Origin of the sequence: Odoribacter sp. N15.MGS-14 (assembly GCF_000980245.1) — a bacterium.
GTDB lineage: Bacteria > Bacteroidota > Bacteroidia > Bacteroidales > Marinifilaceae > Odoribacter > Odoribacter splanchnicus.
Genome location: NZ_LARE01000025.1, coordinates 1 through 41,000 on the forward strand (window position 1 = coordinate 1; position 41,000 = coordinate 41,000).

Annotated in this window: 29 protein-coding genes and 1 tRNA gene; 14 read left to right on the forward strand and 16 right to left on the reverse strand. The window is 43.6% G+C overall.

The window, feature by feature from the left end; all coding sequences use genetic code 11:
* The first annotated feature begins 62 nt into the window (after positions 1–62).
* From WS34_RS07320 to WS34_RS07335, 4 genes are all read left to right on the forward strand, one after another.
* Positions 63–1,277: a DegT/DnrJ/EryC1/StrS family aminotransferase gene (locus tag WS34_RS07320; protein ID WP_046404011.1), complete on the forward strand. Its 1,215-nt coding sequence runs from the start codon at positions 63–65 to the stop codon at positions 1,275–1,277.
* Between the two features lie 32 nt (positions 1,278–1,309).
* Positions 1,310–1,981: a sugar transferase gene (locus WS34_RS07325; RefSeq protein ID WP_013611234.1), complete on the forward strand. Its 672-nt coding sequence runs from the start codon at positions 1,310–1,312 to the stop codon at positions 1,979–1,981.
* Positions 1,982–2,020: 39 nt separating this feature from the next.
* Complete coding sequence (locus WS34_RS07330) at positions 2,021–3,229, forward strand: UDP-N-acetylglucosamine 4,6-dehydratase (RefSeq protein ID WP_046404014.1); 1,209 nt, start codon at positions 2,021–2,023, stop codon at positions 3,227–3,229.
* 74 nt (positions 3,230–3,303) lie between these two features.
* Positions 3,304–3,738 carry a WxcM-like domain-containing protein gene (locus WS34_RS07335; RefSeq protein ID WP_046404016.1) on the forward strand — a complete coding sequence of 145 codons (435 nt, stop codon included), beginning with the start codon at positions 3,304–3,306 and terminating at the stop codon, positions 3,736–3,738.
* Positions 3,739–4,126: 388 nt separating this feature from the next.
* On the opposite strand, the gene WS34_RS07340 is transcribed toward WS34_RS07335, so the two are convergent.
* The 7 genes from WS34_RS07340 to tgt all read right to left on the reverse strand — a co-directional run bounded on the left by WS34_RS07340 (position 4,127) and on the right by tgt (position 12,983).
* Positions 4,127–5,161 (reverse strand): Wzz/FepE/Etk N-terminal domain-containing protein, encoded by a 1,035-nt coding sequence (locus tag WS34_RS07340; protein WP_046404017.1) that lies wholly within the window; start codon positions 5,159–5,161, stop codon positions 4,127–4,129.
* A gap of 152 nt (positions 5,162–5,313) precedes the next feature.
* Positions 5,314–6,459 (reverse strand): Wzz/FepE/Etk N-terminal domain-containing protein, encoded by a 1,146-nt coding sequence (locus WS34_RS07345; protein WP_046404018.1) that lies wholly within the window; start codon positions 6,457–6,459, stop codon positions 5,314–5,316.
* Positions 6,459–8,876: an SLBB domain-containing protein gene (locus tag WS34_RS07350; RefSeq protein WP_286693665.1), complete on the reverse strand. Its 2,418-nt coding sequence runs from the start codon at positions 8,874–8,876 to the stop codon at positions 6,459–6,461. Before WS34_RS07350 ends, WS34_RS07345 begins: the two co-directional genes overlap by 1 nt.
* Positions 8,877–8,893: 17 nt before the next feature.
* Entirely contained in the window at positions 8,894–9,451 is a 558-nt protein-coding gene (locus WS34_RS07355; protein ID WP_046404021.1) for a UpxY family transcription antiterminator, read from the reverse strand.
* A gap of 17 nt (positions 9,452–9,468) precedes the next feature.
* Entirely contained in the window at positions 9,469–10,692 is a 1,224-nt protein-coding gene (locus tag WS34_RS07360; protein WP_046404023.1) for a pseudouridine synthase, read from the reverse strand.
* A 77-nt stretch (positions 10,693–10,769) separates the two neighbouring features.
* Positions 10,770–11,849 carry an LptF/LptG family permease gene (locus tag WS34_RS07365; protein ID WP_013611279.1) on the reverse strand — a complete coding sequence of 360 codons (1,080 nt, stop codon included), beginning with the start codon at positions 11,847–11,849 and terminating at the stop codon, positions 10,770–10,772.
* Positions 11,850–12,983 carry a tRNA guanosine(34) transglycosylase Tgt gene (tgt, locus tag WS34_RS07370; RefSeq protein ID WP_046404025.1) on the reverse strand — a complete coding sequence of 378 codons (1,134 nt, stop codon included), beginning with the start codon at positions 12,981–12,983 and terminating at the stop codon, positions 11,850–11,852.
* A 186-nt stretch (positions 12,984–13,169) separates the two neighbouring features.
* Between tgt and WS34_RS07375 the strand changes: the two genes are divergently transcribed.
* The 4 genes from WS34_RS07375 to WS34_RS07390 all read left to right on the forward strand — a co-directional run bounded on the left by WS34_RS07375 (position 13,170) and on the right by WS34_RS07390 (position 21,617).
* Positions 13,170–15,368 carry a S9 family peptidase gene (locus WS34_RS07375; RefSeq protein WP_046404028.1) on the forward strand — a complete coding sequence of 733 codons (2,199 nt, stop codon included), beginning with the start codon at positions 13,170–13,172 and terminating at the stop codon, positions 15,366–15,368.
* A 58-nt stretch (positions 15,369–15,426) separates the two neighbouring features.
* Positions 15,427–16,887, forward strand: coding sequence for an aminoacyl-histidine dipeptidase (locus WS34_RS07380; protein WP_013611282.1), 1,461 nt, complete (start codon positions 15,427–15,429; stop codon positions 16,885–16,887).
* A 269-nt stretch (positions 16,888–17,156) separates the two neighbouring features.
* A complete protein-coding gene (locus WS34_RS07385; RefSeq protein ID WP_046404030.1) occupies positions 17,157–18,842 on the forward strand; it encodes an AMP-binding protein in 1,686 nt (561 codons plus the stop codon).
* A gap of 138 nt (positions 18,843–18,980) precedes the next feature.
* A complete protein-coding gene (locus WS34_RS07390; protein WP_046404032.1) occupies positions 18,981–21,617 on the forward strand; it encodes a transglutaminase-like domain-containing protein in 2,637 nt (878 codons plus the stop codon).
* Between the two features lie 515 nt (positions 21,618–22,132).
* On the opposite strand, the gene WS34_RS07395 is transcribed toward WS34_RS07390, so the two are convergent.
* The 4 genes from WS34_RS07395 to WS34_RS07410 are packed head-to-tail and all read right to left on the reverse strand — an operon-like array spanning position 22,133 to position 25,353.
* The gene (locus WS34_RS07395) at positions 22,133–22,882 is read right to left on the reverse strand and encodes a copper homeostasis protein CutC (RefSeq protein WP_046404034.1); all 750 of its coding nucleotides are present in this window, start codon (positions 22,880–22,882) and stop codon (positions 22,133–22,135) included.
* 15 nt (positions 22,883–22,897) lie between these two features.
* Entirely contained in the window at positions 22,898–24,199 is a 1,302-nt protein-coding gene (locus WS34_RS07400; RefSeq protein WP_013611287.1) for an alpha-L-fucosidase, read from the reverse strand.
* Between the two features lie 12 nt (positions 24,200–24,211).
* On the reverse strand, positions 24,212–24,781 hold the full coding sequence (locus tag WS34_RS07405; RefSeq protein WP_046404036.1) for a fumarylacetoacetate hydrolase family protein: 570 nt from the start codon (positions 24,779–24,781) through the stop codon (positions 24,212–24,214).
* A complete protein-coding gene (locus WS34_RS07410) occupies positions 24,778–25,353 on the reverse strand; it encodes a nitroreductase family protein (protein WP_022159606.1) in 576 nt (191 codons plus the stop codon). Before WS34_RS07410 ends, WS34_RS07405 begins: the two co-directional genes overlap by 4 nt.
* 151 nt (positions 25,354–25,504) lie before the next feature.
* Here WS34_RS07410 and WS34_RS07415 point away from each other — a divergent pair, with 151 nt between their 5' ends.
* Positions 25,505–28,321 carry a PD-(D/E)XK nuclease family protein gene (locus WS34_RS07415; protein WP_046404037.1) on the forward strand — a complete coding sequence of 939 codons (2,817 nt, stop codon included), beginning with the start codon at positions 25,505–25,507 and terminating at the stop codon, positions 28,319–28,321.
* A 78-nt stretch (positions 28,322–28,399) separates the two neighbouring features.
* Here WS34_RS07415 and WS34_RS07420 read toward each other — a convergent pair whose 3' ends face one another.
* From WS34_RS07420 to WS34_RS07440, 5 genes are all read right to left on the reverse strand, one after another.
* Positions 28,400–28,621, reverse strand: coding sequence for a DUF2795 domain-containing protein (locus WS34_RS07420; protein WP_009135471.1), 222 nt, complete (start codon positions 28,619–28,621; stop codon positions 28,400–28,402).
* 207 nt (positions 28,622–28,828) lie between these two features.
* The gene (locus WS34_RS07425) at positions 28,829–29,692 is read right to left on the reverse strand and encodes a cation diffusion facilitator family transporter (RefSeq protein ID WP_046404041.1); all 864 of its coding nucleotides are present in this window, start codon (positions 29,690–29,692) and stop codon (positions 28,829–28,831) included.
* Positions 29,693–29,701: 9 nt separating this feature from the next.
* Entirely contained in the window at positions 29,702–31,480 is a 1,779-nt protein-coding gene (locus WS34_RS07430) for a chloride channel protein (protein ID WP_013611301.1), read from the reverse strand.
* Positions 31,481–31,522: 42 nt separating this feature from the next.
* Positions 31,523–32,647 carry a DUF4831 family protein gene (locus WS34_RS07435; RefSeq protein ID WP_046404042.1) on the reverse strand — a complete coding sequence of 375 codons (1,125 nt, stop codon included), beginning with the start codon at positions 32,645–32,647 and terminating at the stop codon, positions 31,523–31,525.
* Positions 32,648–32,658: 11 nt separating this feature from the next.
* Positions 32,659–34,173, reverse strand: a complete 1,515-nt coding sequence (locus tag WS34_RS07440; protein WP_013611303.1) for a bifunctional ADP-dependent NAD(P)H-hydrate dehydratase/NAD(P)H-hydrate epimerase — start codon at positions 34,171–34,173, stop codon at positions 32,659–32,661.
* A gap of 93 nt (positions 34,174–34,266) precedes the next feature.
* On the opposite strand from WS34_RS07440, the gene WS34_RS07445 reads away from it, so the two are divergent.
* The 5 genes from WS34_RS07445 to WS34_RS07465 form a co-directional block, all read left to right on the forward strand.
* Positions 34,267–35,826 (forward strand): peptide MFS transporter, encoded by a 1,560-nt coding sequence (locus WS34_RS07445; protein WP_022159610.1) that lies wholly within the window; start codon positions 34,267–34,269, stop codon positions 35,824–35,826.
* An 88-nt stretch (positions 35,827–35,914) separates the two neighbouring features.
* A complete protein-coding gene (locus WS34_RS07450) occupies positions 35,915–37,603 on the forward strand; it encodes a peptide MFS transporter (protein WP_046404045.1) in 1,689 nt (562 codons plus the stop codon).
* A 121-nt stretch (positions 37,604–37,724) separates the two neighbouring features.
* Positions 37,725–39,659 (forward strand): SpoIIE family protein phosphatase, encoded by a 1,935-nt coding sequence (locus WS34_RS07455; protein ID WP_046404047.1) that lies wholly within the window; start codon positions 37,725–37,727, stop codon positions 39,657–39,659.
* 68 nt (positions 39,660–39,727) lie between these two features.
* Positions 39,728–39,798 (forward strand) — tRNA-Gln (locus WS34_RS07460).
* Between the two features lie 510 nt (positions 39,799–40,308).
* Positions 40,309–41,000 (forward strand): phage integrase SAM-like domain and Arm DNA-binding domain-containing protein (locus WS34_RS07465; protein ID WP_046404049.1); only part of this gene is annotated, 692 nt, incomplete at its 3' end.

Consider the following 41,000-nt stretch of genomic DNA (forward strand, 5'->3'; position numbering starts at 1 on the left):
CTGTATTTCATGTTGGATACTGGTGCTTTCTGAAAGTGTTTCATATTAAATAATCTATTTCAATGAAAATCCCTTTTTCCTTACCTGTCATCGATGATGAGGTAATAGCAGAAATGCATGATACCCTGACTCATACGGGCTGGTTGACGACAGGCCCCAAAGCCCGTGCTTTGGAAGATGAAATCCGTCAGTTCACAGGAGGTGAAGCTGTTTTGTGTGTAAATTCGTGGACCTCCGGGGCGATGCTGATGCTACGGTGGCTGGGAGTAGGTCCTGGTGATGAAGTGATTATCCCCGCTTACACTTACAGTGCAACGGCTTTGTGTGCCATGAATATGGGGGCAAAGGTGGTGATGGTAGACGTAAAAGATGATTTTACCATCGATCCGGAAAAGATAAAAGCTGCGATCAATGAACACACCAAGGTGATATTACCTGTCGATATCGGAGGGTATCCCTGTGATTACGATGCCATCCGGGCAGTAGTGGACGACCCGGAAGTGAAGGCATTGTACCGGCCTGCCTCCGGGAGGCAAAAGCAATTGGGCCGGATAATGCTTTTGGCCGATGCCGCCCATTCCTTAGGGGCTTTTTATAAAGGAAAAGCTTCCGGAACCGTGGCCGATGTTACCGTTTTCTCCCTGCATTCCGTAAAAAATATAACGACAGGGGAAGGCGGTACAATTGTATTGAATTTACCGCAGCCTTTCGGCAATCAGAACGAACTGACTTACCTGAGGGCTTTGGCATTGAACGGACAAAACAAGAGTGCTTTCGAAAAAAATCAGGTGGGTGCGTGGCGGTATGATATCATCGATCAGGGCCTGAAAGTGAATATGCCGGATTTGTGCGCTACTGTCGGGTTGGCCCAGATGCGCCGGTATAAATCCACGTTTCTGCCCGAAAGGAAAGCCATTTTTGAATTTTATGTCCGGGAGTTTTCAAAACGGGATTGGGCTGTTATTCCCCCCTATCATCACCGGGATACGGAGAGTTCTTATCATCTGTTTCTGCTCCGGATCAAGGATTTCGATGAGGCGAAACGGGATGCCATGATTCAATATATCAGTGAAAAGGGTGTCGGGGTGAATGTACATTACATACCGATGGCTATGCTGACTTTGTTCAAGAACCGGGGATATAAAATGGAAGATTATCCGAATACATACCGGTTGTATGCCAATGAAATCAGTCTTCCGGTTTATAATCATTTAACCCGGGAACAGCTGCGTATCATCGTAGATACCGTTGCCGAAGCCTATGAAGCTGTAAAATAACATTTCTTTCCTTCTTTTTATAATCCGAATTTATGTACAAATTTTTGAAGGTTGTCTTTGACGTACTGCTGGCACTTATTGCCTTGGTGTGCGTGTCGTGGCTGTTATTGCCCTGTATGCTGATTTTGTGGTGTACGGGAGAACATAAGGTATGGTATCTGCAAAAAAGGGTTGGGTACAGGAACCGGATGTTTTCTATTTTTAAGTTCGCCACCATGCTGAAGAACTCCCCCAATATGGGGACAGGCAGCCTGACCACCCGGAATGATCCGCGTGTATTGCCTTTCGGCCGTTTTTTGCGGAAGACGAAGATCAATGAATTGCCGCAGATATTGAATGTACTCAGTGGAACGATGAGTATCGTAGGGCCGCGTCCGCAGATGAAGGTGGATTTCGAACGTTTTCCGGAACATGTACAACGGGTGATTTATAATGTGCGGCCGGGAATCACGGGGCTCGGCTCGATTGTTTTCCGGGATGAGGAGCGGTTGTTGTCGCAACCGGGGATCGATCCTGTCGTGTTTTATACGGAGAAAATCGCTCCGTACAAAGGTGAACTGGAAATCTGGTACCAACAACATGCTTCGTTATGGCTGGATATTAAACTGATCTTCCTGACGGCCTGGGTGATCGTGAAGCCGGAAAGTGAGCTGCCTTTCCGTTGGCTGAAAGGACTGCCGGAGCGGCCGGAGTATTTGAAATAATTTCTTACCTGAATTTGAAATCAAATTAAAATTAAGCAGATGTTGAATGTCAGTCAATTTATAGCCGACCACATAACGGGCCGGCAAAAGAGCATGTTCGCAGCGGACATTGAGGCGAACCGGGATAAGCTTCGCGCGGAAATAGAAGGTAAACGTGTTTTGGTGATCGGCGGTGCCGGGACGATCGGTTCGTCGTATATCCGGGCGGTGCTGCCTTTCCGTCCTTCAAAGCTGGTGGTTGTGGACATCAGTGAGAACGGGCTGGCGGAACTGACGAGGGATCTGCGCTCGACGTACGGGATGTATGTGCCGGAAGAATACCGGACTTATCCGCTCAGTTTTGCCGATCCGGTCTTTGAAAAGATTTTCCGGGCAGAGCAGGGATTCGATATTGTGGCCAATTTTTCAGCCCACAAGCATGTGCGGACCGAGAAGGATAAATATTCCGTTCAGGCGTTGCTGGAGAATAATGTGCTGAAAGCACGGAAATTGTTGGATTTGTTATCTGAATTTCCGCCGCGTCATTTCTTCTGTGTGTCGACGGATAAGGCGGCCAATCCTGTAAATATCATGGGAGCCAGCAAGAAGATCATGGAGGAAATGATCATGGCCTATTCTTCGCGGTTCAAAATATCGACGGCCCGTTTTGCCAATGTGGCTTTTTCGAACGGAAGTCTGCTGGCCGGATTTATCGGCCGGCTGATGAAGCGTCAGCCGCTGAGTTCGCCGAACGATGTGAAACGCTATTTCGTTTCTCCTGACGAGAGTGGACAGATCTGTATGCTGGCCTGCATTCTGGGGCAAAACCGGGAGATCTTTTTCCCGAAACTGGGAGCAGAGCAGATGATGACCTTCTCCTCTATCGCCGACCGGTTCCTGCATAGTCTGGGATATGAGGTGAAGCAGTGTGCCTCGGAGGAGGAAGCCCGGCGGTTTGCCGCGGAGATGCCGGTGGATAGTAAAGTATATCCGGTGTATTATTTCACCTCGGATACGACAGGAGAAAAAGGGTTTGAGGAATTTTACGTGAAGGGGGAAAAAATTAATCCGGAACGCTTCGGATCGTTGGGAGTGATTGAAGACCTGAAGGCCCGACGGATGGAAGAACTGGATACTTTTCTGGAAAGATTGCAGGCGGTATTGAACGACCAGAAAACAGAAAAAGAAGATATTGTCGGAACGATGAAAGCATTTATCCCCAATTTTGAACATATGGAAAAAGGGAAAAACCTGGATCAGAAGATGTAATATTTTTTGATGGGAATTACTCCATAATTGTTTAGAGAAACCTGGAAATTACTTAACGATTAAAACATTCATCTATGTCCGACATTAAATTCATCGAAGGAGGTATTTTTACCGATTACCGGGGGCAGATTTCTCATGTGAATAACCTCGACATGCAAGAAATCAAGCGTTTTTATATTATTCATCAAAAGGATACCTCTATCATCCGGGCCTGGCATGCCCATCAGCACGAAAAGAAATGGTTTTATACTGTCAGGGGATCGTTTACTACTGCTTTTGTAAAAATCGACAACTGGGAAAATCCGTCCCCCAAGCTGGAACCGGAAATTTTTCAATTAACGGCAGCAGAAAGTAAGATATTACTGATTCCGGAAGGTTATGCCAACGGAATCAAAGCTAACGAACCGGATTCGATACTGCTCGTGTATTCGGATAAAATACTGTCGGATGCGGTACATGACAGCTGGAGATATGACAAGGATATGTGGATGGATTGGAATTTATGGTAGACTTATTCCGGTAGTTGGTCGTGTCCGGTGCCCCGGTCGCTTCTGTCGGTCATCTAGCTTTTTCTTTCACTGACCGGCGGAACTCCTCACTGCACAAAAAACTTTACGTTACGTTTCCGTCAGACACCACCGGTCGGGCATTCAGAAAAAGCAAGACAACACTCGACAGAGCTCCTATGGTCCCCGAACACGATCACCTTCGATTCCCGTTATCACTGCATGGCAAACTAACCTCGATCTGGAAAACAGGAACACCATAAAACAGAGGTCTTCTGATTCCTTACCTTAGGAATCAATTTAGAAATCAGTATTTTTCTTCCCCTTCCTTTGGCCCGTAGTGCTGACGGTATAAAAACCGAAACAGAAAGAAAAAAACTAAACCTACAGTTCAGGAGATTTTTTTCATTCGTTTAATCGGGATGGTATGCGCCTGCTTTTTTGAAGATACGATCTGAGAAAAGATAGGTTGAATCAGCACAAAACCACAACCGACGAATAATCCCAGTAATAAAGAAGCCAACACAATCACTGCACGCTGTGGTTTAGAAGGAACGGTCGGTTCTACGACAGGTTCGATTACCGTCAGTACCGGCATATCTTCTTTCACCTGGATTTTTGCCTTCTCCCGTTGCTTTACAATATCGGAATAAAGTCCGAAAAACAACTCGTAATCGTTGGTCAGTATTTTCTCTTCCGTTTCTAATTGCACGGATGTCCGGTCCGGATGTTTTTCGCGGAATTGTACTAAAGCCTGTTGCTTTTTCTCCAGTTCGTTTTTCACCTCCGTATAACGTTCCTCTACAAAATCGAGAGCAGCCTGAGCTTTGGCGATACGAAACCGCGCAATGTATGTCTGCAGCATAGCCTGTGCCCGATTCGTCAGATAAGCCGAAAGTTTCGGATCGGGCAGATCCAGAGTAATTTTCAGATTACCGTCTTTGTTATTTACTTTTACAGAAAAAGCATCTTTTAAATAAGCCAGACATTTACTTTCTTCTTCTGTCAGCTGTTCCACCTGTGAAGGATCGGCTACCAAAGCCAAACGTTCCGGACCGGGCACCAGATAGTTATAGAAAGTAACCGTATCTCCTCTCTCATCGATGTATAAAGGAGAATAGATCAACTCTTTCTGAAAAGGCACGCTGAAAAAAATATCCGGATACATAGCCGGCGAAACAATACGCGTATTCCGCATATCTCCCATCGGCATACTCTGAAAAGGCGACATTCCTTCGACACTGATCCGCGTTGTCCGGTCTTCCATTTCCAAACCCAGGGTACATTGAGCGGTATATTTCCTTGGTAAAAAGAAAGCTAAAACCAAACCACCCACCAGAAAAAACAAGGCAATATACATTATTGTCCTTTTGCGATGCCACAGCTTCGCCATGACTTCGATTAAATCGATTTCTTCATTTTCCATCGTTATATTTACTTAGTCGTTCAATCCTTTAAGTTTTCCCGCTTTAAAGGATACCACAAAAGTATAAAAATATTCGGACCTCCCGCACAATAAAGAAAAAAGCTATCGAAATTTATTATTCGATAGCTTTTTTTATAAAGTCTTATGGAAAATTATTCTTTTTCTTCAGGCAACCATCCTTTTAAACGCTTACAACCGGAAACCTGAGCCAGGAAAGGTAAAGTCAATACCAAACCGATACCGATAAAACCACCTAAAAAAGTAAAGGCGATACAAATCAGTCCTCTTTTGGGTTTTGAACGTTCGGTCGGTATAGTTACCGGTTCTACAACGGTAAATACCGGAGTCGTTTCTTTTACCTGAATATTGGCTTGCTCGCGTTGTTTGGCCAGTTCACTGTATACGCCGAATAGTAGTGTATATTCGTTATTCAAACGCTCCTGGGTAGTTTTAGCTACATTGGAAACCAGATTACGATTGGCATCGTTAAAAATAGCCAGCTCTTCCTGTTTCTTTTCATATTCTTTTTTAGCCTCTTCATAGCGACCTTCCACAAACTCCAGATTCGCCTTCACCTTCTGAATTTTAAAGTCGGTTACATAACGCTGCAATAATTCCTGTACTTTGGCAGCCAATTGAGCTGCAGCCAAAGGTTCAGGCATATCGACAGACAAAGTAATATACCCGTCTTTATCGTTGAGGTTCATATTGATCTTATCTTTCAAGGTCTTGATACATTCTGCCTCGTCTTTAGACAGGGATTCCAAAGTAGCAACAGCCCCTTCTCCATATTGAGGTTCCGGTTCTTCCCCACGAATAGCCCCGATAATCACTCCGGGCAAACCGATCGTATATTTCAGTATTGTTCCCCCTAAAGAAAATTGGGCATATTCATCGGCAGTATAGTAATCCAGCAATTTCACCGGCTGATCGTATTCCTCAAATTTGATCGCTGTCTGCATAATTTCCTTTTGGAAAGGTACACTAGCCAATATTTTAGGATAAATCTTCGGCGACAACACATCTCCGGAACCTAAAGATCCGATGTTTATACCCGCTATAGCAGCTAAGCCACTCAAACTTCCTCCAGTCGTTTTTTCACCTGTCTGGGGAACAATCGTACAGGAAGCGGTAAAAACTTTAGCACTGAACAAAGCGACCAATATTCCGAGACATGCACAAACGACAGTCACCTTGAGGATAAATTTCCGCTTTGCCCATAATTTCTTTACAACCTCGATCAGGTCTATTTCATTTTCCGGTTGAACCGGTTGATTACTCGTCGAATCTGTAGCCATTACTTCGTGCTATTAATAATTGATGTAACTAATGCAGCCATAGACGTGGTAGAGGAAGCGATACTCATGATTTCGGCCAAACCGACACCTTTTCTAGGCGGTTTTACCGGTACAATGATTTCACAACCGGGAGCAGCCTTGGCCTTAGAGAAAGTCTTGGATTTCTGTACCGTACCGTTCATATACACGATAAACACCCTGCGTTTCTTCGCCCGTGAAGCGAATCCTCCGCCCTGTTCTATATAATAATTCAACTTCGCATTCTTTTTGTATACGACAGTATTCGGATACATCACCGCCCCACTGATCTTCACCGTTCCTGTATACTGAGGGACAACGAGCTGGTCCCCTTCCCGTAATACGACATCATAATCCGACCCGGGATTTTCGATCGCTTTCTTCAGCTCGATACCGACATAATAGGTATTACCGATATCCAGACGGTTAATGTCGATCGAATCTTTATCCGTTTGTTTGGAAAGTTTCAATACAGATTCCACCCGAGCCTTTTCATCCGGTGTCATCTGTCTGAGCAAACGGGCCCCTTTTGCATATGCCTCCGGCATCAGTCCACCTGCTCTTTTCACTAAATCCGAAAGCCGTTCCCCTTTCTGGGATAAGACATAATTTCCTTCAAACAATACCTCGCCGGTAACTGTTACATTTTGCTGTACCTGATATCCCGGAGAGTTACGGACAAATACTTCATCATAGGGTTCCAAAGTAAAGTCCGGTTTACCATCCACAATCAATCCATCCTTTAAAGTGAAAGTAAAGTTTTCAGCCAATTTAGTCGCTCCGGTCAAGCTCTTCGGATTTTTAATCCGGCGAGCCACATCGACTTTCACTGTCGAAGCGGACTCCAATAAACCGCCGGCCTGAATGATCAGGTCTTCAATTGTGGCATTATCGGCATATTTGTATATGCCCGGTACCCTTACAGCCCCTTTTACGGACAATGTATATTCTTCCTGCAAATCGAATATCGAAGGAATATACAATTCATCGTTTTTTTGCAAAGGCAGATTGGCAGCCGAACCACTCAATATCCCGGTTACATTGAGAGCGACCACTTCCTGAGTTAAATCGGGTTTCTGGCGGAATAATACAGCCCGGTTAACAAAGGCGTCTTCAGTAATTCCCTCTGCTTTTTCAATCAATTCCTTCACTGTAGTTACTTTTCCTAAATCGTATAATCCGGGCCGGTACACAGCTCCCCGAATCTGAACCCGATTTTCAAAACGATTCAACATCGGATCTACAGAAATAGAATCCCCATCTACCAAAGGAAAATTTTTAAACTCTCCTTCTTCGACATTATATACCTGATATTCCCGTCCACTTTTTCGAATTACCCGAACAGCATTTTTATAAGCATCTCCCTTAAAACCTCCGGCATACTCCAACAAATCGCCGACTGTCTCCGTATCTTTCATCTCATAGATCATCGGACGCTTTACCTTTCCTGTCAGGGAAACCAAATTGGCATAAGGTGCAACGAGCACCACATCCCCGTCATTCAGGCTGATGTCCAGATCGCTTCTCCCTTTTAAAAGATAATCGTATACATCTACATCGGCGACAACTTTTCCTTTGCGATTTACCGTAATATTCCGCATGGAACCGATTTCACCGACTCCTCCGGCATTATATAAAGCATGAAACAAAGTAGCCAAAGAGGGTAAGGTATAGGTACCCGGCATCGCCACTTCCCCCATCACATTCACCCGGATACTCCGCACGTTTCCTAAGGACACTTTTATAAAAGTATCCGGCTGATCACTATTTAATGAAGCATATACCTGGGACAATGCATTCTTTACCCGTTGATAAGCTTCTTCTATTTTCAAGCCATTCAGATAAATCGGTCCGATCTCTTCGATCGTGATATTTCCATCCGGTGCAATATATTGCCGAATAGTCTTTACCGACCCCCCCCAAATATCCACAATAATCTCATCTCCGGGACCAAGCACATAATTTTCCGGCGTAGCTATATTGAGGTTAGGTTCGAAAGTCAATTGTTTGTTATTAAAAATATCCCGTCCGAAAATCCTTATTTCAGGCACTGAATCTTTTGAGAAAAGAAGCTCTTTATCTTCCTCCAGATTCAAAGAATCCAATATATTGACTGCAGGAGGATTTTCTTGCCTCAACCGGCTCATTCCGTTCCCCGTTTGTTCTCCGGCCGTACTTTTTTTACCGGTATAGTTATTTTTTATACGAATCAATTGTTCCTGGGTAACTCCTTTTTGTCCCAGCATCATAATGATTTGTTGTTGAGTTTTTCCCTGATTCTGAGCCTCTTTAACCATGGCTACAACCTGATCGTCCGACATCTGAGCAAATGCAACAGATATAAATTGCACGAACAATATGAGTAAGAATAACTTCTTCACCTTTATTTTATTATTCATTTTTATTCTATGTTATTTCAATGAGTCACAAAAATAAACAAAAAGCCCAAAACATACCCCTTCTTAGAATAATTTTTCACTTTTTCAACACAACTGGCTGCTACCGTAATCAAAGCACACCCTAATTTTTCCAAACGTAAAACAATCCGGTATTTATCCCGGATCTGCACCATCTCTCCTTGAAATCCAGCTAATTTACCCCGAACAACTTCTACTAAAGTACCTGCAGGAATATCCTCGTAAGAAATTTCCAACGGTTCGTCGGTCTGGTTTTCGACAAAACGTAAACGTTCGATCTGTTCAGCCGGAATAGCTACCGCTTTTCCCTTTTCTTTCAGGAAAGTAACCACCCCCGGAGTTGTCAGCACAGGAACAAAGGTTTCTTCTTTTATATGTACAAAAATATATCCGGAAATCAAAGGCACCGACACTTTTTTTTTCCGGTCACTCCACACCCTGTATTCAGTCCTTAACGGAAGATAATTTTCAATACCAATCTGATCGAGTCGTTCTTTTACTTTTTTTTCAGCCCTGGCTGCTGTATACACAGCATACCAGGAAAAAACACTCTCCATAAACAATAGCTTAGCACTTAATAAACTTTCAACATAGTCACTTCCTTCGGAGTAAGGAAACGCCATGTTCCCCGCGGCAGATTTTTTTTCGTAATACCGGCAAAATATACCCGGTCGAGCTTTATGATCTGGTAACCGAAATGTTCAAATATACGTCTGACGATACGATTTTTTCCGGAATGAATCTCTATCCCCACTTCAGTACAATCCGGAGAGGTATAACTGATCTCGTCCGCTTTGATAAATCCGTCTTCCAGCTGGACTCCATTCGCTATAGCCTGAAAATCTTCTTCAGTCAATACACGATCCAGAAAAACATGATATATCTTTTTGTGATCGTATTTCGGATGGGTTAATTTCTTAGCCAGATCGCCGTCATTCGTAAACAACAACACTCCTGTCGTCTGCCGGTCCAGACGCCCTACCGGATAGATTCTTTCTTTACAAGCACCTTCGACCAAGGCCATGACCGTCTTACGCTCCAACGGATCCTCGACGGTTGTCACATAATCTTTCGGTTTATTTAAAACGAGATATACTTTCTTTTCGGGGAAAATCTGAACGTCGTCCACCTCCACCTTGTCTTTCTTCCGTACTTTCAAACCGACGGTCTGAACTACTTCTCCGTTTACCTTCACCCGTCCGGCTACGATCAATTCATCCGCATCCCTACGAGAACATACGCCTCCCATTGAAATGTAGCGATTCAGCCGCAATTCGGCATTTTCATCTTCATTTTTCAGCCGATGAGCCAACAATTTCTTTTTACTATAGTGTTTTTGTCTCAGTTCTTCTTTCTCTCTTCTGGAAATCTTTTTCCGATCGCGGTCAAAAGGACGATTATAATTCGAATGATTGTTTCCGGTGGTCTCCTCACCTCTTGGCCGGAAAATACGTGGTCTGCGTGGATTATCCGTATGAGCATCACGTTTCACCAATACCTTCCGTTCCGAACGTTCGGTCCGGTCCTGCCGGTCGGTTGCCTCTGTACTAGGACGGTAATCCCGGCGGTTACTGAATTTAGCCGGACGTTCTCTGTAAGTATCTTTCTCCCGGTTAAAATTCCGTTCTCTTCTTTCTCCATTGTCCCGTTCAGAAGTCCTTTCAAACCTTCTGGCAGTGTTACGGTTCCCCACAGATCCGGCCGTATGTCTTTCTCCTTGCTCTGCTCCATATCCTCTACGGTTTTCAGACCGTTCGGAACGAAAAGAACGCCGATTTTTATTATAATCTCTTTCCATCCTAAATAATATTAATTCATTGATTTTAATTTTTTTTCCCGCTTACACGTCTCTCTCACTCAGGTATTTCATTCAAACTATTTGGGCGCCGTCCTATACACAAACACTCCGATAATGGCAAACAAAATATTAGGCAACCACACTGCTAATAACGGATTCATATTTCCATTTGTTGCAAAAACTGTTGAAAATTGCATAAATAAGATATAAGAAAAGCTGATCAGCAAGCCTATTCCAAGATGTAGTCCCATTCCGCCCCTGATTTTACGTGACGAGATACTGACACCGATGAAAGTCAATATAAAAGTAGCGAATGCATTGGCAATCATTTTATATTTTTCAATCTGAAATTCGATCACATTCGAACTCCCCCGCATTTTCATCCGGTCGATATAACGATCCAGTTCCGGAAAAGTCAATTGTTCCCGGATTTTCTTCGGATTCTCTGAAAATTCAGAAGGTTGGAAAGCCATGACAGTATCCAGTTTCTGTCCCGTCGTATACGTTTCTTTATCTCCCTCTATTTCCCGGAGTTTCCAGTTATGGATCACCCATTTTTTATTTTCCTTATCCCAGGTAATCCGCGAAGAGGTCAGCTTATTGACCAAGGTATCCCCCCTGAAATTTTCGATGGAGAAATCATATCCCACATTCGAAGCCACCGAATAAGACGACATATAGATATAAGTACCCGGAGCTATCTGACGATGTATATTCTGTTCCTTATTGGCATATCTTTTACCCATATATTGCTTTTCGAATTCAATCCGTTTCTCATTGGCATTGGGGATAATAAAAGCCCCCAGCAAAAACGACAAAATAGCAATAACGGTAGCCGACATCAGGTAGGGGAATAAAAAACGCCTGAAACTGATCCCGGTACTCAAAATAGCGATAATTTCACTGTCATAGGCCATCTTCGAAGTAAAAAAGATTACTGAGATGAAAGTAAACAGCGAAGAGAACACGTTCGCAAAATAGGGAATAAAATTCTTATAATAATCGAACACAATCGCTTTTACCGGAGCTTCGTTTTCCAAAAATTTTTCCAGTTTTTCAGAAAGATCGAAAACGACGACGATACACAGAATCAGGACCAGTGAAAAGAAAAAGGTCCCCAGGAATTTGCGTATAATATATAAATCAAGTTTTTTCATCTAAAGTCTTCTGGTTATTTTCGGAAGCAGCTTTGTCTTCCATTCTACGAAATCTCCTGCCTGAATATGTTTCCGGGCTTCTCTCACCAACCACAAATAAAAAGAGAGATTATGGATGGAACAAATTTGCAACCCTAGTATCTCGTCGGATTTAATCAAATGCCGCAAATAAGCCTTCGAATAATCGGTATCTACATAACTCAATGCAGCAGGATCTATAGAAGAAAAATCCCGGTCCCATTTTTGATTTTTAATATTGATCGTCCCTTCGGTTGTAAAAATCATACCATTACGTCCATTACGGGTAGGCATCACGCAATCGAACATATCTACTCCCCTTTGTATACCTTCGAGTATATTTTCAGGCGTCCCGACTCCCATCAGATAACGTGGTTTATCCTGAGGCAATATACGATTGACGACCTCGATCATGGCATACATTTCTTCAGCAGGTTCTCCGACAGCCAGACCACCGATCGCATAGCCGGCTCTGTTCAGGGATACGGCATGTTCTGCGGCTTTCTCTCTCAAATCCCGGTAAGTACATCCCTGAACGATCGGAAATAAATTTTGCTCGTAACCGTATAGCGGTGCAGTTTCGTCAAAACGCGCGACACACCGTTCCAGCCACCTCTGAGTCAGCCCGAGTGAATGCCTGGCATAATTATAATCACTGGTTCCCGGCGGACATTCGTCAAAAGCCATCACGATATCGGCGCCGATTTGACGCTGGATATCCATGACATTTTCCGGCGTAAAAAGATGTTTAGAACCATCTATGTGTGATCGGAAAGTCACTCCTTCCTCTGTAATCTTCCGTCCGGTACCGGTCAGTGAAAACACCTGAAATCCGCCACTATCGGTCAATATCGGCCGGTCCCAGCCATTAAAACGGTGCAATCCTCCGGCTGCCTGCAGAATTTCGGTTCCCGGTCGTAAATAAAGATGGTAGGTATTCCCCAGAATAATCTCAGCCCGGATATCCTCTTTCAGTTCTCTCATATGCACTGCTTTCACAGATCCCACCGTTCCCACCGGCATAAAGACAGGGGTATGAATCTCCCCGTGTGCTGTGGTCAAAACACCACACCGGGCTTCACTGTTCTTATCTTTCGCTAAAAGAGTATATTGCATATTATTATTCCGAGCTATGTATTTTAGTGCGCAAAGGTAATAATTTCAGGTTAAAGGTAAAAGGTTAAAAGGTAAAAAGTATTCAGACACTTTTAGTTCAGGATAATTCTGCAAACATTTGCAAAACAAAGATTTTTTTCAAACCTTTGGGACTGCAAACTAAAAAAATAAAAATTACAGAACGATATGAGAAATTTTTTCGGAATCTTTTTACTTATGTTTATCTTTTGCAGCCAGTTATCTGCACAAAAACAATTAACCCTGGAGGATTTTTTTGTCGACGGGACTTTCCGTACCAAAGGAGTTTACGGATTACGTTCCATGAATGACGGCGAACATTATACAGTTTTAGAGAACAATGGCACACGTATAGTCAAATACAGCTATAAAACGGGTCTGCCTGTCGCTACTTTACTGGATTTGAAAACCCAGAAGGATTCTCCTGTCAGCCGGATCGACGATTATACCTTCAATGCAGATGAAAGCCGGATACTGATTTGTACCAATAAGAAACCGATTTACCGCCGTTCGTTCACTGCCGATTATTATCTTTTCGATTTCAAAAATAAAGAAATCAAACCTTTGTCGGAAGGTGGCAGCCAACGGTTGGCGACTTTTTCTCCCACCGGTTTGCAAGTTGCTTTCGTGAGAGATAACAACCTGTTTATCCATGATATCCGTTTCGGTTCAGAACGTCAGATCACCAGAGACGGACAATACAATCACATCATCAACGGCGCACCGGACTGGGTTTACGAAGAGGAATTCGCATTCAACCGCGCTTTTGAATGGGCTCCCGACGGATCGGCCATCGCTTACATCAAATTCGACGAATCGGATGTACGCGAATTTCAAATGAATATGTTCGAAGGACAAAGTCCTGCTTTAAAACAAAACGAACTGTATCCCTCGAATTATGTTTACAAATATCCGAAAGCCGGAGAGAAAAATTCCAAAGTATCCGTTTATGTTTACGATGTTTCGGACCGGACAACGACCAAGATGGACACAGGAGAAGAAGACGACATCTATCTTCCGCGGATACGCTGGACCCAGGACCCTAAAAAACTGGCTATCATTCGCCTGAACCGTCACCAGAATAAAATGGAAGTCCTCTTAGCCAATGCCAAAGTCGGAACGATTGTTCCTCTTTACCGGGAAGAAAACAAATATTATATCGACGAAAGCAATCTGGACAATCTGGTCTTTCTGGATAACGGTACACAGTTTGTCATTACAAGCGAGAAAAGCGGCTATATGCACCTTTATCTTTACGATCTCAACGGACGGGAAAGACAAGCGATTACCAAAGGAAATTTCGATATCATCGATTTCTACGGTTATGATCCTGTTCGCAAACTCTTCTACTATTCTTCCTACGAAGAATCTCCACTTGAAAAATACATTTATAGCATTAACGAAAAGGGATTAAAAAAGAAACTGACCCCGGTAAAAGGCTGGAATGAAGCTAGTTTCAGTAAGAACTTCAATTATTATATCAACGTTGTTTCGAATACGGATACTCCTCCGGTCACCGCTCTTTATAATGCTAAAGGCAAACAGGTCAGAGTGCTTGAAGATAATAAAGCGGTGAAAGAGGCGGTGAAAGCATATAATCTGGCAAAACCTGAATTCATTCAAATTCCGGCAGCAGACGGTAAAACGATGCTCAATGCGTGGATCATGAAACCGGTAAATCAGGAAGCCGGCAAAAAATATCCGCTGCTGATCACCCAATACAGCGGGCCTAATTCACAACAAGTAAAAAACAACTGGAATCTGAGTTGGTTGAATTATCTGGCCCAGGAGGGGTATATCGTTGCCTGTATCGACCCGCGTGGTACGGCAGCTCGTGGAGAAGAGTTCCGGAAATGTACGTACATGCAACTCGGTAAACTGGAAAGCGACGATATGATCGCAGCTGCCAAATGGCTGGCCACACAACCTGATGTAGACGTTAAAAATATCGGTATTTGGGGATGGAGTTACGGAGGGTTTATGTCTTCGCTCTGTATCATGAAAGGAAATGACATTTTCACGACAGCGATTGCAGTAGCTCCTGTCACTCATTACAAATATTACGATTCGATCTATACCGAACGCTATATGCGTACACCGGCAGAAAACGAACGGGGTTATGAAGATAATGCCCCCTTGAACTGGGCCGATAAATTAAAAGGCAACCTGTTGATTTGTCATGGTACTGCCGATGATAACGTACACGTACAGAATACCTATGAACTGGCCGAACGCCTGGTACAAGCCAACAAACAGTTCGACATGGCCATTTACACCAACCGCAACCACAGTATCTTCGGAGGCAATACAACCTTACAGTTGTACAATCGGTTTGTGAAATATTTGAATGAACACATGAAAAGATAAGCGCCGATCAGGCGAAACCGCTAATCAATAAAGAAAAAATCAACCTAAAAATTTAAATATGAACTCAATCAAAGACTTAAAACCGACTGCTATCTGGCAGAATTTTTACAAATTGACTCAAGTCCCCCGTCCTTCCAACCACGAAGAACAAGCCCGTAAATTTATGCTCGAATGGGCAAAAGAGAACAATATCGAGGCAGAGATAGACGAGGTGGGGAATATTATTATGAGAAAACCGGCCACTCCGGGTATGGAAAACCGCAAGGGAGTGATTCTTCAGGGCCATCTGGATATGGTACCTCAAAAAAATGAAGATACGGACCATGATTTCGAAAAAGATCCGATCCAAGCTTATGTCGACGGAGAATGGGTACGGGCAAAAGGCACCACTCTGGGGGCTGACAACGGCATGGGAGTTGCTGCCGGCATGGCTATGCTTACGGCGACCGACATTCCTCACGGTCCACTGGAAGTGCTGATCACAGCTACCGAAGAAACCGGTATGGACGGTGCTAACGGTTTAAAACCGGGAGTATTAAAAGGCGACATCTTGTTAAATCTCGACTCAGAAACGGAAGGAGAACTTTATGTAGGTTGTGCCGGTGGTCTTGATTCTACGATCGAATTTAACTACAAGGAAGAAGCTGTACCAGCACAAGTCAAAGCTTTCCGTTTGGGGATCAAAGGTTTGAAAGGAGGCCATTCCGGGATGGACATCAACCTGGGAAGAGGTAACTCGAATAAATTGTTATTCCGTTTTTTGAAAACTTATGCAGCAGAATTAGGTATTCGCATAGCTTCTGTCAGCGGAGGTACACTTCGGAATGCTATTCCGCGTGAATCTTTTGCCCTCGTCGTCATTCCGGCTGCCAACGAAACAAAATTACAGGCAGCTATTAAAGAAGCTGAAGGAATTTATAAAGCCGAATTAAGTGCTAAGGAGCCTACCCTGCAAGTAACCGCCGAAGCTTGTGAGCTACCGGCCTCCGTAATAGACGAATGTACCCAGTTCCGTCTGACCAATTCCATTCTGGCTTGCCCGAACGGAGCTGTCCGGATGATCGATTCGATGCCCGATACGGTAGAGACTTCAAATAACCTGGCCATTGTAAGATCAGAACAAGGAAAAATTATCATCAACACCTTGCTTCGTTCTTCGGTAGAAACAGCCAAAGAAGCCTTGGCACAAACCATTCAGGCGGTATTCGAATTAGCCAAAGCAGATAAAATCATGTTCGACGGCGATTATCCAGGCTGGAAACCCAATCCGGATTCTGCTATTTTAAAAGAAATGCAGGAGATTTATGAACAATTATACGGTAAGAAACCTGCTGTTATGGCTGTTCATGCCGGACTCGAATGTGGTATTCTGGGTTCTAAATATACCCATTGGGATATGATCTCTTTCGGTCCGACCATTTGCTCTCCTCACTCTCCGGACGAACGGGTAAACATCGCCTCGGTCGGAAAATTCTGGGAATACCTCAAAGCTACTTTGAAAAACATTCCTGCTAAATAAAAAAAGAGTCCTCCGGGACTCTTTTTTTATGTGTCCCCCCTGCAGGCGCTTTTTTACGCCCGCATAAGTTACCGACTTTATAAACTTATGAACTTTATAAACCGATTTAATTCCAGGTTTCCACCAGACTCCTCCGACAGGATTTCTTCAAATAAAGTTTTTCATTTTTAACAATTTACGTTTTATTCTCTTAGAATTATTAGCATTTTTCAACGTTGAATTCAAGATTTTTTTGTAACTTTGTGAGCAAATTGCAACTATTAAATATAATGCTCTTAAAGAAATTGACTTTACCGGAACTCCTTTCTAACAGCTGTTCCAAATTCAAGAACAATTTATCTTTGAACTTTGTTCAAAGTGGCAAACGAACTTACCAGGACTTCTATAACGAAGTAACTTCGATAGCTAATTATCTTCTTTCATCCGGCATCCAAAAAGGTGATAAAATAGCAATTTTAAGTGCTAACATGCCGAATTGGGGTATTACTCAATTTGCTATTGCCCGGATCGGCGCTATTGCAGTACCGGTTCTTCCGGGTTTCAGCAGTATAGAAATACAAAATATTTTAGAACATTCGGAATCTAAAATCATCTTTGTATCTAAATTGCTTTATAAATTAGTCGCCGATATAAAGACGAGTTATCTGGAACAAAAGATTCTGATGAATACTTTCGCCCGGATTCCGGAAGACTATCCGGTAGAAGCGATCGACAAACTGGAGAACAATATCGGTCTGGATAACCTGACTCCCCTTCCTGTAATACAAGTAGAAGAAGAAGATACGGCTTCGATCATCTATACGTCAGGAACTACAGGTTTTTCCAAAGGGGTGGAATTAACTCACCGTAATCTGGTCTGGAATGCGCGGCAATGTGCTACGATCCAACCTGTAAGTATCCAAGACCGTTTTCTCAGCATTTTACCTTTGGCCCATACCTACGAAAATACCCTGGGCCTGTTACTACCGGTGATGTTCGGAGCTCAGATTTATTATCTGGACCGTGTACCGACACCTAAATTATTGGTACCTGCCATGCAGAAGATACGGCCTACGGTTATGTTATCCGTACCTTTGATCATCGAAAAAATATATAAAACCCAGGTATTGCCTAAATTTACTTCGTCTGCCTTGATGAAGACCTTATACAATTTCGGGCCTACCCGGAAATTATTCAATCGGCTGGCCGGAAAAAAACTGATGCAGACTTTCGGGGGAAAAATCGTTTTCTTCGGTATCGGTGGTTCGAAAATAGATCCTGTAGTAGAACGTTTTCTCAGAGAGGCTAAATTCCCTTATGCCATCGGTTATGGTTTGACAGAGACTTCTCCGATGTCCGCAGGTTCTGCTCCCCGGGGAACCTTCTTACAGGGCGTAGGTCCTGCCATGGAAGGGGTGCAAATCAAAATCAACGAACCGGATAAGACCGGCCAGGGAGAGATCTGGATCAAAGGTCCCCATGTTATGAAAGGCTATTATAAAAAACCGGAATTAACTCAGGAAGTATTCAGCGAAGACGGCTGGTTTAAGACCGGAGATTTGGGTTCTTTCGACCGCAAAGGGCGGCTTTCGATCCGCGGACGAATCAAAACCATGATATTAGGTTCTTCCGGTGAAAACATCTATCCCGAAGAAATCGAATCGATCATCAATAATTTCCGTTTTGTCAATGAATCGCTGGTTGTAGAATCCAAAGGGAAATTAGTGGCTATGGTACATTTCAATATGGAAGAACTGGAAAAACAAGTCCAAAAAATAAAAAGCCAGGCCGGAAATTACAAAACCGCTATCAATGACTATATAGAAGAGCAGAAAAAAGAATTATTCGAATATGTAAATTCAAGGGTAAACAATTTTTCCAAGCTTCAATTAGTGCTGGTACAGCATGAACCCTTTGAAAAAACACCGACACATAAGATTAAACGTTTCCTCTACAATAACATCAATATCAAGTAAGGGTTTACGGTTAAAACAGTAATAACGGTGACAGCAGTTAAAACGGTTTAAGACTGTATTGTCACCGTTTCCTTTTGATTAATTTTGGGGGATTATTATTCATTCGGCTAAATACAAACTTAACCTAAAAAACGATCTATGAATCTTACATTCAAACTGGCATTAGTTTTTTTTCTATTGCTTACCTTATCTTGTAAAGAGCAACATTTATTCTCGGATCAATCGGAATTGGCAACAGTGACCCGTGATTTCGAAGACAAACAAAAAGCCCTCCCCCACGGAGACCTGTTCCGGATATTTACGACCTCATTGACTACCGAAGAACGTGAAGCCCTGATGTTTCTCTATGCCTACATGCCCATCGGAGATATCACCGACTATAGCGGGGATTATTATCTGATGAACGTCAGATATGCATTGAAAACCAGACAGGAAATGCCTTGGGGTTGCCGGATTCCTGAACGGGAATTCCGCCACTTTGTTTTACCGGTGCGGGTCAATAACGAAAACCTGGACGAATCGCGGAAAGTATTTTACGAGGAATTGAAAGAGCGGGTAAAAAATCTTTCACTTTACGATGCGATACTCGAAGTCAACCACTGGTGTCACGAGAAAGTGATCTATACTCCTTCTGATTCCCGCACCAGTTCGCCCTTAGCATCGGTTAAAACCGCTTATGGACGTTGTGGTGAAGAATCGACCTTTCTGGTTGCCGCTCTCCGTTCTGTAGGAATCCCGGCACGTCAGGTTTATACTCCCCGCTGGGCGCATACCGACGATAACCATGCCTGGGTAGAAGCCTGGGTAGACGGGCAATGGCATTTTCTGGGAGCTTGCGAACCGGAACCGGTATTGGATTTAGGCTGGTTCAATGCACCGGCGAGCCGGGGGATGCTGATGCACACCAAAGTATTCGGTCGCTACAACGGCCCGGAAGAAGTCATGAGCCGAACCTCCGGTTATACCGAAATCAATGTTATCGGCAATTATGCCCCGACGACACAGGCAACAGTTACCGTCACAACGCCGGACAACCAACCGGTAAAAAATGCACAAGTCGATTTTAAACTATATAATTACGCAGAGTTTTACACCGTAGCATCTAAAACGACAAATGACCAAGGCAAAGCCTCTTTATCAGCCGGAAAAGGAGATATGCTGGTCTGGGCCACCGACGGCGAACGATTCGGATACGGCAAACTCTCTTTTGCAAAAGATGCTGCAATCACCATCATCCTGGATAAACAAGCCGGGGAAGTAAGTACCCTACCACTCGACATCGTACCTCCGGCCGAGCATGCCAACCCGGTTACCGTTACCCCGGAACAACGGGCAGAGAACACCCGCCGGATGGCAATGGAAGATTCGATCCGCAATGCCTATACAGCCACTTTTATAAATGCCGGACAAGCTGACGACATCGCCGGTGAATTAGGTTTACCTTCAGCCCCTTTGACGAAACTTCTTATTGCCAGCCGGGGTAACCACGACCAGATACTCGGTTTCCTGCGCCATACACCGAAAGCTCAGCGAGTTCAGGCGTTGCAATTATTGCAAGTGATTTCTGACAAAGACCTGCGTGATACTCCCGAAGCTGTACTCAAAGACCACCTGCAACACACGCCGGTATCTGAAAATCCCTTATTCGACGCGTATATCCTGAATCCACGAATAGCCAATGAAATGCTTACTGCTTATAAAGACTTTTTTCAAAAAGCGATATCTCCCGGGTTAGCCGAAAAAATCAAGGAGAACCCCTCCTTCTGGACCCAATGGTGTATTAAAAATATTTCAATCCAGGACGAACTGAATCCGCAGCATATTCCGATGATGCCTCAAGGAGTCTGGAATTCCCGGATTGCCGACCAACATTCCAGAGCTATTTTTTATGTGGCGGTTTTGAGGAGTCTGGGTATAGCCTCACGTATCGACGAAGTAACCGGTAAAACCCAATATGCAGGAACCGACGGTAAATGGCAGGACGTCGATTTCACTGCCACAACCGAAGCAAATATTCCACAAGGGAAATTGGTTGCCACTTACAAGCCTGTAAAAGCACTCACCAATCCCTTATATTATTCTCATTTCACCCTTTCGAAATATCATAACGGAACATTTCAACTATTGACTTTTCCCGAAGACAACAGTAGTAATTGGGAGAACCTCTTAAAGCACTCGATGTCCCTGGACACCGGATACTATATGCTGGTTACCGGTACCCGATTAGCCAGCGGCGGTGTACTGAGTAATACGACATTTTTCAATATCGAAGAAGGAAAAACGACCACAACCGAACTCATCATGCGGGAAAATCCGGATGAAGTGAAAGTGATCGGCAATTTGAATTCGGAAGCTTTCTTCCTTCCGGCAAATAGCTCTGCCCCTCAGAGTATCCTGCAAACCACCGGACGCGGATATTTCATTATCGGTATACTAGGGGCCGGTCAGGAACCGACGAACCACGCCTTACGGGATATAGCGGTTTTAAAACAGGATTTCGAGACATGGGGACGAGGCATGGTATTGCTTTTCCCGGATGAAAAACAGTTAAAAAGTTTTCATCCCACAGAATTCCCGAATCTCCCAAGTACTATTACTTTAGGAGTGGACCAAAATCAGACGATACAAAAAATGATTCAGGAAAATATGAAACTATCGCATGACAATCTGCCGATTTTCGTCATCGCCGATACGTTCAACCGGATCGTTTTTATCTCCCAAGGCTATACAATCGGATTAGGAGAACAATTGATGAAAACGATACATAAATTATAGTTAAAACACAGGTTTATATTTTTCTTTCTATTCGATTCCGGGTTTTATACCGTCAGACCGGTTCGCCTGGAACGATCCGGTAAGGCCTTCCTTCACTGACCGGCGGAACTCCTCGCAAACTCGTCAGACACCATCGGTCGGACATTCGGAAAACCTAACCGGATCCTCGTTCCTGCTCCAATGGTCTTCCGGCATAAAACCCTTCATTTAACGGCAGAGCAAACCGGCAAAGAAAGGAGAAGGAAAAGATTAGCTTTCCATGCAGTGATAACGGGAGTCGGAGGTGTTCGTGTTCGGGGACCATTGGAGCTCTGGCGAGTGTCGTCTTGCTTTTTCTGACCGACCGGTGGTGTCTGACGGAAACGTAACGTAAAGTTTTTTGCGAAGTGAGGAGTTCCGCCGGTCAGTGAAAGAAAAAGCCAGATGACCGACAGAAGCGACCGGGTCTCCGAACACGAACACCGCAGACGAATAAGTAACAGAACAAACCTACATTATCTCAGGCCTTCAAGTCGTCAGTACTCCAGCCTCCGGATCACCTCCTCCACCTTTTCGCGACTACTTACCTCACGTCCGTACTCATCCACTTGCACCGTACCTCCCATTGAAACAGCCGGATTGCGATAAACCATATCGCTCCCTAGGCGGATACGGGCAGAAAGATGGAATTCGAAGGCACCGGTGCTTTCGGCAATCTTCCGCACATTAGCCGCATTGACCCCACACCCGGGCATAATAATTACGTTCCGGGCCCGGGCCACCAATTCTTTCAGTAAAGGCAGGCCGGTTTCAGCAGAATTACTCTGTCCGGAAGTCAGAATTCGTGCACACCCGAGCTTTTCGATCGTCTGCAAAGCCTGAAAAGGATCACGGCACATATCGAAAGCCCGGTGAAAAGTCACCGACATTTCTCCGCAAGCAGCCATTAATTTTCTCATAACGCCTTCGTCCACTTCTCCTTCACGGGTCAAACAACCGAAAACGACTCCATCGACACCCAGTTTTCGTGCCATTTCTATATCCCTGTACATCACTTCAAGTTCATCCTCCCGGTATAGGAAATCGCCCCCTCGTGGACGCACGATCACATGCATCCCTGCAGGCATCAACTCTCTTACTAAACAAATCTCACCATACGAAGGAGTCGTTCCTCCCTCCGGCATTCCGGCACAAAGCTCTATCCGATCCGCCCCACCTGCAAGAGCAGCCCTCACACTCTCCACAGAATTAGTACAAACCTCTATTTTAAAATCCTGACGTCGCATACAACTATCTGTCTATTATTTTATGGTCAATTCGATCACGTAATCCAGCTCGGCAGGCACTTCAGCCAACTCCAAAACTACCCCATTCTTATCTTGTGAAAACTTCACCGGTTTCCGGTCTTTAAATACGACAGCACTTTTCACTTTCCCCGTCGTCAAAGGCAAAAACAATCCTTTATCAGGCAAATTCAGAATATGTACATACAGCTTATCTCCTTTGCGGGTCGTTACCCCCCAATCTCTGGGACTGATATCTCCCCCCCGTGTTCCATAAATCGTCTCTCCATATTGCTTCGTCCACTCTCCGATTGCTTTCAGTCTTTCGAGTGCAGCAGCAGGCAATTCCCCGTTAGGCTGCGGTCCGATATTCATCAGGAGATTTGCATTTCTACCGGCAGCTTTCACCAGATAATGGATCAAGGTTTTCACCGATTTATAATTCTGGTCTACAATTTTATACCCCCACATGCCATTCATCGTCTCGCAAGTCTCTAACGGCAAACGGCTGATGTCCTGTCCGGACAATCCGGCATTATTCTCTCCGGGCAAATCCCGTTCAAAAATCTGAATATCTTCACCGGCAAAAGGTACCTGGTGATGGTTATTACCGATCAGACAAGCCGGTTGTAACCGATGGATCATGGCATATTGCTCAGGCAACTGCCAATCGAATCCGGGATCCTGATCATGGTCCCACCAACCGTCGAACCATATGGCACCGATCGGTCCGTAATTGGTCAGTAACTCAGTAATCTGATCGTTCATAAACTGATAATACGTTTTCCATTCTCCATGGGTCGTACGTCCCGTACCACGTCCGGTCCGCCCCAACGGATAATAATCGTCCCGGTCCCAATCCAGATGAGAATAATAGAGATGTAATTTTATCCCTTGTTTATGACATTCTTCTGCCAATTCCTTCAAAACATCCCTGCCGAAAGGCGTCGCCTTGACGATGTTGTAATCCGTAAACCGGGAATCGAACATAGAAAACCCCTCATGATGCCGGGTAGTAAAACAAATATATTTCGCTCCGGCCGCTTTTATTGCAGCCACCCATTCAGCCGCATCGAAACGGGAAGGATAAAAAGCAGAAGCCAACTTGCGGTATTCCATGTGGTCCAGGTTCTGGTTCGTCATCACCCATTCTCCCTGAGCCAACATACTATACAACCCCCAATGTAAAAAAATACCGAATTTACTATCCTGAAATTCTTTCCGGGCTTCCAGATTCTCAGGAGACGGTACATAAGCATCCTGAGCCTTTCCACCCAAACAGAGCAGAAGTAACCCTAATACAACAAATCTTTTTTTCATAATTATGGTTATTTATTTAATTCTAAAATCCAGCATCGTCTTTCCATCCAATGTCATTTGCACTTTATCGCCCGGTCTGAGTCCCCGGAAACGGAAGGGATGTCCGCAAAACAGATAATCACCGATTTTCAACGTATGAAACTCAGACGCAAAAGCAATCAATTTTTCAATGCCCACCGGTAAATGCTGTTTATTCCCGGAAGTAACGACTTCACCGTTCACCTTCATTTCATAGTTTGCCTCTCTGGTTTCCTCTATACCCATCAAAGCACTGATAGCACAAGAGCTGTCAAAAGAGGCTGCCATGATCCCGGGTAATTTTTTTGCAATCAGCTGTTCCTCCAGCGAATCGGCATAAAACCGGACTCCGACTCCGATCTCTTCAAAATAACGGCCGGCAAACCGTTCTCCCACACTTTTTCCCAACTTACAAATTCTGACAACCAACTGAGGCACACCGCTCACCTGTTGTGTATAATCCGGTATATAAAAATCCCCGTTATTCCTTAACAGCACATCATCCCCCACCGGTACGACAGCCACCTCTCCGGCGTCGTTATATTCTGCACACAGTATTTTCATACTTCAATCTTATAAATCAAACTACCGGCTTCCCGTTTAGGTACATGATGGACACCATCAGCATCCCTCCAATACCGATAATCCTCCCCTTTCATTTGTTCCAGCACCACCTTTTCTTTCGGTTTTCCCAAAGCAATCACGTAGTTGATTTTCAGCTCTTCGGGTAAGTGAAACAGACGACGTAAATCTTCATTCCGGAAAGCCTTGATTATACATCCTCCCCACCCCTTTTCTACCGCTCCCAATAAAATCGTCTGGGCCTGAATACCGTCATCACACAAACAATTTTCAACAATCCGGGTATCTAACAACTGGATCAGGTAAGCAGCCGGACGTTCTCCTTCTTCAGGTCCGTCCCAATCTTTCAGATATCCCGCCCAAGCCAGCTGTGGAAAAACCTCCGCACACTTTTCCTCCTCATGAACAATTACATATTTCAAGGCTTGTGCATTCCGGGCGGAAGCACACAAACAAGTCAAACCGACCAATTCTGTCAATTCTTCCTCTGAAATCCGTACCTCTTGCTCAAACCGCCGATAACTACGATTTCTCAATAATAAATCTTTCAACATATCTATTTACTTTCAGGTTTATCCTATTTTCGCTGTTTTAATCATTATAAATTGTAAATTTGCCGATACCAGTAGTCCCTACCGACTATTCAACAAAAATAACAACAAAATACAATAAGCCCAAATAACCCTTTAACTTTTAATTCGATATATGGCTTCTTTTCTTCAGTTACTGGCAAAGGATATTATCCGGAAATACGGTACGGATTTCGCCGATCTGACTATTATTTTTCCTAATAAAAGAGCCGGTCTCTTTTTGGCCGAAGAACTCTCCCGCCAAATCGACCGTCCGGTGTGGATGCCGGAGATCCTGACCTTGACAGAATACATCGAAAAGCATTCGGGACTGAAAAAAGCCGAAACACTTTCTTTAATTATCAAACTCTACAAATCTTATACGGCCGTATCGGGCTCTTCCGAGAAATTCGAAGATTTCTATTTTTGGGGAAATATGCTACTGGCTGATTTCGACGATATCGACAAATACCTGGTAGATGCCAAAGATCTTTTTTCTAATCTGATAGCACTCAAAAAATTGGATTTGAACTTTCCGTATCTGACCGAAGAACAAATCAAGGCCATACACCGATTCTGGAAGAGCTTCAATCCGGAAAAATTCAGCCGGGAACAACAAGAATTCCTAAAAGTGTGGGATAAATTATATGCCACCTATACTCATTTCAAAACTCACCTGGCTGAAACCGGAATCTGCTATGAAGGAATGAACGAACGGTATTTTTGCGAACATATAGAAACCTATGCCCATCCTGAACATATATTAATCGCGGGTTTCAACGCTTTGAACTTATGTGAAAAAAAGATCTTTTCGTTTTGGCAAGATTCGGGAATAGCCCGTTTCTACTGGGATTACGATATTTATTATACCGCTGATGAACATCAGGAAGCAGGCCATTATATCCGGGAGAATCTAAAGCTGTTTCCGAACGAATTGGATATCGAACATTTCAATAACTTCAGATACAACGGCAAAACCATCGAATACCTGGCTGTCCCCTCGACGATCGGTCAGGCCAAGCTTCTTCCTGCCTTGACCGAAAGTCTCCGGGAAGAGAATCCGCGACAGACAGCCATCGTGTTATGTGAAGAACAGATGCTGATTCCCGTGATGCATTCGATTCCGGAGTATTTCTCAAAAATCAATGTTACGATGGGCTATCCGGCACGCAACACTTCGGTGGCGGCCCTCATTTCTATGTTATGCGATTTAAAAAATTATGCCAGGCAGGAAGGAGACACCACCTACTACTATTACAAACCGGTCATCGCTCTGCTGAATCACAAATTAATCAAAGACCTATGTCCTGAAGAGATTCACCAGATCACCAACTATATCAATCAAAAGAACATCGTCTATGTTATAGAAAAAAGTTTACACTTTCATGAGCTCACCCGGGCTATTTTTTCCTCCGACCAGCACGAAAAGATACCTGTATATCTGCTGAAAATCCTGAATTTGCTGACCCGGTCGGTATTGAAAGAAGAAGCCGATCCTATCGAAAAAGAATTTGTCTTCACGGTATATACCCAAATCCAAAACCTGCAAAATACATTCGAAGAAGAGGGCATCGAGCCGGAGAACAAACTTTATATGCAAATCATCAATAAAGTGATCGGTAATCTCAGTATTCCTTTTTCGGGAGAACCTCTGGAAGGCTTACAACTGATGGGATTAATGGAAACCCGTATGCTGGATTTCAATCATCTGATCATCCTTTCGGCCAACGAAGGTATTTTACCCAAGACCACACTTCCCGCTTCGTTTATTCCTTATAACCTCCGATTCGGTTTCCGTTTGCCCACCCCCGAACACCAGGACGCTGTTTTCGCCTATTACTTTTACCGGCTTTTACAACGTTCCAGAGACATTCATATTTTATATACTTCAGGCGTAAAAGGGATGAACGGAGGGGAAATGAGTCGTTTTCTCTATCAAATCAAATATGAATCGGGACTTACCGTAGCGGAAAGGAATTTCCAAAACCCGATTTCTACCCAAAATCCCAAAGAAATCAGAATCGGTAAAATCCCGCCGATACTCCATATTCTGGAGCGGTATACCCGATCGGAGGATCAGACGATCTCTCCTTCGGCCCTAAACACTTATATGGAATGTTCCCTGAAATTTTATTTCAAATACATAGCACAAATAAAAGAGAAAGAAGAACTGGCCGAAGAACTGGACCACCGTCTTTTGGGAAATATCTTTCACGAATGCTCCGAATCACTGTATGCCACGATACCTGGAGGCGAAATCACGAAAGCGGCCATCGATACCATTCTGGCTAACGGATCTCTGATCGAAGAACACATCCGCCGTTCTTATCTAAAAGTATACGACCCGAAAATTTCCAGACTGATCGATAGCGGCAGCAACGAACTGATCCTGGGAGTAATCAAAAAATACCTCCGGGAGATGTTTTCTTACGATAAAAAGATATGTCCTTTCCGGTTGCTGGCTATGGAGAACCGTTTTCACGTGCCTGTAAAAATCGGTATCGAAGGCCAGGAAAAGACAGTTTTCGTCGGAGGTTTCATCGATCGCATAGACCGTACCGATCAAGGCATCCGGGTAATAGACTACAAAACAGGAGCCGATACGACGGCTTTCAAAACTATCGCTTCGGTTTTCGATCCGGCAAATCCTACCCGGAATAAAGCAGCTTTTCAGACCATGGTGTATTGCCTGATGTACGATCATGTTCATCCCAGCGAACAGCCTCTGATCCCTGGAATTTACAGTACCAAACTGTTATTCGGGAAAGATTATGATTTCCGGTTAAAATGTGATAAAGAGCTGATACAAAATTTCCGGTATTATCAGCAGGAATTTTCGGATCATCTCCGGCAGTTACTGGAAGAATTATTCTCCCCGGAACATCCTTTTTGCCAAACCGATAACGAAAAGAAATGCCGGACTTGCAGTTATGCCGGAATATGCCGCAGATAAAAACGAGAAAGGCCACCGTTTAGCAGTGGTCTTTCATTTCGTAATTCATTGTTTCAGCTCATTTTAGCGTCTTTTGTATCAATACTCGTCCTCGTTGAAGAAGAAATCATCTTTACTGGGATAGTCAGGCCAAATGTCTTCAATACTTTCGAAAATTTCTTCATCATCCTCTATATCCTGAAGATTTTCGATAACTTCCATAGGCGCTCCCGAACGAATTGCGTAATCGATTAATTCATCTTTAGATGCAGGCCATGGTGCATCTTCCAATTTTGAAGCAAGTTCCAGTGTCCAATACATAGCTATATAGTTTTTTTAGCGTTCCCATAAAATTTTCGCAAAAGTAAGTTTTTTTTGGTAATATACAAGTATAAAACAACTAAATTAATAGTAGCCCCCAATTTTAGATTTGCGATTTCCACATCTAATCTCCCCTGCTTCTCCTGACAGAGCCGGTTAGCGGGTGATTTATAATCTAGTTTTACAACGATAGAAGGGTTTATAAAGTTACATTTTCAAGGGTTCGATATGGATAGTCGCATCGATCTTCAATTCTGTTTTTATCTGCATTTCGATAAGGGTAGCTTTTCTATGAGCTTCCTCCACGGTCTCTTCCCCGGGCACTTTGATATGAAAAGTGAATTCGATATGGTCCCCATAATGATGAATGTGGTAATGATGCGGATAAGCCACATTTCCCATTTCAGCTTTCACGATCTGTTCTACTTTCCCGATCACTTCTTCCGAAGGCTCTTCTCCTAAAATTTTATTTACTGCTTCGCGAATAATCCCATAGGCGGCATAGAATAACATGAAAGATATCAACATACCCAATACACTGTCGATCCACCAGAAATAGGGGCTGAGAAAAAGTCCGGCCAAAACCATCAGTGACGATAAAGCATCGCTCCGGTGATGCCATCCGTCCGCTTTTACAGCAGCGTTACCGGTTTTACGGGCGATATAAAAAGCATAGCGGGCCAATCCTTCTTTTAAGACAATCGAAGCAACCGTAGCCAGATAAGCCAACCAGCCGAAATCAGCCGCCTCATGTCCCCTCAATTTTGCGATAGCGTCTTTCATAAACTCTACTCCGACCAAAGCCAACAAAATAGCGATAATCAATGCAGAGATTTGTTCCCAGCGGCCGTGTCCGAACGGATGCTCCTTATCCGGTTTCTTCGAGGATAATTTAATTCCAAGAATTACGACCAAAGAAGTCAGGGAATCCGAAAGGGTATGCCAGGCATCGGCAATCAAAGCAAGCGAGGCCGACGCAATACCGGCATAATATTTTAAAACAAACAAGAGTAGATTCAGGATAACGGAAACGAGTCCTTCCCGATACCCCAATTTTGAATGCTGATCCATATGATTCTATTATTCGTCGGAAAAATGTTGAAGCACCCTTCTGTAAGTGTTGAATATCTTTGCTTTCGAAACAAACCCGATATATCTTCCTTCCTCGATCACAGGTAAATTCCAGGCTCCTGTATCTTCAAATTTTTTCATAACCAGGTCCATCGAATCCGTCACATCGACAATCGTAGGTGGAGTTGTCATAAAGTCGCGGACAAAGGTGACATTGTACAAATCCTGATTGAACATGATCTTACGGATATCGTCCAGCAATACAATCCCCAGCAATGCTTCGTTTTCATCGATCACCGGGAAAATATTTCTACTGGAACGGGAAACTTTTTTCACCAGATCCCCCAAAGTAGCCTCTATGGATATCGTCTGTAAGTCGGTCTCGATGACTTTATTCAGCTTCATCAAAGTCAGCACGGCTTTATCTTTATTATGGGTAATCAGATCTCCTTTCATAGCCAGCCGACGTGCATAAATAGAGTAAGGCTCCATTCCCCGCCCCGTTAAATGGGCTGTCACCGAGGTTATCATCAAGGGCACCAGCAAACTATAGCCACTGGTAATCTCAGCGATCAGGAACATAGCTGTCAACGGAGAATTCATGACACCCGACATCACCCCGGCCATACCTGCCAATACAAAATAACTGACAGGAACCGTGATCACTCCGGTCATATTGATCAGGTAAGCAATCAGGAATCCGGTAACTCCCCCAGTGAACAAACTGGGAGCGAAAACACCTCCAACCCCCCCACTACCGTTGGTGAAAGCTGTAGCTACTACCTTGATAAATACCAAACCGATCACATACAAAACAACGACGAATGCATAGTTCCGGAAATCGAAAAAATAGGTATTGTTCAACAGTGCATCTGCATTATCGGTCAGCAAAGCTTCCAAAGAAGAGTATCCTTCACCGTAGAGAGGCGGAAAAATATAAATCAGCAAGCCCAATAATGCTCCTCCTACCAAAATTCTTTTGAATTGGTTCTTTATCCCGGTAATAAATTTCTCGATTCGGATATTCGTCCGGATAAAATATACAGAAACCAATCCACACAATATCCCCAGAATAATATAATACGGCACATTAGCCAAGGCAAAATGTTCGTGTACGGCGAATTCGAGGACCACCCCTTCGCCCATCAGAAAATATACAATAACGTAAGATGAAATGGCAGCAATCATCAAAGGCACCAAGGAAGCCATCGTCAGATCCAGCATCAGTACCTCCAGGGTAAATACGATACCGGCAATCGGAGCTTTGAAAATTCCGGCGATAGCCCCGGCTGCCCCACACCCGATCATCAAGGTCATCACCTTGTAGTTCATGTGGAAAAAACGGGCCATATTCGAACCGATGGAAGCACCGGTCAGTACAATCGTCGCTTCCGTTCCCACCGATCCTCCAAAGCCAATCGTAATCGTACTGGCAATCATGGAGGAGTAGTTATTATGAGGTTTGATCATACTATTACGCCGGGAAATCGCATATAATACCTTTGTCACCCCATGACTGATATCTTCCCTCACAAAATAACGAACAAACAGGGAGGTCAACCAAATCCCTATAAAAGGAAGAATAAAAAACAACAAACTTCCGCTATCTATCTGCAAACGTTCGGTCAGAAACTGGTGGGTATAATGGACGGAATTTTTCAGGAATACCCCGGCCAGTCCGGTGATAATACCAACCAGAAGACTCAGGATGACGATAAAATTCCTTTCTTTGATATGGCGTACCCGCCAACTCAAAAAACTCACATACCAGTTATTCCACCACGACATAATTCAAGTACTAATACTAATGCAGATAGCCTGTATCAGCGATTATTTTTTCCGAATACTTTTCAAGGATCCGAACTGCGGATAAAATTCCAGCATCAACCCTTCGCTACTAATCACATCCACAGGAAATTTCTTAATTTCTCCCAATTGAGGAACAATAGCAGGATAACTCATTATTTCTTCTTTCCCTTTCAGTAACTTCAACGTAGCTGTAGCAGGTACCCTATAATAAACAGCAGCCGCTTCACCTCCTCCACTCACCGGTGACGAAGCCGGAACCACAGCCTCTTCAATCTTCAGAAAATAAGCCTGAGCGGCAACATTTTTCGTATCTGTCACTCCGTTTTGTTCAGAAAACCGGAAAGCGACAACCGGTTCGTTAGCCTTTTCCGGAATACACTGGAATACCCGTTTTACCTTTACAGTTTCTCTTTTACCTAAGAAAAGACTCAGGTAGTTTTTTTCCATCCGATCGAATTCTTTCAATATGATCTCTAAAGATTTTCCATCAGGAACATTATTTTCGGCTCCCAATAATTTTACTCTTTCCGAGCGAATCCGGAAAATCTCACTTACTGCTTCTTTTACATTGTCAGCATCGGTCTTAACAGCATAATGTACGATCGGATCCCAAATTCTCTTCATCTCACCGTCCACCTCCTGATAAGTATAATTGGTATCCAACACTTCTTTCAGCTGATTATAAGTATTCAGTTTCATGATATCGATCCTCTCTTCGTCCCCCAAGGCCTCGGCGATATACTTCATCTCTTTTTTTTCATTGAAAACTTCCCCTTTACCGGCAGCGATACCTGCCAGAAAACCTTCAGCACTAAGGCTCAGTGTCACCGGCCAATAATCCCCGTTGGCAGAAACAGAATACACCGCCTTTTCATCCGGAATATACTGTGGAAGAACATTTATTTTTTTTATGGCCCATTTTTCGGAGACTTGTGTCGCTTCAGGACGGATTCCCAATTCTTTCTCGGCATAATTCTGATAGGGTCCGGGAACAAAACGTTCGCATTCCAAGATGACCTCTACTTCATAGGCTACTTTAGGTAAAGTATAATTTACGTTCACTAACGTAGTCAGTTCTTTCTTTTTTTGAGCTGCGGCAGCCAGACAAACCACCAACATTAACGATACAATAAAAACTCTTTTCATAGTAATTGTTATTATTTTTCTAATCTTTTCCAGGCCTCTCCCATTCTCTCGGCTATCATTCCGGCACAACATCCTCTCCGGCCTTCTTTTTCCGCGACACAATCACCGGCCAGCCCATGGGCAAAAACTCCTATCCGGAGCAAATCCAACAAATTCAATTTATTGGCAGCCAAAGCCAGCAGCACTCCTGTTAAAACATCCCCCGCCCCGCCTTTAGCCATTCCCGGATTACCACTCATATTGAAGAAAAGCCGGCGATCCGGAGTAGCGATAACGGAATGAGCTCCTTTCAACACGATATGCACCCGATATTGATTTGCAAAAATGCTTAATTTATTTAATCTCTCAAAATCATTTACACTTTTTCCTGCTAATCTTTCAAATTCTTTCATATGCGGAGTAAGAATACAGCCTTCATGGAGTAAATCCAATAACTCCCGGTGTTCCGCTATAATATTCAGCGCATCTGCATCCAGAATCGTCGTCCCTCTCCAGGTACGTAATAATTTTTCCAATCCACCGACAGTCTCCGGTCCTTGCCCTATAGCAGGTCCGACAGCAATCGCATCGTAATCTCTCAGTTTACAGACGGCAGAAAACCGTTCGGCCGATTCATCCGGATCAGGAATCGCTTCCGGCACAGTCGTCTGTATCACCTCGATTCCTTTACCCGGAATATGACAGTACAACAAACCGATACCCGAGCGTACAGCCGCTTTAGCCCCCAAAACAGCCGCCCCCATCATCCCATAACTGCCGGCGATCAACAGTCCTTTCCCATTAGTACCTTTATGAGCAAAAACCGGCGAAGGAGGTAAAATCGCTTTTACCGTATCTTCTGTCGTATAAAACCAATCGGTCGGTTGCCGAGCGATGATTTCAGGATGTAAGCCGATATCCAACACTTCCCACCGGCCGACATACTTTTCATTCTCCGCCAGCATAAAGGCTAACTTCGGGAACTGAAAAGTAAAGGTATACTCTGCACAAACAATGGTTTCGGGATCGTTCCAGGTATTATCCTCCCCCGCCAACCCGGAAGGAATATCGACAGCCACCACCCGGTTAACAGAAGCATTCATTTGCTTGATAATCCGGGCTGCCAAACCGGTTACCGGACGATTCAGCCCCGATCCGAAAATAGCATCGATCACGATTTCTCCCTTCTGTAACACCAAATCATCGGCCTGCTTTAATTCTTCCACCTTTCCCCTGGTCAACCAACGCCGATAATTCGCCTCACAATCGGGACTTCTATCCTGGGTTCCGGCAATCCGGAATACTCTGACCGGCACTCCCCGCCGATTCAATAATCTAGCAATCGCATATCCATCGCCACCATTATTCCCATTCCCGGCAATCACGACCACTCCTGCAACTTCAGTGAAAATTTTCAAAAAACGATCTGTCCAAATCCCGGCAGCCCGTTCCATCAAATCCAAAGAGCTTACCGGCTCATGCTCAATTGTATATTTATCAATCGCAGCCAGCTGAGCCGTTCGAAAAACTTTATTTAACTTTTCCATAACATTAACTCAATCGTTTTAAAGACGAAAAATACGGAAATATTCTTACATTTGCGACCGAAGTGGATTAATATTAACTTAAATACATTATCTATGTTTAAAAATCATCCTAAGGGGTTGCTTACTGCAGCTCTGAGTAATATGGGAGAACGCTTCGGCTACTATATCATGAATGCCGTATTGGTGTTGTTCCTGTGTTCTAAATTTGGTTTAAGCGAAGCCGCCAGTGGTACTATTTACTCATTCTTTTATGCTGGCATATATATTTTAAGTCTTGTCGGAGGTCTGATTGCTGACCGCACTCAAAATTACAAAGGAACTATTAAAACAGGTCTTGTTGTAATGGCCACCGGATACATTATTCTTTCCATTCCAATTCTTGCTACGGCAGCCAACACCACCTGGTTGCTGACCCTTACCTGTTTTGCACTTTTCCTGATTGCATTCGGAAACGGTTTGTTCAAAGGAAATCTGCAGGCAATTGTCGGCCAGATGTATGATAATTTCGAAGCCGAAGCTGCCAAGAAAGGCCCGGAGGCCCTCAAAATCGCAAAAGACAAACGGGACTCCGGATTCCAGATTTTTTATGTATTTATTAATGTGGGTGGATTGATCGCTCCATTCATTGCACCGGTATTACGCCAGTGGTGGTTGGGTGTAAACGGTTTCACTTACAATGCACAACTTCCGGCACTTTGCCATGAATATATCAACAACGCCGCTGCCATGGCTCCCGAAGCATTGGCGAACTTGCAACAATTAATAACTTCAGCCGGAGGTTCCATTGCTGACTTGACCGTTTCTTGCGCTCAATATTTACAGATTTTCAATGAAGGTATCCACTATTCATTCATTGCATCTGTTGCCGCGATGCTGATTTCTCTCATTATTTTCTTCGTCTCTCAAAAAACATTTCCTACTCCTGCAAAGAAAATTGCAGCTCAAAATGTAAGTTACACACCAGAAGAAAAAGCTGCTATGGCGAAAGAAATCAAACAAAGAATGTATGCGCTGTTCGCTGTATTGGGTATCGTTATCTTTTTCTGGTTCTCGTTTCACCAGAATGGTATGTCCTTATCATTCTTTGCCCGTGATTTCGTAGATTCGTCGGCCGTTGCACCAGAAGTATGGCAAGCAATCAATCCGTTCTTCGTAATTGCGCTGACACCTGTCATCATGGCCATTTTCGGAGGATTAGCAAAACGCGGTAAAGAAATTTCAACTCCCCGCAAAATTGCAATCGGTATGTTCATTGCAGGAACGGCATTCTTGTTCCTTGCCGTTTTTTCTCTGATAAAGGGTTATCCCTCCGCAAACGACTTCAAATTATTACCCATTGCAGAACAAATGGCAAACAAAGCTCATTGGTGGGTTTTGATTGCAACCTATTTCTTCCTGACGGTTGCTGAATTGTTTATCTCTCCGCTGGGACTGTCTTTCGTATCGAAAGTAGCACCTAAAAGTATGCTAGGTCTGTGTCAGGGTCTGTGGTTGGCGGCTACGGCTCTTGGTAACCTGTTGCTTTGGATTGGCCCGCTCATGTATAATGCATGGCCGATCTGGCAATGCTGGACAGTATTCTTTATTGTATGTCTCGTGTCCATGGGAGTTATGTTGGGTATGGTTAAATGGCTTGAAAGAGTCACAAAATAATAACAACGCTCTAAAACAACAAAGTCCTCTAAGCATTCATTGCCCCGGGGACTTTTGCTTTTAACCTACTAATTTAATTTATAATATTATGTTTCAAAACCAACCTAAAGGATTGTATGCCCTGGCTCTTGCAAACACAGGAGAACGTTTCGGGTATTACACGATGCTTGCTATCTTTACACTTTTCCTGCAAGCAAAATTTGGCTTCAGTTCAGCAGCTACATCAAACATTTTTGCGGGTTTCTTAGCCTTAGTTTATTTTTTACCCATCTTAGGGGGTATCCTGGCCGATAAATTCGGTTATGGTAAAATGGTAACAGCAGGTATCATCGTCATGTTTGCCGGTTATACCTGTCTTGCTATTCCTACCGGAGGGGATGCTTTTGGAGTTGCCGCTATGTTTGGGGCCCTTTTCCTGATCGCATTAGGTACCGGATTATTCAAAGGTAATCTCCAGGTAATGGTAGGAAACCTTTACGACGATCCTAAATATTCAGACAAACGGGACACAGCATTCAGTTTATTTTATATGGCGATCAATATCGGTGCTCTTTTTGCTCCGACAGCCGCTTCAAAAATCACAGAAAATTTCATGGCGAAAGCAGGCCTTAAATACCAAGGTGATATACCTGCACTTTGCCACGAATATCTGGAAAAAGGCCAGCAAATGGCAGCTAATTCCCTGGACACCCTGACTCATTTCGCACAGTCACAAGCTTCCGTATTCAACGGAGATCTGGCAACATTCGCTCATAAATACATCGATGAATTATCACTTTCTTACCACTATGGTTTCGCAGTGGCTTGTATATCTCTGATTGTATCTATGTTGATCTATCAGGTATTCAAGAGTACCTTCAAACATGCAGATATCAATACCAAACAAGCTGCAGCAAGCGGAAAACAAGAAAATATTGTCGAATTAACTCCGGAACAAACCAGATCCCGCATTACCGCTCTCGTACTGGTATTCGCCGTAGTGATCTTCTTCTGGATGGCTTTCCACCAAAACGGCCTTACCCTTACTTTCTTTGCCCGTGATTATACAGCCAGAACCGCCGATGGCGCTATAGGTATGAGCTTTAATGTTTTCAACCTGGTATTCGTGATTACTTTGATTTATAGTTTGTTCTCTCTGTTCCAGTCCAAAGAAGCTAAATCCAAACTGATATCGGCAGTTGTCGCAGTTATTTCTGTCAGCATATTAGTCTACAAATATCTGTCGTTAGCACCGGGTTCTTTCATTGAAGTTCTTCCTCAGATGTTCCAGCACTTCAATCCGTTCTTCGTTGTTGCTCTGACCCCTGTATCTCTTGCTGTATTCGGAGCTTTGGCCAAGCGAGGCAGCGAACCTTCGGCACCCCGTAAAATCGGTATCGGTATGTTTATCGCAGCTTTAGGATTTACCGTGATGGCTCTGTCTTCTATGGGACTTCCCACTCCCAATCCTGACGGAGCGACTGTTGTAGCTAATGATTTACTCGTATCTCCTTCTGTTTTGATCAATACCTACCTGGTATTAACCTTTGCCGAATTGTTCCTTTCACCTATGGGTATTTCATTCGTATCGAAAGTAGCCCCTCCAAAATACAAAGGTTTGATGATGGGTTTATGGTTCGGAGCAACTGCAGTCGGTAACTATCTGGTTTCTATCATCGGTATGCTTTGGGGTCACATGCCATTATGGGCATTATGGTCTATCCTCATCGTTTTGTGTCTGATCTCTGCATTATTCATCTTTATGATGATGAAACGTTTGGAGAATGCCACGAAATAATAAAATTTCTTTTAGCATTAAAAGAAGTCTAAAAAACAATAATTAAATAACAAAAGCTGCTCTGTTCCGGGCAGCTTTTGTTATGATTATAATTATATTTGCAGGCAAAAGAAAGGTAAATATGTTTAAACAGATCAACCATTCCTTTGCAGCGAAACTCAATATATACCTTATTTCGTCGGCATTTCTATTATGGGGAATCGGTTTTTGCTTATTCTATCACTATTCCTCCAGAGCGATCGAGCACCAAGCTTACCTGAAAATCGACGAATCGGCGGAAAAAATCAATCTTAAAGTGACTCGTTTATTGAGGACGATAGAAAAGATCCCTGAAAATCTCAGCTGGATTATCCCTTCCTATGTTACTCATGCCGATTCGATTTATGCGATTACCCGGCAGGTCGTTTTGAACAATTATGAGATCTTCGGATGTGCTATAGCTTTCGAACCTTATTATTTTCCGGATAAAGGGTATTATTTCGCTCCTTATTCATACATGAGTGGCGATAGTGTCGTCACCACACAAATCGACCCGAAATACGATTACTATCAAAAAAATTGGTACCGGATCTCAAAAGAAAGGAATGTCTCCCGCTGGAGTCGTCCTTACCACGAGCTTTCGTCCAACGATATTCTGACCTCCACCTATTCGGTACCGCTCCGGGACCCCAAAAATAATGTAATCGGTATTTTTTCGGTCGACCTCTCTTTGAATTGGCTGACCGAGCTGATCGACTCGGTCAAACCCTATGAAGACAGTTATAGCATTATAGTCAATCGGGAAGGAAGGTATATACTTCATCCGGGAAACGACTTTTTCACGGATCTGGATAAAGATATCCTTCATGAAGCGGAAATCCTTCAGGACACCAATGCTTCAAAGTTGGCGCATCTCATGATGCAGGGGCAAAAAGGGAAAGGAGTATTTGTCAACAATCATGTAAAATATTACATCTATTTTACTCCCATCCTCGGCACAGAGTGGAATATGGCTACCTTGTTTCCTTATTCTCATATTTTCGACAAATTACACCGATTCACTTGGATCATCATTCTTTCTTCGGTATTATTTCTGGCTCTCCTGGTGATTATCTGTACTACAACCGTTCGTAAAATTACGAGACCTTTAAAAATATTCGCAGCTTCCACGCATTCCATTGCGGAGGGAAATTTCAACATAACTCTACCGGTCATCCACACCCAAGATGAAATGCTGGATCTTTATAATGCTTTCAGTGAAATGCAGGAAAAGCTTTCAAAATATATGAAAAACCTAGAAACGACTATAGCAGCTAAAGAGAAAATAGAAAGTGAGCTACGCATAGCACATGATATTCAAATGAGTATGCTTCCCAAAAATTTTCCTCCTTTTCCCGGTCATGAAATAGACCTTTATGCAGTACTCTATCCGGCCCGTCAAGTCGGTGGTGATTTATACGACTTCTTTATCCATGAGAACACCCTCTTTTTTGCTATCGGCGATGTATCGGGAAAAGGGATTCCTGCTTCGCTTCTGATGGCCTCTACCATCAGTCTGCTACGTACGCTTTCCTCAGGCAGCAATTCTCCGTCACAGATTGCTTATTCGTTAAATAATAGTATTGCTGAAAGGAATGAAGCCGATATGTTTGTGACCTTCTTCATCGGAATGCTGGATCTCCGAACCGGAGTAATGAAATATTGCAATGCAGGTCACACTCCTCCAGTACTGACAAGTCCGGATCGGACAGTAGCTTTCTTTGAAATGCAATCCGATCTTCCTTTAGGTATCCTAAAAAATCATGATTATCAGGAGTACACCTACCGATTCGTGAGCGGCTCGGGTATATTACTATATACCGACGGCGTTACGGATGCAGAAAATGAAAAGAACGAATTTTATACCCGGGAACGTCTTTTGGAGATAGTGACTCAAAATCAGGAACTACACCCCCGCGAATTTATCCGTTCGATAATCAATGATATTCAGTCACATATCAAATCACACGAACTATCCGACGATCTCAGTATGCTCACTTTCATTTACGGTAGTGAATGGAATATCAAAAAATCATAAAATATACCGGTTTTTCTTTGTGATATTTAAATAAAGTATTACTTTTGTGCCGTCATAAAAAACAACACTGTCCAATGGTGTAATGGCAGCACAACAGATTCTGGTCCTGTTTGTCCAAGTTCGAATCTTGGTTGGACAACTTCGAAAACCTGATTTCATATCAGTTTTTTTATTTTTTCCTCAAACCAGCCCGAAGGAACACACCAAAACTCTTGAGATGAAACCCGGGTACTTCTATGTAAAAGATACAATACCCCTATAGTCTTGCCCAGAAAAAATACGTTGTTCTGTAGAAATCAGGAAACGGAAAAACTTCCCTATTATCTTACTCCCAAGTTAAGGAAAGACCTCACAGAACTTCTTCCTGCTGGATGTCGGCAAAACGACGACATTCTCCAGGGAATGTCTATAGACAAACCGTATACACAACCTGAACCTCTAACGAGCCGGTAAGTCTTACTCCCAGCATAAATACAGCTCAAGTAGAATGAACTTTTGGGAAAGATTAAATGCACAAAATGGATTTATTCAATCGTTTACGAAGATGGAAACCTTTGCTTTGTTATTATAGACGCCGGTAAGACAGATGCTGACTGCTGCTTTCCATATCCTTGTTCTTGCAGGAAACCAATAATAAAATATATGCAATATGGCAACAGTAAAAGTTAAATTCCGTGCATCATCCGTTGAATCGAAGGAGGGCACGTTGTTTTATCAAGTGATTCACAACCGTGTATCAAGACAAGTACGTCCCGGACACAAACTGTATCCGTCCGAATGGGACTCGGTGCGTTCCGGCATCATCCTGCCGCCGGATACCGATAACCCCCGACACCGCTATCTGATGTCGTTGAAGGACTCTCTAAAGACGGATTTGGCAAGACTGAAAAATATCATCGGCAGACTTGAACGTGCAGAGGAAACATACACAGCCGATAAAGTCGTGGAAATCTTTGGAGTTCTGACCGATACCGGGGGATTCGTTTCGTTTTCCCGGAATCTTGTCGGACAATTGAAACGTATCGGGAAACAACGCACGGCAGAGACTTACACGACCGGACTCAACAGCTTCATACGTTTCACAGACGGTAAGGACGTCCCGCTGGAAGAAATGGATTCCAACCTGATGGTGGCATATGAAACCTGGCTGCGGTCGACGGGCGCGTGCCCAAACACCACTTCGTTCTACATGCGGAATCTCCGGGCTATATATAACCGGGCGGTGGAAAAGGAACTGACCGTACAACGTTACCCGTTCAAGCATGTCTATACAGGTATCGACAAAACTGTCAAACGGGCGGTGCCGTTGAAGATTATCCGCAGGATCAAGGAATTGGACCT

Excerpts from the sequence above, each read along its gene's own strand:
- WS34_RS07320 (WP_046404011.1), top strand. The coding sequence starts at position 63 with ATGAAAATCCCTTTTTCCTTACCTGTCATCGATGATGAGGTAATAGCA.
- WS34_RS07325 (WP_013611234.1), top strand. The coding sequence starts at position 1,310 with ATGTACAAATTTTTGAAGGTTGTCTTTGACGTACTGCTGGCACTTATT.
- WS34_RS07330 (WP_046404014.1), top strand. The coding sequence starts at position 2,021 with ATGTTGAATGTCAGTCAATTTATAGCCGACCACATAACGGGCCGGCAA.
- WS34_RS07335 (WP_046404016.1), top strand. The coding sequence starts at position 3,304 with ATGTCCGACATTAAATTCATCGAAGGAGGTATTTTTACCGATTACCGG.
- WS34_RS07340 (WP_046404017.1), bottom strand. The coding sequence starts at position 5,161 with ATGGAAAATGAAGAAATCGATTTAATCGAAGTCATGGCGAAGCTGTGG.
- WS34_RS07345 (WP_046404018.1), bottom strand. The coding sequence starts at position 6,459 with ATGGCTACAGATTCGACGAGTAATCAACCGGTTCAACCGGAAAATGAA.
- WS34_RS07350 (WP_286693665.1), bottom strand. The coding sequence starts at position 8,876 with ATGAATAATAAAATAAAGGTGAAGAAGTTATTCTTACTCATATTGTTC.
- WS34_RS07355 (WP_046404021.1), bottom strand. The coding sequence starts at position 9,451 with ATGGAGAGTGTTTTTTCCTGGTATGCTGTGTATACAGCAGCCAGGGCT.
- WS34_RS07360 (WP_046404023.1), bottom strand. The coding sequence starts at position 10,692 with ATGGAAAGAGATTATAATAAAAATCGGCGTTCTTTTCGTTCCGAACGG.
- WS34_RS07365 (WP_013611279.1), bottom strand. The coding sequence starts at position 11,849 with ATGAAAAAACTTGATTTATATATTATACGCAAATTCCTGGGGACCTTT.
- tgt (WP_046404025.1), bottom strand. The coding sequence starts at position 12,983 with ATGCAATATACTCTTTTAGCGAAAGATAAGAACAGTGAAGCCCGGTGT.
- WS34_RS07375 (WP_046404028.1), top strand. The coding sequence starts at position 13,170 with ATGAGAAATTTTTTCGGAATCTTTTTACTTATGTTTATCTTTTGCAGC.
- WS34_RS07380 (WP_013611282.1), top strand. The coding sequence starts at position 15,427 with ATGAACTCAATCAAAGACTTAAAACCGACTGCTATCTGGCAGAATTTT.
- WS34_RS07385 (WP_046404030.1), top strand. The coding sequence starts at position 17,157 with ATGCTCTTAAAGAAATTGACTTTACCGGAACTCCTTTCTAACAGCTGT.
- WS34_RS07390 (WP_046404032.1), top strand. The coding sequence starts at position 18,981 with ATGAATCTTACATTCAAACTGGCATTAGTTTTTTTTCTATTGCTTACC.
- WS34_RS07395 (WP_046404034.1), bottom strand. The coding sequence starts at position 22,882 with ATGCGACGTCAGGATTTTAAAATAGAGGTTTGTACTAATTCTGTGGAG.
- WS34_RS07400 (WP_013611287.1), bottom strand. The coding sequence starts at position 24,199 with ATGAAAAAAAGATTTGTTGTATTAGGGTTACTTCTGCTCTGTTTGGGT.
- WS34_RS07405 (WP_046404036.1), bottom strand. The coding sequence starts at position 24,781 with ATGAAAATACTGTGTGCAGAATATAACGACGCCGGAGAGGTGGCTGTC.
- WS34_RS07410 (WP_022159606.1), bottom strand. The coding sequence starts at position 25,353 with ATGTTGAAAGATTTATTATTGAGAAATCGTAGTTATCGGCGGTTTGAG.
- WS34_RS07415 (WP_046404037.1), top strand. The coding sequence starts at position 25,505 with ATGGCTTCTTTTCTTCAGTTACTGGCAAAGGATATTATCCGGAAATAC.
- WS34_RS07420 (WP_009135471.1), bottom strand. The coding sequence starts at position 28,621 with ATGTATTGGACACTGGAACTTGCTTCAAAATTGGAAGATGCACCATGG.
- WS34_RS07425 (WP_046404041.1), bottom strand. The coding sequence starts at position 29,692 with ATGGATCAGCATTCAAAATTGGGGTATCGGGAAGGACTCGTTTCCGTT.
- WS34_RS07430 (WP_013611301.1), bottom strand. The coding sequence starts at position 31,480 with ATGTCGTGGTGGAATAACTGGTATGTGAGTTTTTTGAGTTGGCGGGTA.
- WS34_RS07435 (WP_046404042.1), bottom strand. The coding sequence starts at position 32,647 with ATGAAAAGAGTTTTTATTGTATCGTTAATGTTGGTGGTTTGTCTGGCT.
- WS34_RS07440 (WP_013611303.1), bottom strand. The coding sequence starts at position 34,173 with ATGGAAAAGTTAAATAAAGTTTTTCGAACGGCTCAGCTGGCTGCGATT.
- WS34_RS07445 (WP_022159610.1), top strand. The coding sequence starts at position 34,267 with ATGTTTAAAAATCATCCTAAGGGGTTGCTTACTGCAGCTCTGAGTAAT.
- WS34_RS07450 (WP_046404045.1), top strand. The coding sequence starts at position 35,915 with ATGTTTCAAAACCAACCTAAAGGATTGTATGCCCTGGCTCTTGCAAAC.
- WS34_RS07455 (WP_046404047.1), top strand. The coding sequence starts at position 37,725 with ATGTTTAAACAGATCAACCATTCCTTTGCAGCGAAACTCAATATATAC.